Raw genomic sequence first — 47,549 nt, 5'->3', positions numbered from 1 at the left:
GTGTCGTAGCGGTTGCAAAGCAGGGCTGAAGACGATTTATTGACCGGTCTATTGATATCAGTCAATACCGGTTGATAATTGAACGGTTTTATTGTGTTACTGTCTTTTGTAATGTTGCAGTTTTGTTGTCAGTATCACACTACCTTTACGGATTTGATGTCCATTATGAGTTTGCCTGTGCAGCTACCGCTCAGTGTCCAGTTAAGAGACGATGCCACGTTCGCCAACTTCTACAGTGGGCGAAATGAGACGCTGGTCAATCTTCTGGATATGGATAGATCGGTTCCCGGCATCGAATCCGAGCAGTTTATTTTCCTCTACGGCCCCAAAGGGGTCGGCTGCAGCCATCTGCTTCAGGCGGCCTGTCATCAGGTGGACCGGCGCAGCGGGCGAAGCATTTATCTGCCCATGAAAGAGCTGGTTCACTACTCGCCAAAGCTTCTGGAAGGTATTGAGCGGCTGCAGCTGGTGTGTCTTGACGATATTGGTGAGGTTGCCGGTATCGATGAGTGGGAAGAAGCGCTGTTTGATCTGTTTAACCGGCTCCGGGACTCCAGAACCCGGTTTCTGGTGGCGGCGGACAATCCTCCCAGGGCTCTGGGAATTCAACTTCAGGACCTGGTTTCCCGCCTTGGCTGGGGCATGGTATTTCAGGTGCATCCACTGGATGATCGGGATAAAGTCGCAGCGCTCAAGCTTCGGGCTCATTACCGTGGCTTTGACCTGAGTGATGACGTTGCCCGCTTTATTATTCACCGTGGTTCCCGGGATATGGGCAACCTGTTTACCTTGTTGCATAAACTGGACAGTGCCTCTCTGCGCGCCAAGCGCAAGCTCACCATCCCCTTTGTTAAGGAAGTCATGAGGTGGTGACCATAAAATTCCGCATCAAGTGTGGTGAAAACCTTGGGGTTTGGTTTTTGCGGAATTTTTAGGGTTAAGGAGTGGTCATCAGGTTTGGAGCTGGCCTATGTGGTTGAGAAAGGTTGGTGGTTTTCAGTTTGTGGGGCTTTTGGGGCTGCTTTTTCTGGGGGGGCTTTCTATTTCTGGGTGGTGGTTTGCCCGGGTTTCTGATCGGGTTTTGAACAGCCTTCACCAACAGACCGGGCAACGCCTGCCTGGTAAAGACATTACTTTTGATCCATGGCAGCGCCGATTGACCGGCAGTGATATTCGGGTGGAAGAGCAAGGGATTCAGTTCACTGCTCAGAAGGTCAGTGTCGTGTTGAACTATCGCCATTGGTGGGGGGCGTGGTTTGGTGAGAATATTGAATCGTTAAGTGGGATTGAACTGGATGATGTCAGCATCGCTATTGATCCGGAGTTGATTGCCTTGCCTCTGCCGACGCTCTTTCAAAGGCTGTCCATCAATCGTGGCCGCCTTTCTATCACCGGAATAGATCAGCCACTCTTTGTTGACCAGCTGACGCTGGCGAAAGAAGAGGGTGGCAGAATCAGGATTCATTCAGATAACCGTGATGGTGAGAGCTGGAGTTTCTCAGGCGTTTATCAGGTCAGTAAAGGCTTGCTGGATGGTGAAGTGAGGCTGGTCGAACTGCCTTTGTCCGCGCTGGTTAAAGCTGTGCCTCTTAATGTATTGGCGACGCAGAATAATGAACTGTCTGCCAATGACCGTTTTTCCGGGACAGTGAGTGCCACATTATCACTGTCCTGGGATAAGCCGGGCGGCCTGATTCTGAAAGGCAATGCAGAAGGGCGCAGTGGGCAGCTCTTGTGGTCGGGACTATCTGCCCAATGGCAGCAGTGGCATCTGAATAACCTGCAATTCCATGGCAATGATCCTGCACAATCTACGGCAGAGCTGGCTATTTCAGGTCTTGATCTGAGAGTGCCAGAAACACTGGCAGGAGAATGTCCGGTTCAGTTAATGCCAGCCTTACCGGCTGGTATTACTTCGTTTGATATTAACGACAGTCGTCTTGAACTGGCAAATGGCCATTCACCCTGGGTATTTGAAAGCGTAAATGGAAGGCTGGTTGCCGATGGTATGTCGGGGAAAGAAAAAAATTCCCGAACCTATCAGTTCAGTGCTGCACTGGCCAACATCGGGGATTTGCAGTTGAGTGGTCGATTATCCGGCTCTGATAATGATTTTGCGTTTCAGCTCAACGATGCTCGTCTTGCAGGTCCTTTAAAAAAGTATTCGGCTGTTGCCGGTTATGATATGCAGGGTAGCCAATTTGACTTGAGTTATAACAGTCAAAATCATACAGGTCAGCTTGATATTTCTGACTGGCAGGCAAAAAAGATCGCAAACAGCCTGCCGGTTTCATCCATCCATTTATTAAAAGCCCTGATAACCGATTCGTCAGGTAGAGCGGCTATCCCGTTTTCACTTGAGTCCGATAAATCGAGATTACCACAGCGTATCTATCGGGCGGTTGAGCAACGTGTTATGGCCATTGTCCAAGCTCCGTTCGACTACCTTTCCCATACCAGCGGTCATGCACTTGAACCTGTGCTTTACCATGAAGCGGGTAAAGCGACATTAACACAGCGATCACAAAAAAATCTGGTAAACCTTAAGAAAGCGCTTATCGAGAGACCAAAGTTGAATGTGTTGGTTAATGTGGGTGTTTCTGAATCCAGAGATTGGCCCGAGCTCTCACGTTATGAACTGGAAAAGGCATTGCTGGAACTGTACGCAGCGACCAGTTCAGTGGAGCCTGCTGAGATGATCACTATTCCACCCGGGGTGCGGGCATCGCTTGTGGAGCAAATGTATCTGGCTACCCGTCGTCACCAGAAAATTCCCGAAGTGGGTGAACAATCACCCGGGCAGAGGTTTCAGCAAGCCGAAAGCTGGTTGTTGAAAAACTGGCCAAAGACGCCTGATCAACTGGAGAGTTTGCAAAAGGCCAGATACGACTACCTGAAAAGTGAAACTGGCACGGCGTCCGGGCATATTGAGTTGCAGTTATCATCAGGCCCGGACCGAAAAGGGAGTGAGCCTGTATCGGTACTAACTCTCCACTAACCTGTTCGCCTGAGCCTGCCAGCGCACAAACATCATGGAAGTAATAAATAGCAGTACGCTGAATCCGGTGATCAGCCAGCCCTGGGGTTGTTCCGGCCTGAACCAGGCATCAAGAACGCCGCTGATAAAATAAAAGCAAAGGATAAAACAGAGCCAGGAGGCTGCTCTCAGGCCACGCTTCAGAAGGCCGGGAAGTGGCAACAGCAGTGGCAGTATCTGCAGGGCCGAGATACCAAGGATCGAACCCTGTGGCGGATTCAACCACCAGGTTTCTGCCAGCAGAGAGAGAATCAGGCCAGCATAGAGGGCAAGGCAGACTTGGTAGATTTGGTTGGCTTTTTGCTGCATTGTCAGAGGATCTCAAGCACGGACTCAGGAGGGCGGCCAATTCTGGCTTTTTCGCCGTTGACCACAATGGGGCGCTCAATCAATCTGGGAAACTCGCACATAACGTTGATCAGTTGCTCTTCCGTCAGGGATGGATCTTTGAGGTTATTATCCTTGAACTCCTGTTCACCTTTACGAAGCAGGTTCCGGGCATTGATGCCCAGTTTGCCCAGAATGGCTCTCAGCTGATCCGCATCCGGCGGGCTTTCCAGGTACAGCACCACCTCAGGACTGATTCCCTGCTCTTCCAGAATGCTCAGGGTTTGACGGGATTTGGAACAGCGTGGATTGTGAAAGATAGTAATGCTCATGATGACCTTGCCTGGAGGACTATAGATATTTTCCGCAAAGCCTACCAATCTCTGTGGATGCTCTGCAAATCATTTGTAATAGATGTCGGATGTATAGTCAGGAAGTAAACCTGTCCCTTTCAGCCTCTGAATTCGGTACACTTATCTCTCGTTTGACAGGGAGTTCATCATGGCACCGGTACTGCAATTCTGGTCATCCTTCCAGAGTTTTTTCACGGCGGTTATTAAACGCTTTCTAGATAACCGCTGCATTGAAAATGCCGCGGCACTGACCTATACGACGCTGTTCGCCGTGGTGCCACTGATGACGGTCACCTACAGTATCCTGTCAGCGGTGCCCAGTCTTCAGGATGTTGGAGACACCATTCAGAACTTTATCTTTACCAGTTTTGTGCCTTCGACGGGGGAGATGGTTCAATCTTATCTGAACGATTTTTCCCAACAGGCAAGAAAATTAACCAGTATCGGTATCGCTTTCCTGCTGGTCACTTCCTTTCTGATGCTGAGAACCATTGATAAGGCATTGAATACTATCTGGCAGGTGGCGCATGTGCGCCGTGGCATGACCGGTTTTCTGCTGTACTGGGCCATCCTCAGCCTGGGGCCTGTGCTATTGAGTGCCGGGTTTCTTACGACTTCTTACCTGGCATCCTTCAAACTGGTTTCTCATACCACGGCCATACTGGGCGCAGAGCAGTGGCTTTTGCGCCTTATGCCGGTTGTTCTCAGTACATTGGTTCTTACCCTGCTGTATACGGCGGTGCCCAACAGAAAAGTGCCGGTTCGTCATGCTTTGGTCGGTGCGGTTTTTGTGGCCATTCTGGTTGAACTGGCCAAGGCAGGCTTTACCTTATTTATTACTCTGTCGCCTACCTATCAGCTGATTTACGGTGCTTTTGCCGCTGTGCCTCTGTTTCTGCTCTGGGTGTATCTAAGCTGGCTGATGGTGCTGTTTGGTGCGGTGCTGGTTCGATCCCTGGATCTTTATGGCAAACAGGCCGGTGGTGAGCGGCCACACCCGTTAATCTCGATTTTATTAATCCTTAAGCAGTTGCAGGAAAAGTTTGAGCAGGGACGGGGGTTGCATTACAGCGACCTGCGCAAACGTGATCTTCCGGTTTCTCTTGATGATTGGGAGGGGCATACTGCCCGGCTGATGGCAATGGGGTTGATCAGCAAGAGCGATGACGGCGAATGGCTCCTTGCCAGGGATCTCAGACACATCAGTCTGTTTACTTTCTGTGAGCAGTTGCCCTGGCCGATGCCTCAGGATGAGCAGCTCCGGAATATTCTTATCGCTGATGATCCGAACTGGTTATCTGATCTGATTCAGAGGTTGCAGACAGTAAACAGTGCCAGACTGGAAGCGCTGGACTGTTCGCTGGATCAGTTACTGTCTAAATAGCGGGTATTGGCAGCTTTTGGTCAACTTGATCAGGTGCTGTCTGTGGCTAATACTGAATTGCGTCTGTCTGGTAAGCCGGAACTTTGTGGAGCCCGGTGGATGGGCGTGGTTCTGGCTCTTGTTATGAGCAGCAGGTAGAGCGAGTTAAACGGGAGTTGCATAACATTGTGCGTCCTTCCCGATGAATGTTTTTTCGGAGGTATTCGTGAGGATAACAAGAACATTGGAATACTTTCTGGTGGTTGTACTGTTGGGTGCTCTTGTGGCCTGTAGCAAGCCAGTGACTTTTGCGGATTTAAACGGCAACCCTGTTGCTATTGCCAGCGAAAATGGTCAATGGCTCGCGTTGAATTTCTGGGCAGAATGGTGTGACCCTTGCCGGGAAGAGATTCCGGAGCTGAATGAGCTGGCCAATGATGGTCAGGTCAGGGTGCTGGGCGTTGATTTTGACAACAGTCAGGGGGAGGCGTTAATCAAGAAGGCAAAAGCCCTGGATATTCTCTTTCCGGTGCTTCGGGAGTCGCCACTGACGGTGTTGAACGAGCCTCCTCCCCAAGTGTTGCCCGCCACATATATTATTTCGCCAGAAGGTAAAGTGGTGAGCAAACTGTTTGGACCACAGACCAGGAAAAGCCTTGAAGAGCAGATTCACAAGTTAAGTAAACACCAATTACAGGAAACCTCGTCCAATGGCTGATGTATGCAAAAGAGCCTTTGTTGAAGGCAGGGTTCAGGGTGTCTGGTTTCGAGGCTCAACCCAGGAGCGAGCCCGTCGCCTGGGCATCGGTGGCTGGGCAAGAAATCTGCCGGATGGACGGGTTGAAGTGTTGATGTGTGGCTCAGAAGAAGCCGTTGCCAGGCTGGAAGAGTGGCTTCATAAAGGACCACCTCTGGCCAGGGTGGTTAATATTTCCATTACCGAAGAGTCGCTGCAGGCGTTTGACTCGTTTACCACGGGTTAATTCACAACCCAGTGACGTTCCCAGTTGGTCAGTACGCGCTCCGGATACCAGGTTTTGCCCAGGCTGCCATTATATCGGGCCAGAGCCCTGGTCAGATTGCCATTTTCTTTCTTAAGGTAATAACTGAGAATGGTGCAGCCATAGCGCAGGTTGGTCTGAATGGTGATGAGGTTGTCCTTATCCCGGCCAATAACATTTTTCCAGAACGGCATAATCTGCATTAAACCCAGGGCACCAGCCGAAGACACTGCATACTGGTCAAAGGCAGATTCTGTCTGAATCAGTGCCAGCACCAGCTCCGGTTGTAAATCTACCTTGGATGCTTCGAAGTGAATCATCCTGAGCACCTCAAGCCGAAGGTCCGGGTCTTTAATAAACCGGGCCAGACGGGCAGACATATCAACCAGCCAGACCTCGGCGTCAAACTGATCGTCAAAGCTGCTGGGTTGATCCAGTGAGCGTGACAGCACTTCCTGTAAAATCGGGTCGTGCCATTCCGCCTGACTGGCTGCTGGCATAACAAGAGCCATGACAAGAACGGCCACAATTCCCAAAGCCCGGAATCGGGCTTTGGGGGTGGCAGTTTTCAGCAAGCTACTTAAGTAGTTAACCAAATGAAATCCTATTTTCTGACTAAGTGGACAGTCACTCCCGGCAACTGCTCCTGCGTTGCTCTAGCTCCTGCATCCATGCAGTCGTGCGGCGTTACAACTCCGGTCACATAGCTAAGGCTATGCTCCCTGCGTTGTGCCTTGCATAGTAACTGCCCACTTAGCCAGAAATATACGATTCCATTTGGCCAACTACTTATCACGGGTAAAAGGCTGTCAGCAGTTAAAGTACCGTTAGCGTTTTGTGCGTTCTTTAAGCAGTTCGATAATTTCACTGAGCTGAATATCTTCTTTATCGTTTGCAGTCCGGTGCTTGTATTCCACCATGCCATCCGCCAGGCCACGGTCACTGAGAACCACGCGGTGCGGAATACCGATAAGCTCCATATCGGCAAACTTCACTCCGGGGCTGGCTTTTCTGTCGTCCATCAGCACTTCAAAGCCTGCTGTGGTCAGTTCCTGGTAGAGTTTTTCGGCCGCTTCACGGACTGCTTCGGATTTTTCAATCTTCAGAGGTACCAGGGCGATCTGGAAAGGCGCGATGGCTTCCGGCCAGATAATGCCACGGTCATCGTAATTCTGTTCAATGGCGGCGGCGGCGGTTCTGGAAACGCCGATGCCATAGCAGCCCATGGCCAGCGGAATGCTCTTGCCATTTTCACTGAGAACCGTGGCGTTCATGGATTCGCTGTATTTGGTACCCAGCTGGAAAATATGGCCAACTTCGATACCACGCTTGATAAACAGCTGTCCTTTACCGCAGGGGCTTGGGTCACCTTCCTGAATATTGCGCAGGTCTTCAACGCGGCTGAAGGTGCAGTCACGCTCCCAGTTGATGCCGAAGTAGTGTTTGCCTTCGATATTGGCACCGGCACCAAAGTCGGCCATTTTCGCTACGGTTCGATCGACAATCACCGGGATTGGGCAGTTAACCGGGCCAAGTGAGCCAGGGCCGGCACCCATGATGTTTTTAACTTCTTCTTCGGTGGCAAAGCGCAGGGGAGCAGCCACATCCGCAAGGTTTTCCGCCTTGACTTCGTTAAGCTCGTGGTCGCCACGGATCAGCAGGGCAATGAACTCGCTGTCAGCGTCTTCTGCAGCCGCAACAATCAGGGTCTTGATGGTTTTTTCAACAGGCAGGTTGAACTGTTCTACCAGTTGATCGATGGCCCGGGCATCCGGAGTGTCCACCAGTGTCATCGCTTCAGAGGGGGCAGGGCGTTCACCTGCAGGGGCAATAGCTTCTGCTTTCTCAATGTTGGCTGCATAGTCGCTCTGGTCGCTGAATACGATGGCATCTTCACCGGACTCGGCCAGTACATGGAACTCCTGGGAACCACTGCCGCCAATGGCACCGCTGTCAGCCTGCACTGCACGGTATTCAAGACCCAGGCGGTCAAAGATGCGGCAGTAGGTCGTGTGCATATTCTGATACTCTGCCTGCAGACACGCTTCAGTGGCATGGAATGAATAGGCATCTTTCATCAGGAATTCGCGGCCGCGCATCAGGCCGAAACGTGGGCGACGCTCGTCACGGAATTTGGTCTGGATCTGGTACAGGTTGATTGGCAGCTGCTTGTAGCTGTTCAACTCGTTACGGGCAATGTCAGTAATGACTTCTTCATGGGTTGGGCCAATCACAAAATCACGACCGTGGCGATCCTGAAAACGCAGCAGTTCAGCGCCAAATTGATCCCAGCGACCGGTTTCCTGCCACAGTTCCGCCGGTTGAACGGCGGGCATCAGGGTCTCCAGTGCGCCAGAGCGGTTCATCTCTTCACGAACAATGTTTTCTACTTTTTGCAGGACCCTGAGACCCAGAGGCAACCAGGTATAGAGGCCGGATGCCAGTTTGCGGATCATACCGGCACGCAACATCAGCTGGTGGCTGATGACCACGGCATCGGCAGGCGTCTCCTTAAGGGTTGGAATCAGATACTGACTGGTTCTCATGTGCTCATTTACCAGGCTGTTCAAAAAAAGCGTGTCAAAATTTGACGTCAATTAATGCGGCATTTTAAGGCCAATCGGTTATTATACCAACCGCTGTTGCAAAATCCCCTGTTGTTGATTGGTTGTTCTGAAAAATACCTTCTCTATTCTATTTTCTCTGGATGGGCTGTACCGTGAGTAGCTTTGAACTGGATCCCCAGCTGGCAAGAGACAGTGTGGTTATTGGTGATTTTCCTGTTTGTCGCCTTTTGCTAATGAACGATAGCCAGTATCCCTGGTTTATCCTGGTTCCCCGTATCCAGGGGGTGGAAGAGATTTATCAGTTGGATGAGGCGGCCCAGCAACAGCTGCTTTTCGAATCCTCATATCTGGCGGAAATGCTGCAGGTGCTGTTCTGTGCAGACAAGATGAATGTGGCCGCGTTGGGTAACGTGGTTCGACAGCTGCATGTGCATCATGTCGTCCGTTTCACGGCGGATGCTGCCTGGCCAGCGCCGGTGTGGGGCAGGCATCCAGCCCGGCCTTATACGGATGAACAGCTCGCAGAGGTGATGCACAAGCTGAAAACGGGCATTACCGATATGCCTTCTTTCCAGTGGGCTTAACAGGTAAGGTAAATTTGGAAGGCAGAAGCTCAAGGAGTAGACTGCGCAGATTAATCTGCTTCCGGTTGCCTGTAATCGATCTTGTTTAATGACCGGAAGTGGTTTGGCTGGCTGCCTGTGGGAGTAACAAACGATGCAAGATGAACTTCTTGAGCTGCAAACCCAGTTGAGTTTTCAGGAGGATACGATTGCTCAATTGAATGAAGTGGTTACCCGGCAGCAGAAAGATATTGACCGGTTAACAGAAGCCATGGCGCAACTGAAAAAGCAATTTGAAGAGATGGTGGCTGAACAGCTGGAAAGCCAGGAAGAGTTACCTCCTCCCCACTATTGATTGATGATTAGACGGCTCTGGATTCTTCTGGCCGGAATAACGTTTGCCAGCCAGAAGACCGGAATGCCTATCTTCCTTTCGGTGCGGCAATCACATCTTCCGCCTGAAGGCCTTTGTCCCTTTCAACCACAATAAACTCAACCCGCTGTCCTTCACTCAGGGTTCGGTGTCCTTCACCACGTATGGCACGGTAATGGACAAAGACATCTTCCCCCATATCACGGGTAATAAAGCCAAACCCTTTGGTGATATTGAACCATTTGACCGAGCCGGTTTCCCGTCCGGAGTCATCAAGCGGTTCCGCCGCTGAGCCGGAACTGCCGGGCAGGTTGGCAATAACATGAAACAGGGTGCCGGTGCTGACTGAAAACAGCGTCATCTGGTCGAGAGTCACGCCAGAGATCATCAGGGTGTTGTTATAGGCGAAACCAACCGCTGCGCAGAGCGCTGAAAACAGCAAGACGGACCCGGCTATCTGCAGCCACCGTTGGAAGCCATTGCGTCTGCTCAGGTAGGCTCCTGTCATTAAATTTAATGAAGCGGCCATCAGTAATAGTGCAACCACCGGGTTGGTCGGGTTGGCAGCGGCTGTTGATGGCTGGTAGAGGTTGGTCATGATGGCAATGACGAAAAAAAATGCCAACAGGCCGGTTAAAAGATGAGCTATTTTTAAATGTTTCAAGGCATGTTCCCTTAATTTGTTATCAGTATCAGTTGAAAACATCGAGCCCTTCTACGCATAGGCTTTTCAGAACCACAAGCCATCCGTGAAAACAGAATCTGGTGTAAAGCTGTCGTGCATTTTTTAATCATGACCAGACAGCATTGAGCCCGACAAACACGTTGTGCAACTTATTATGATGGAACACATGGTTTCCCATATCAGTGTTAATGTACCTTTATGATGTTTATTTCTCAAATATTGACAGGCCTGCCTGACATTTAACATCAGTCGAGACACTTCACGGACGGTGCAGGCAGGCGGGAAAGAGCCTGTAAACAGCGATGTGAGCTTTCTGGTGGGTTGTTGGAAGGGGTGATTGACTCTGTTATTTGGGTGTGAATCTTTTGGTAAAAAATGCTCGACGTGGAAAAATACCGATATTATAGTGGTATTCAGTACCTTGTATATCTACTGCTGCCGTCTTCTATTAAGCATGGTGTTCGTAAAGTTGTAGAAATGTCTAGAGGTTGTTAATAGATAACGTTGTACTCATGGAGTGATAAGGCAACTCTGGTCATGTCTTATTGAGAAAGGGAGGTACCAAATCCGCCTGGTGCTGTGGCAGATAATGCAGTCGCTGATAGTTGCCGTTAGCTGGTCAAAGCAGATTGCTTTAATCAGATAACAGTAAAACATTGGCAAGCGCTCAATGCCCTCTTTAAAAGGGAAAGCCTAAGGGAAGGCTTAAAAGGAATTTTCATCAGGAGAGTACGACTATGGCTGGGAAAAAAGCACCCGCAATCAAGGAAAAATACAGCAAAACCCAGATGCTGGCAGAAATTGCCGAGAATACCGGGCTTAGCAGAAAGCAGGTCAGTGCGGTAATGGATGAACTGAGCGAACTGGTTGAGCGCCATATTAAAAAACGGGGGTGTGGTGAGTTTACCTTGCCCGGTCTGTTAAAAATCGTGACCAAGAAAAAACCGGCGCAAAAAGCCAAAAAAGGGGTGCCAAACCCTTTCAAACCCGGCGAATTAATGGATGTGCCAGCCAAGCCTGCTTCTATTCAGGTGAAGGTAAGGCCATTGAAGAAGCTGAAGGAGTTTGCAGCATCGTAGTGCATCATTTCAATGAGTTTGATGTGTACAATCTCCGTTCACCCTGAGCGCCCTTCGGCTCGGCTCAGGGTGAACGGACGAAGGGTGGTTGGCACAGTCTTTATTCAGGGTATGGAGCTTACGCCCTTCGACTCCGCTCAGGACGAACGAAGTATGGAGGTCAGTGAAGGAACCCATCAATTGCATTGAAACCATTTACCAGGCTGCTTATAAGAGCTGCAACACCAAAGGAGCTTACCGGCTCCTTTTTTTATGGTTGCAATTTGTTCAGGGTTGTAGAAAAATAATTTCTCGTTGCGAACAGGATGTATATCACCAAGGGGAACTGCTTATGTCAGTTGGTGGTAGTCGCAATAATAAACACAACACAAAGTACTCAGGGAGCAATTCTGATTATGAAAACCCTCGCTAAAAGCGCACTGGGTGTAGCCGTTGCTACAGCTGTCGCCGCTACCTCTGTTCAGGCTTCTGAAGCTGTGACTATGGATCCGAGTCTGACGTTTACTTATAAGAACTACTACTGGAAAGAAAAAGCCAAAGATAACAATGGCTATGAGCGTAATGAATGGGCGCATGGTTTGGTAGCTGACTTTGACAGTGGTTATGTTAATGATCTTGTCGGTGCGGTTGTTACTGCTGGTTATGCAGGGCCTTTGAAAGTGAAAGAAGGTCTGAATTACTCTGCGTCGAATGTATCTGGTTCATACATTGATGCTAATGGTGATGATATTGCTGATACCTTAACTGATTCCCATTCTATCTCTGGCTTTCAACAGGCTTATTTGAAAGCAATGCATACTTTTAGTGGAGTAGAATTGGTCGGCACTGTAGGTGTCAAGAAGCGTAGTACTGAAACATACTCAGATTCTGGTTCTCGAATCCTTGCAGCTAGTTCTACTGGTTACGATCTTTCCGTGGGTTTTGAAGGTGCAAATGTTTACTTTACTGAAATTACAGGTTTCAGTGATCGTAATGACTCATCCTTCAGTAATGATCTTTACGTAGTAGATGATAAAGGCACAGATGGTGAGTCCGATGACGTCAAGGTCCCTGTCAAAAACATCCGTATTTTTGGGGCTAATTATTCGTACGAAGGTTTAGGGTTGACTGCGGAGTATGGCAAGTCGAAAGATTTAATTAAGCAGAGCTTTCTGAAAGCGGAGTATAGCTTTGAGTTAGATGAGATGAGCTCTGTTGATCTTGATGCACGCTACGGTAAAGTGAAAAGTGATGTGTCTGGTGATGACTACCAATCGAAGTACTATAACCTTAATGCAACTTACAATTATGGCAATGCGTATGTTGGTTTAGGCTACAACAAAACCAAAGATGGTAACTTTAATCCTAATTATGTAGCTGGTAACAATGATACCTTCAACTCTAGTCTTGACCAGTGGGAGAAGTATGCTAAGGAAGGGGAAAAGGCTTACGTTGTATCTGGTGGTTTTAACTTTGCAGATCAAGGATTGGAAGGTCTGAGTTGGGATTTATGGTATGCCAAGGGGGACGATGCTGATAACATCGCCAACTTTAAGCGTCGGGAATATGGTAGCTTCGCTTCTTACGCATTTGATGGATCCTTGGAAGGTTTGTCTCTTGCTTGGCTGTACGTAAATTACAGAGCAAATGGTACTGATGCAGGTGGAAATGTTCCGGGCGATTTGTACGATGAAGACGTTAACCGTCTGTACCTGACTTACTCTGTAGCTGCATTCTAAGCAGTTAACTGCTTAAGTTGAAAAAAAGAGGGCGTATGCCCTCTTTTTTTGCTTAAAAATTAGTGAATCAATATTCCAGATGCCTTGTAATCAGAGTATGCCAGTGCATACAAATCTTTCATTATCTGAATTGCTTATTTCGGTGATGGCTTTATCAATGAGTTATTGTATGTTCTGAGGCCTCAGTCCATCTGTAAGTATCCGAAAATTCCATACGACTGATTTTTAATTCAGGTGCTGAGTAAAAATAGATAGCACGGAATTTCATATAAACAATTGATTTTTAAAGCGATTAGGTCGATTTTCAGCCCTGCTGCTATTAATGATAAATAGGTATAAATATACACTGGTTATAATGGAATAATACCTTACACAATTTTATCAGGGATGAGGCTTTTGAGGGTTATGGATAATAAGGCTGATCAGCCGTCCTCAGCGTCACTTTGGCTCGCTTATCTGGCTAAAGGTGGCTCCATGAAAGAACTTCGTAATTTGGATCAATGTCAGCTTGATGCTATGTACAGGTTGGCTTTTGCCCAATTCAATTCCGGCCATTTTACCGATGCTTTAAAGGTCTTCCGACATCTTTGTCTGCTTGATCATACCAGCTATTCCTATTTTCTTGGCCTGGGCCTGTCTCAGTATGAGCTTTCCCTGTTTGCCGAGGCTGCGGCAACGCTGGCTTATGGGGAAAAGCTTGAACAGAAGGACCCAAGAGCTTCACTGATGATGGCTAAATGCTTTATTGAGATCAAACGCTGGTCTCTGGCTCAGAAAGCTTTATCTGAGGCGGTGACCAGAGCGAGCCAGTCCGCCCGTTGGAAAGATGAGCTTCAGCAGGCGAAAAAATTGACCAGTTTTGTTCATGGCAAATTGCAGTGAAGGTGTTTCAGTGATTGTTTGTTGCCCGGTAAGGAATACCGGGCAGGGTGATTTTCAGGCGTCAGAGTCAGGGAGGGCGTTATTATGTCGAACACAGTTGGAGAACCGGGTGGTGTACAAACAGGAATAACGCCTGCTCCGGGCACACCGGGCAATGTTTCGGCAAATCCCGGGAATGGGGTAAGCAGTGGCTACAGTCCAGCAAATTCTGTCTCACAATCTGGGGGTTCCGGTCCGGACGGAAGTCAGGCGGGTGTCCAGCTGAATGCGCCGGCAAATAGTGGCAACAACGGTGTTGACTATCTGGCAAGAACCTTGCAGTCAAGGCTGGATTCGTTTCGTGCCACGATTGCCCAGAATAATGCCATGACCCCGGGGGAGCTTGATCTTTCTGATACCCAGAACCTGCTGTTGTCCTTAAGAGGTGCGATTAATGACCTTAAGGTACTCAACAGTGTGACAACCATTGAAATACGGGCTGCGGATCGACAGGCACAAGTCTCTCTTTCATCAGACATTAGTGCAATGAGAAAAACGATTGAGTCTACGCAGCATTCGATCAACAGCAAGCAGTCAGAACGGGACAGGGCTCCTGACCATCAGAAGCCAGCACTGGATGCTGAAATAGAAGCATTAAAAGGGAGGAAAATGGCCGCGGAGGTGCGACTGACTGCAAAAGAGGCGCTGCTTTCGAGTTCTGATGATAATGCGGTCAGGGACCTGTCGGTTCCCCTGGTGAAGGCTATCAGTCCGGAATCTCTGGAATCCGGTGAAGAGCAGCTGGATGAACTTAAACATGAATTAAAAGTATTAGAAAAGCGTTTTGACAGTGACGAGGTTCGCTCCAGGCTGACCAGTCTTATTGCTGCTGACTATGACAGGGAGATTCTTCGGGTATCGGATCGTGACATTGAAAGTCGTCAGCCCCGGGGAGGTAAAGGCTCTCCTGAGGCCTTGAAATCGCTGGTAAGCCCGGAGGTCGTTGATAACCTGTTCAGTTTCTTTTCGGCCCGTGACACCTCTGCGCTGGACTCTGTGCGCAATCAGGCCGCTCCATCTGAACAACAGTTAACTGATGCTGCTGAAGGTCTGGCTCTGGTGCTGCTTGCAGAGCCTCCCGTGACAGCCCGTGAAAAAAATACCGTCAATCGGTCATATCCTGATGATAGTACCAGTATTGAGGATGCCGATAATTCACAGGCTCCAATGCTGCGCGCAGAGCTACCAGTAACGGCCAATGATAAAAATGCAACTGATCAGCCAAATCCTGGCGATAGTCTTGAAGGCACCAAACATGCACAGTCTCCGATACCCCCGGCAGAGCCACCAATGACAGCCAGTGAAGAAAATCCCGTCGATCAGCCCTATCTTGGCGACAGTCTCAGTCTTGAAGGGGCTAATAATCCACAGGCATTTACAATGCTCCTGTTAAAAGAGCGAATGGCTGATATGCAAGAGGCGCTGGAAAAGAGATCGGATGGGGACATGGTTGATTCTGTTGGGACCAATCAACTTGCCCAGCTTCTTGAAGCAGAGCGAGAGGTCGAGGCCATGGTTGTCGAGGCGATCAGGGATCAGGAGCGCTATGAGGCGGATATGCTTAAATCTCATCCGGTTTAAGAGGCAATATCTACGATAGGGATTCAGTGTTGTTCGTTCTATTTGATAAGCCGTACTGGTGACCAGTGCGGCTTTTTTTGTCTGGCAACGGCTGACTCTGCCGGTCTTTGGGGTATAATGGCCGTTTTTCTGCGAATCAGTATACGTAAGCGCCCAATTCAATACGATATCAATGGTGCTTACTGTTGTAAGTGAAAGGGTAGGCCAGCGTCAATGCCGATCTATGAGTATCAGTGTGAGCAATGCTCCGAAGTGACGGAAGCGATTCAAAAATTCGGTGATGCACCGTTGCGTGATTGCCCGGTCTGTGGTCAGGCCGCACTGAAGAAGCTGTTAAGCGCGCCGGCCTTCAGGCTGAAAGGTGGTGGTTGGTATGAAACCGACTTCAAAGGAGGCAGTAAGAAAAACCTGTCTTCCAGTGATAACCACTGTCCTGGCAAAGACAGCAAGAGCAGTTGTGCCGGTTGCCCTGCAACCAGTGAATAATAGCGTTGCTCGGCAACCAGTAATTGATCCACTTCCTTTCAGCCCGGCGGCTGTTAGGATGAAATCCAGTTGAATTCCTGATTTGAGGTATATTATGCGCAGCCATTATTGCGGCGAACTGAATCTTTCCCATGATGGGCAGGAAGTCACCCTCTGCGGTTGGGTACATCGCCGTCGTGATCACGGTGGCGTGATTTTCCTGGACCTGCGTGACCGTGAAGGCCTGGCTCAGGTGGTGGTCGACCCTGATACTGAAGAAGCGTTTGCACTGGCTGACAAGGTGCGTAGCGAATATGTCCTGAAAATTACCGGTATTGTGCGTCCCCGTCCGGAAGGCACTGTGAACAGCAATATGTCTACCGGTGAGATTGAGGTGCTGGGTAAGCAGGTGGAAATCCTTAACCAGGCCCAGACTCCGCCTTTCCAGATCGAAGGTTATACCGACGTGGGTGAAGATGTGCGCCTGCGTAACCGGGTCATTGATCTGCGTCGTCCTGAAATGCAGGAAAAGCTGATTATTCGCAGCAAAGCCACCGCTGTAGTCCGTCGCTTTATGGAAGAGCACGGCTTTCTGGATATCGAAACACCGATGCTGACCCGTGCAACTCCCGAGGGTGCCCGGGACTACCTGGTGCCCAGCCGTGTGCATCCGGGGCACTTCTACGCACTTCCCCAGTCTCCTCAGTTGTTCAAGCAGATGCTGATGGTGTCTGGCTTTGATCGCTACTACCAGATCGTCAAGTGTTTCCGTGATGAAGATCTGCGTGCTGACCGTCAGCCGGAATTTACCCAGATCGATATTGAGACATCCTTCCTGGATGAAGCTCAGATCATGGGCATTACCGAGTCCCTGATCAAAAAACTGTTTATGGAAGTGAAGAGCGTGGATCTCGGTACCGAATTCCCACGCATGACCTATGCCGAAGCCATGAGCCGTTATGGTTCTGACAAGCCAGACCTGCGTATTCCCCTGGAGCTGGTGGATGTGGCAGACCTGATGGCCGGCGTTGACTTCAAGGTATTTAAAGGCCCGGCAGAAGATCCTAAAGGCCGGGTTGCCGCACTGAAAGTGACCGGCGGTGCCGAGCTGAGCCGTAAGCAGATTGACGACTACACGAAGTTTGTCAGCATCTACGGCGCCAAAGGTCTGGCCTGGATCAAGGTGAATGAGCTGGAGAAAGGGGTTGAAGGCCTTCAGTCGCCAATCATCAAGTTCCTGGGAGATGATGTCACCATGAACATCATGTCCCGTATTGGCGCTGCCAATGGCGATATTGTCTTCTTTGGTGCGGATAAAGAAACAATTGTGAATGAGGCGCTGGGTGCTCTGCGTTGCAAGGTGGGTGAAGATCTGAATCTTTATACCTGTGACTGGGCACCGTTGTGGGTTATTGACTTCCCGATGTTTGAAGAGACCGATAATGGCTCCCTGACTGCGCTGCACCATCCATTCACAGCACCAACCTGTTCTCCCCAAGAGCTGGAAGCTAATCCGTCTCAGGCACTGTCCCGTGCTTATGATATGGTTCTGAATGGATATGAAGTGGGTGGTGGTTCTGTCCGTATTCATCGTCAGGACATGCAGCAGGCGGTATTCCGTGTGCTGGACATCCAGGAAGAAGAGCAGCGTGAGAAGTTTGGCTTCCTGCTGGATGCCCTGAAGTACGGTGCGCCTCCTCACGGTGGCCTGGCGTTCGGCCTGGACCGTCTGGTGATGCTGCTGTGTGGTACCACTAACATTCGTGAAGTGATTGCCTTCCCGAAAACCCAGTCAGCTTCCTGTTTGCTGACCCAGGCTCCGGGTGAAGTGGAAAGTCAGCAGCTGCGCGATCTGAATCTGCGCATTCGTCGCGATCCGGCATCTGCAACCAGTCACTGATTCATCCTGGCAGCCTCTCAGTGGAGCGGCTGCCAGCCAAGCGTTTAAATAGAGGTTTTTATGGCAGGTCATAGTAAATGGGCCAACATCAAACACCGTAAGGCTGCGCAGGACGCCAAGCGGGGCAAAGTCTTTACCAAAATCATCCGGGAACTGACCGTTGCCGCCAAGCAGGGCGGTGGTAATGTTGAGGATAACCCGAAGCTGCGAGCGATCGTTGATAAAGCCCTGGCTGCCAATATGACCCGGGATACCATTAACCGCGCAATTGCCCGTGGTGCCGGTGGTGAAGATGATTCCAATATGGAAGAAGTCACCTATGAAGGGTACGGGGCTGGTGGCATCGCGGTGCTGGTTGAGTGTCTGACGGATAACCGCAACCGGACGGTGGCTGAAGTTCGTCATGCTTTTTCCAAGCATGGTGGTAACCTCGGTACCGATGGTTCCGTTGCTTATCTGTTCGAGCGTAAAGGTCAGATTTTCTTTGAAGAAGGTGTTGATGAAGAGCAGCTGATGGACGCAGCCCTGGAAGCCGGTGCTGAAGATGTCGTCACTAATGATGATGGCTCAGTAGAAGTGCTGACCGAGTGGACTGAGTTTATGGCCGTCAAGGATGCTCTGGAAGCGGCCGGGCTCACTCCTGCCGGTGGTGAAGTCGCCATGATCGCTTCTACCCAGACAGAGCTTGATCTGGCAGGTGCCGAGAAAGTCATGAAACTGATTGATCGTCTGGAAGATCTGGATGATGTTCAGAATGTCTATACCAATGCGGACATTTCTGCAGAAATCATGGAGCAACTGGGCTGAGTTCTGGTCTGGATTGTGTTAACTGAAAGCCCGGATTGCTCCGGGTTTTACAGACTCGTTTCCACGGTCCGTGGCTGTCGCGAAAGCCTTACAAGCATTGGAACCACAAAGGACACAGTGTGACACGGGGGCAGAGTCGCTCTGCTCATAACTGCAACTGAGATGGAGGTGAGCACTACGGAAAAGGCGCAGCTTGACTGCGTCAGGTGTGAGATCAGGAGATGAACGCAAGTAAACCACTGATGACGCCTCGCAACGTGGTCCGATGGCATCAAAAACGAGGGGTGTGTTCATCTGTTGGGTTTTGTTTTACATCAAACTCCGGTCATTATCCCCATAATGAGTTTTTACTGGCTTTTTTTCTCTTCCTTTTTCTCTTTTTTGGTTTACCTGTTTGTTCTTCTAAATATTCTTCTGCGGTAAAGTAACAGTCATCTGAGAATTGCTCTCCTTCATCGGCAGTAACGTATGCCTCATCGTCTGTCCCCCCGCCGCTATTAAGTGACACAGAGCCATGGGGCTCTGGCAGGACTGCTAACTTTGTCTTTATTTGATCAATAACGATTTTCATTGAATTCTGGTTATCAAGCTTGTTCACCGGGATTTCAATGACATCAAATCCCAGTTTTTGCAGCAGGGCGATTTTAAGCAAAGTCGAACCATTCCTGGTTTTGAAATCACCACTCACGTAATGAAAAGGTCCCTGAACATCGATAACCATGTTGTAATCTGGCAGTCGCAGGTCAACCGGAGGTAATGAGTTCAGACTCTTTTCTTCTTCAATCTTCAACGACGGAAAGCTTGATTGGAGGTGATCGCGGAAGGTGGATTGAGATTGTGAAATGATTGTTCGGTAATGGGGGACCACCGGACACGTTCTCCCTAGCCAACTTGCAGCCATGGCAATGATGTATTGATCATCTGTATTGCCTGATGATGTATTTTCCAGGCGAGAAAATAGTTCACCTATGTGCTTTTCAAGCGAGTTTTTATCACTGCAACCTCTGTCCAGATAAAATCTGGCACAGAATGCCATTACTCCCCAGAGAGACATCAATATACCCTGCTCAGAGAGCTGAGGGTTTTCACTGATTCTCTCGACAAGAGAATCGAACGTTGATTTAACCGCGTTCAGCTCAATAGCCTCACCCAGTTTTGCCAGGGACCACAGCAGGTTGGCGACTTCCTGTGGCTTGAAATGGTCTTTCTCTTCCTTTGATTCGGCTTTGATTTTCACATGTGGCAATAGTGCGACCACGGCCTCTTTGAGTTTCGGTGTTTGCTCCAGCTCCAGCACCAGCCCATTGTCCGCCAGTTTCGCCAAGGCCCACAGCAAGTTGGCGACAGCCTGTGGCTTGAATTGGTCTTTCTCTTCTTTTGATTCGGCCTTGGTTTCCACATGGGGCAACAGCGCGGCCACGGCCCCTTTCAGCTTCGGTGTCTTCTCCAGCTCCAGGCCATTGTCCACCAGTTTCGCCACGGCCCATAGCAGGTTGGCGACATCCTGTGGCTTGAAGAGGTCTTTACCTTCTTTTGTTTCGGCTTTGGTTTTCACGTGGCGCAAAAGTGCGGCCACGGCCTCTATGAGCTTCGGTACCTTCTCCAGCTCCAGCCCGTTGTCCACCAGTTTCGCCACGGCCCATAGCAGGTTGGCGACATCCTGTGGCTTGAAGAGGTCTTTATCTTCTTTTGTTTCGGCTTTGGTTTTCACGTGGCGCAAAAGTGCAGCCACGGCCTCTATGAGCTTCGGTACCTTCTCCAGCTCCAGCCCGTTGTCCACCAGTTTCGTCACCGCCCACAACAGGTTGGCGACCTCCTGTGGCTTGAAGTGTTCTTTCTTTTCTTTTGATTCGGCTTTGGTTTTCACATGGGGCAACAGCGCGGCCACGGCCTCTTTGAGCTTCGGTGTCTTCTCCAGCTCCAGCCCGTTGTCCACCAGTTTCGCCAAAGACCACAGCAGGTTTGCGATATGCTGAGGAGTGAAGCGGTCTTTCTCTTTTTTTGATTCGGCTTTGGTTTTCACATGGGGCAACAACGCGGCTACGGCCTCTTTGAGCTTCGGTGTTTTCTCCAGCTTGAGCCCGTTTTCCACCAGTTTCGCCACGGCCCACAGCAGGTTGGCGATATGCTGAGGAATAAAGTGGTCTTTCTCGTCTTTTGCTTCGGCTTTTTTGGTTTTCACATGGGGCAACAGCGCGGCCACGGCCTCTTTGAGCTTTGGTGTTTTCTCCATCTCCAGCCCGTTGTCTACCAGTTTCGCCACGGACCACAGCAGGTTGGTGATACCTTGAGCGATGAAGTGGTCTTTCTCGTCTTTTGATTCGGCTTTGGTTTTCACATGGGGCAACAGAGCGGCCACGGCCTCTTTGAGCTTCGGTGTTTTCTCCAGCTCCAGCCCGTTGTCCACCAGTTTCGCCACAGACCACAGCAGGTTGGCGATACCTTGAGTGTTGAAGTGGTCTTTCTCGTCTTTTGATTCGGCTTTGGTTTTCACATGGGGCAACAGCGCGGCTACGGCCTCTTTGAGCTTCGCTGTCTTCTCCAGCCCGTTGTCCACCAGTTTCGCCACAGACCACAGTAGGTTGGCGATACCTTGTGTATCAATAGTTCTGACTTCAGGTTTTTGGTTGCACTGTATTATTACTGCATCAAGTAAAGTTGACAGTAAAGCAGCTTGAGTTTCCTTTCCCAACTCATCCATGTATTTATGAGGGGTCAAAACACCCGCTGAAGTAAAGGAATGAAGCGTTGTCGTCAGGCTTCGCCAGGTCCACCCGGGTGTCGCTTTAAAATCGTGCAACAATGGTATCAGTTGGCTTTGTTCACTATGATTTAAAGGTCGTTTTGACCCTAATGTGTATTGTTTAATTGAACTGGCAAATTGACTGTGTTTTCTACCATCATAGCGATCACCATAACGAGCAGATATCCTCACCAGGCAACTCATTTTTTCGTGTGTAATGAGAGCATTAAAATCATAAACAGGTTTTACTGAATGTCTTGGTGGATAGTGAGAAGAGCATGCGTCAGAAGTATGATAAAATTCATTACACCTTGAGATATAGGGGGGTGGAGTATTCACCTGTCTGACTGTGTCATGCCGATATCGCCCACTCCTTGAAGCATTGGTATGACCATCCGGTGGTTTATAATCATTACCTGATGTCGTGTATTTCCAACTTATACCAGCAGTGCCTCTATCCATAATTATATTTCATTAATTCATAAAAAATATGAAAAGTGTACACTGTTCTGTTTATAGTTCATCTTGCTGAAATGTCTATAAACTCTGGTTTAATTGGTGCTTGCGACGAATTTTATAGATTAAATTCGAAACTTGTCTTTATTTGATCAACAATGGGTTTTTTAGACCAATTTGCTGCCGCCGCAGTAGGGCAGTTTATTCTCGGACAGCCCCCCGGGAGCCCTGATAAAAAAGGCTGAAACCAATGACAAAGAGGAAGATGAGGCATACCGACAGGAGACCGGATACGGTATCCCGGGAGATCTGAAGTTCAAACAGCAGCGGTTGGAAAAAATCCAGAAGGCCAAAAAAAACCTTGAAGAACGAGAGCTGGCACTGAATCCGGACAAGCCAATAGACGACAAAAAAATAACTCAGTTTTGCCGACCCCCATGCCCGGATGAGGCAGGTATTGACGCCTGTGTGGCGACTGATAGTAAGGAAAACCATCGAAAGAACTGCTGGAAAACTCAGACAGGAAGTTTGTCAAAGCCGATTTTATTTATAACTCGGCCAGCACAGACAAAACAATTATCAGGGAGCCTTAGGCTTCCATTAAAGATTAAAGGCCAGTGTGATTAGAAACAGCACCAGAGTGACACTGGCAATGATCAGTAATGTTTTCATTTGATGGTTCATCTGGCAGGCTGGCTCCCCAAAACTCATGTTCAAGGGTAAGTCGCAACTGCTGAGTTTCGTAGCCTGTTTTGGTAATGCCGTGTTTCAAAATTGTAATGCTGGAAACGTGTATGTATATACAGTATTCTTTTTAACGACAGGTTTGGAACAGAAATGGAATGGCCATATTGTTGGGGATTGATCCCGGGTCCAGGATTACCGGGTATGGAATCATTGAGGAAATTGGCTCCCAATGTAAATACGTAGCATCCGGCTGTATCCGAATTCAGGATGGGCCACTGCCAGAAAGACTTGCCCAAATTTTTCAGGGTATCAATACGGTGATTGAAATGTACAGTCCGCAATCTGTCGGTATTGAGCAGGTGTTTATGGCACGCAATGCCGACTCTGCCCTGAAGCTTGGGCAGGCCCGTGGTGCGGCGATTGTTGCCGCGGTAAATCATGGGCTTGAAGTTGCAGAGTACTCGGCACGACAGGTGAAACAGGCGGTGGTGGGTAAGGGCTCTGCGGAAAAGTCCCAGGTACAGCACATGATTACTTCAATTCTGAAGCTGGATAAAACCCCTCAGGCCGATGCCGCTGATGCGTTAGCAGTGGCATTGTGCCACTCCCACACACGGGCAAGCCTGGTGCGAATGGCCGGAGCAACGGGCAGAAGAAATCGTCGGTTATTAAGTAGTTAAGTCGTTAGAAGAGATACTGAATATGATAGGCAGACTTCGCGGTATTTTGCTGGAAAAAAAAGCCCCATACCTGCTGATTGAGGCTGGTGGGGTGGGCTATGAAGTTGAAGCGCCGATGTCGGTGTTTTACCGTCTGCCAGAGGTTGGTGTTGAGACAACGCTTTATACGCACTTTGTCGTTAGAGAAGATGCACAGCTGCTCTATGGCTTTAGCGACGCCCGGGAGAGAGAGCTTTTCCGTACTCTGATTAAAGTGAATGGAGTGGGTCCGAAACTGGGCCTGACACTGCTCTCCGGAATAGAAGCGTCTGTATTTGTACGTTGTATCCATGATGGCGACAGTTCTACCCTGGTGAAATTACCCGGGGTTGGCAAGAAAACCGCGGAACGCCTGATCGTGGAGTTAAAAGACAAACTGTCAACATGGGATAGCTCTGCTGCGCAATTTGATGGTTTGACTGGAACGCCCCTGGGGCAGGCCCTGGAAAAACAGGCCGCGGATACTGAACAGGAAGCCGTCAGTGCCCTGGTTGCCCTGGGCTATAAGCCTCAGGAAGCCAGCAAGGTGATTGGGCGGATTAAAGTAGAAGGTCTGTCCAGTGAAGAACTGATCAGGCAGGCATTAAGAAGTATGATTTAACATCATTCCCGGAAAAAATTATGATTGAAGCGGATCGCTTAATATCAGCCAGTGAGCGCCCGAGTGAAGAGGCCCAGGATCGGGCCATTCGACCTGTCCGGTTGCGTGAGTACACCGGGCAGCCAAAAGTCAGGGAGCAGATGGAGATATTTATCCAGGCGGCCCGAAAGCGTGGTGATGCTTTGGATCATACGTTGATATTTGGTCCGCCCGGGCTGGGCAAGACAACGCTTTCCCATATTGTTGCCAATGAAATGGGCAGTAATATCCGTTCGACTTCCGGGCCAGTGATTGAAAAAGCCGGAGACCTTGCCGCCCTGCTCACGAACCTTGAGCCTAATGACATCCTGTTTATTGATGAGATCCATCGTCTCAGCCCGGCCGTTGAAGAAGTGCTCTATCCGGCCATGGAAGATTATCAATTGGATATTATGATTGGTGAAGGCCCAGCGGCACGTTCGATCAAACTGGATCTGCCACCCTTTACCCTGGTCGGCGCGACCACCCGAGCAGGGCTGCTGACTTCACCTTTAAGGGATCGGTTTGGCATTGTTCAGCGGCTTGAGTTCTACAATGTGGCGGATCTCAGTGCCATTGTGCTCCGTTCTGCTGGTATTCTCGGAGTGCCGATGAATAGCGAGGCGGCCAATGAAGTTGCCCGCCGTTCAAGAGGCACACCCCGTATCGCCAACCGGCTGCTGCGAAGAGTCAGGGATTACGCGGAAGTAAAAGGCGATGGTTCGGTAACCCGTGAACTGGCAGACGCTGCCCTGAATATGCTGGATGTGGACGCCAGCGGTTTTGATCATATGGACCGTCGACTGTTACTGGCCATGATTGAAAAGTTTGATGGAGGTCCAGTGGGCGTGGACAACCTTGCCGCAGCCATCAGTGAAGAGCGGGACACCATTGAAGATGTGCTTGAGCCCTACCTGATTCAACAGGGTTATATAATGAGAACACCCAGAGGCAGGGTATTAACTAAGAGCGCTTATCTACATTTTGGCTATGATTACCCCTAGGGGCTGTTCAGGTTGTATTATGAACTAGACTTCAGTTCATGCTCGGAGGACCTGTCAGTCCTCTTTTTTTATCCTTACGGCATTTGGAAATATCGTAACAGGAGTACCTGATACCCTCAGTATGCAACTCAACTTCAACAGGCCACAGTCCGGCCCTATCTAAACAGACAGGATGTATAATATGCTCCCAGCTGGAACGCCTGAAACTTCCTACGGGATGCAGGTACGCTCGAAAATTGATAGACCAGAGTCAGAGTATCCAACAGGAGAGGTACAAACTGCTGCCGGCATCAAAAGACGTGTTATCCCTTTTACAGTAGGCGAACATGTCTTCAATGAGAACCTGATAGAAGGATTGATTAATCACAATGGAATGGGGAGACTGGCAGGGGTAAAAGACAGGGGATGTCGTCTGGTTGAGCGTCCTGAGTTAATTCAGTGGTTAACGTCTGAAGCTACGCAAAGTCGTTTATCGTCATCTGATGTCATTTGGCCTCACAGGGGGATCAAGAGACCGAAATCAGATTACAGTACTCTCAGTCAACTTGAAGACCTGGCCGTGTTGATGGGGTTTGCGAAAAGTTTAGGGTTCACCCGTCATTCAGTTCAGGATGGCAGCACATCTTTATGCAGTGATCTTCATCCGGTCATGGAGAAATTTGTTGCGTTGTTCGACAGCAACAATCTCGCGTTGAATTCTTATTACGAGGTGAGCTTTTATGCAAGGGATGATGTAGATAAACTGTATTTACACCTGAAACATTCACATGCGGTGACGCTGTTAACCCCTGATATTATTCCCGATCAAGAAGATCCCTTTGGTCGCCATAACTTTGATCGTGTTACTGACCCAATGTATAGTCCTGATGGTATCTACATTGAACTGGATGGTGCTGAGGATGACAGGGCGTTTGCAGGATTGATTAATCGAGTAAGACTGCTGGATCCATTTGAGGAAAAATCCAGCATGAATTTCCTGATTCGCTTTCGGAAAAATATTCCTGAGGATCAGAATATTTCTGATATTGCCAACTATCGGCTGGTCACAGGAAGTGAGGACAGGAATCAACTGTATTTCTCCTGCAGTGTCCCTGTAACAACTCTGAAAAAAGGAGAATTATTTATTGAGTTGCAAGCTCCGTTTATTAACTGTCCTGAACCCGATCTTGATGAAATATTTGATGTCGAAAAGGAGTGCAAATCAACCAGGGATAAGCTGAAAAGAAATACGGATGGCAGTATAAACAATAAAACCAACAGGGATCTTCTACGCCAGAAGTCGATACCCATTGTCAGAAATACCAGGAAGACTACGCCTGAGAAAAATGGCTTTGTCGGTGAATATCTTGGTTCAGGAATTGCGCAATGTGTCTTTACCCATGCAGAGTTTAACAAATTGGCAGCAAAGAAAATCATGCACAGCATGAATCACGCTGCTTCTGGAGCAACCATCAGGACACTGTGTAGTACACAGAGAATGTGTTCCTGTGTGATGACAGACCCCCTGCTGGGAAAAAATGGAGAAATCAAGTTTGCACTGAGTCCTATAGAATACATAGCGGTGCCGTATCGGGATGGTGCGATTGGTGCTGATCAGGTTTATGAATTTGATTTACCAGAAAAGAATGTTTCCTATGGTGTCGCTGCTTCTAATTATCCAGTGAGGGTCAGGAGGATAAGAAACAGTGCATCAGAGTCCGATGCTTTCAATAATCTTGATTACCTGCCCGTCCTGCCCAGAGAAGATTGCGATGAACCGGTCTTGTCCGATTACCATTACAGGATGGAAGCAATGGATGTTAATGGCGATTCAATGAAACCGGAGTTTTATGAACAGGACCAGGTGACAGTGTTAGGATTACAGAGGAAATACGATCAGGAAGAGATGGTTGAGTGTATATTGAAAGATCCTAATGAGAAACCTGAGGTTAAATTTGAAATCATTAAAGGCATTCTGGATTTGATAGACCGGTGTGACCGTTTTAACAAGATGATCGAGGAGAAAGGTAATGGCTGGGTAATCAAATGTGTTATTGATGGTAATTTTGCAAATTTTGCCTATGACCGGAAGAAACATCAGCTTATTTATCTTGATGTTGCCCCGGCAACGGTTACCATCGATGGACAGATTTTGCCGGGGAATCAATTTATGATGGAATGGATTAAGGAGCGCCATGAATTTATTTCCAAAATGTCTGAAGATCCACAGATGTCAAAATTGTTTGTGCTGGTGATGCTGACCAATGATCTTCGTCAACTTGAAAAAATACAATCCAGACTGGTAAGAGAGTCGGTCAGTCATGATTCACATAAAGAGGAAACCTCTTCCCTGCGGGATGTGGTCAGCAAAGTGTCCTCTTTGCTGGCGGAAGATGATCGATTTTTATCCTGGTGTGCCTGCCATTTTTTCTCAGACTCTGAAATGACTATGGAAAGCCTCAGTTACAATGAAGACGCGTCTTCAGGGGGGCGGTTTTCTCAAGTTGTATCGAGTTTATTTGAACGGTATATACAAAACCCCCTGGTTGATTTTGATCAGTATGTAGATAAGACTGATCCGGCTGAATCAGAAAAGATAAAATCATTACCCTTATCAAGAAGAATGGAGTTGCTTCGACAGTTGTCTGATGCGGCTTTTGGACACATGAAGCGAATAAAAAAGAGTCTTGCGGAGAAATCATCGAAGAAGTTGAATGGCAATGGTGTTGATGACCATAAAGAAGATATCTTATCCAAAATTGAATACGAAACAATGATGAATAAGGCTATAAGGGGTGATGTTATTCATTTCTTTCCAACTACTTGCCCTAAAGAGGATATGTTTAATGAATCTGCTTTTGCCTGGCTAAAAAAATGGGAAGCTATTCATAGCTATAAACCCATAGAGGGCGATAGCGTTGATAGTGTTTTGGGATTAAGTCGTCAGTTATTGCTGGATGCCGAGTTTGACGAAACCAGTGATTCTCTAATGATCACCATACCTTGCTTTCAACGACTGGTCAGAAGGATTTATGGTAAAAAAGTGGATGTGCTCCTGGTTGAGCCTTTTCATGGGCGTGATAAGAAATTTCGAACGGCTTTATATCAGTGGCGGTCTATGTGTCAGGATAAATCTCTTCGCCTGGAAGAATGCACAGGGGTTGAGGCATTTCATGATACTCTGGAGAATTTGACAATGGACACAATGATACTTGTTAATCGTCAGCCGGAGAATTCCTATCTGATTGGCAATGTCAGTGAAACCCCATGGTCCAGTATCTTCGTCAAGGACAAAGGAGAGCAGGCCAGTAAGCTAAATTGCTCATTACCGGTTACCTACATGCCATGCCAGGATGGTTGTGAAAAGTTATTTTTTGAAAAAGTGCTTCGGGGTTTGAAAGAATTATACGAAATCAGAAAAGAAAGAAGTCTGGGAAATGAAAATAGTGAGAATCTCTCTGATGAGGATTTCCTTAAGAAGCTCGTCGTATGGCTCCCGGGCAGCTGTGCAGAAACCAGGAAGGTAGAGCGGGATGTTGAGCGTGTCTTTATCAAAATGAAATTGTCGTCCAGTATCATGACTCGATTAAAGCCATGGCTTCGTGGTTATGTTGATATGATACAAGATGAATTTGGTCGGGAGCACTCTCCAAGAGTGTACCTGATGATGCCACTACCTTCAGAAGATACCAGAGAGTATGCTCGTTGGATGCTTCGTCTCACGAAGGATAGAAATGGCAATGACATATCATTCATGAACTTTACCAGTGAGCTTAACATGAATATGCTTCAGGAAAAGATTAAGGCAAGTATTAATGAAACGTCATCCTCCAAACCGGATTTTATGTTTATCGAGGGTGGGTATGGGTACAGGTCGGGTTATTTTCTGCTGCATGATACGCCAGTCGTCAGAGTATGCAGCGGTTATGATGAGGGCTTTTTCAAAGAAATAGACCGCATTGGTTCTGTGAAAGATCTAGCCTTGAAATCAGTATCTGTCAGTATACCATATACTTCTCTTATCAACGGGGATCCCGTCAGCAGGAGTTCTATGGAGTGCCTGAATGAACCCCATGGGAGATTCTTTAGTGATCGATAATGTGGGGCATGTTGGATGATGGTTGTCTGATAAACACGGCTGCAGTACCTATGAAATATTTCCGGATGTAATATGGTGTTATGGCTACATCTATCCGTCAGAAGATTACGCTGTTTAATCTGCTACCAGCGATAGTGTTCTACAGTATCATTACGTTTGTTTTTCTATACTTTACCTTTCGGACGGCCTCTGAAGAAATCGGTAGAAGGCATCTCAACGAGACGTTGCGATATGCAGCATCCGTAGATACAAGAATGAGTAAAGTGATCCTGGCTGGCAAGGCTTTATCCCTGTCTGCCAGTGAGATTTCTTATCATGACCTCTCTGCAAAAGTTATTTCAATATTCAGAGATATGCCCTATGTGAAATCGTTATCCATTGTCGATTTTGAAAAGAAAGGCGGGGTGTTGATAAAAAGTAAAGAGTCTGTTTATTTTGATTGGATGGTGAAGAAATTTGTTTCTGGAGACCAGGACTCAGATTACTCCATTCCTGATCAAATCTATTTGTCAATCAACAATAACTTAGAGTATGACTGGTATGTTAATACTGAATTAACCGGCCCGGTGTTTTATACCAGCTTTCTGGTCAGGGTTTCGGATGATAACCATCGGAGCCGCTTCCTAAGGCTCGATCTGGATGCCGCCAAGCTGGTCAATATGCCGATAAACCTGGATTTTCGGGTTCGCCTGATTATTGCCGACCCTTTCGGACACATTGTGTACGCCAATGGCATATCACTACTGAAGTACAGAACCATTGAAAAATTCTCACGGCTTGGGCCTTGTGAGGGCAGTGGCGAACTCTATTTTCCCTCAGAGAATGGCGGTTCGTTCAGGCATTTGCTGTACAGCCCGATTAAACCTTCCAGGCCTGATGAGCCGTGCGGCTTTATGAAAGATGTTTTGCACAATGTTGTTAAGGAGGGCAGGCTGGTCAGTGTCCGTATTCTAACCAGGGGCAGCTACAAGTGGTCTGCCGCTGTGCCTGTTAAATCCACCGGTTGGTTTTTCAGCTATAGCATCATGGAAACTGACATCATGAAGCCGGTGTATAAACAGGCCTTTTTAAGCGCAAGCCTGATTGGCCTGGCCATGGTGTTAGCCATTATATGCTTATGGGGTGTGTCTGGCAGGATTACGCGTCCCCTGAATGAATTAAAGCGTGAAATGAATACCTTTGGTTTTCTGCCCAGTGATTCAAGTGATAATTTCCAGGATTCAAAGGATGAAGCGGTTAGCCTGAACCGGAGCTTTATCCGGTTAAAGGAACGACTGTTAAACCGGGAAGAGGCTTTGCAAAAAGCCCGGGCGCAAAATATGGCCAGCCTTGTCCAGCAGTTAAGAGGACGTTATTTCTATTTTCATCTGGCCACTTCCGGGGATATTACCTATGTCAGTCCATCAATTACTTCAGTACTGGGTTTCGACGAAGACGAGTTTTCTGGAAAAATTCAGGGTTTTTTAACGGATTCGGTGGTTAACGATACCTTCAGAAGCGTCCTGAAGCAGTTGCCAAAAGGGGTTTGGCAGGAAACATTTGAACTGGAATTTTTCCATAAAGACGGTTCCATACGCTGTATTGAAGTGGGTTGTGCGGGGCACGCCAATAAAAGCTCTCTCACCCAGAAAAACACCGGTCAACAGCTCGATAGCATTGAGTGTATGGGAAATGATATTACCCACCTTGTTCGTGATACGGAAAAATTCAAGGCATTGATAGCCGGTTCGCCGGATGCCATTGTTATCACCGATACGGCGGGTGTCATCACCCTGGTAAATCCCAGGGTCGAAGATCTCTTTCGTTATCATGAGTGTGATTTACTGGGCCTGCCATTAGCGCTGTTAATTGACCCTGAGTACCGATCAGATCTGATGCTGCTGAAGGAACTCGACTCCGATGACATCGATAGCCATTGCCTGGAGGCAAGGCTCTCCCGTGGGGTTGATAAGTATGGCCATGGATTTCCAGTGGAAATATCCAGCAACGTGCTGACCACAGCCGATGGTTTGCTGATCTCCATTGTCTTTCGTGACATTACCCAGAGAAAGCGAATCGAAGGCGAGCTACTGAAGGCGAAAGAAACGGCCGAAAAGGCCAGCAAGGCAAAATCCTTATTCCTGTCACATATCAGCCATGAACTGAGGACCCCGCTTAATGGCGTCCTTGGCTATGCCCAGCTGCTGTTGGCTGACAGAGATGTTCCCGATAAATACCGGGAAAGTCTGTCATCCCTTGAGGCCTGTGGTTTGCATCTTTTGACCATGATTAATGACATTCTCGATATCACCAAGATTGAAAGCGGCATTGTGAGAACCCGGGTGGTGCCTTTTAATATCCAGGTGACGCTGGATATGGTGTTTGCCAATTTTCGCGAAACTGCGAAAGTCAAAGGCCTGAACTTACTGCTGGATATTCTGCCCAATGTAGAACTGGAGATTGTTGCTGATAATGTCAAACTGCGCCAGGTGTTGATCAATTTGATTGGCAATGCCGTCAAGTTTACTGATTCTGGCAGTGTCTATCTAAAGGTGTTTGTCAAAGGTGACAAGCTTCAGTTTGAAGTGCTTGATAGTGGCGTGGGGATTGTCTCATCGGATTTGGCGCAGCTGTTTCAGCCATTCACCCAGCTAAAAAAAGGGCAGGAATGTGGCGGTGCCGGTTTGGGGCTGTCTATCAGTTATCGTCTGGTGGAAGCCATGGGGGGAGAGCTTCAGGCTGAGAGTGAACCTGGCAAAGGGAGTCGTTTTTATTTCAGTATTCCCTATCAGATTAGCCAAGGGGAAAGCAGAAAAGTGTTAGCCGAATTACCCCCGGGAAACGGCGGACCTGATTTACAGCCAGAGCACTTTAATCAACATCAAATTCTGGTGGTTGACGATAGCATTAATAATAGAGATATGTTGGTAAAGGCCCTTAAGTCCAAATCTTTTCATGTTGAGGCAGCAGAGGGAGGGTTGGAAGCGGTGGAAAAATGCAGAACCACTCGCTATGACCTTATTTTGATGGATCTCAGAATGCCCGGCCTGGATGGCTTTGATGCTGCCAGGGCGATTCACCGTATCGGCCGACACCCATCCATTAAGATTATGGCCGTATCTGCCAGTGTGTCAGAACAGGCGAGAGTACAAATTGCAGATTCCGGTTTTTGTGGTTTTATTGCCAAACCCGTGCGCTTTGATGAACTGTTTAATTGTATTTATGACCATTTGGAAAATGATAACGGCTTGTCTCCTGATTTGCCGCTCTCCGGCGTTTGTCAGCAGGAAATGGTCACTGTTTTGCAGCGCCTGCTTGAGATCGGTGACCTGAAAACACTGGAAGAAAAAGCCGAAGGGTGGTCAGTGCAGCCGGGTTATGGCACCGTCCCTGAAAAAGTTATTGAGCTGTGCAAGCTACTGGACGTTATGGGGCTGGAGACACTCTATAACGCTTTAGTGGAACATTCTGGCTAGGAGCCTGTCTGACTTAAGACTGTCCTACTGTAGGGTGTGTGTAAATCTGATTTGATCTCCCTCACTGACGTGCTATCAAACAGTTATTCACGGGATACAATTACCTTGGACCTTTATCGGGTGGTTCTGATCCCCATTGTGGTTTTTGGTGTTATGATCAGTCCTTTTTCGACTTCATAATTGATGGGTAGAGAGGTTGTCGGTGGCAGAAAGCATGTCTCTATGGGCTCTGGTGGGTAACGCCAGTTGGATTGTGCTACTGGTGTTATTGTTACTGGTAGCTGCATCGGTTGTTTCATGGATGATAATTTTCCAGCGGGGAATCCTGCTGAGAAATGCGCAGCAGGCCATGATTGCGTTTGAGGATCGTTTCTGGTCGGGAATGGATCTGATTCTGCTGTACAAGGAAGTGCAACAAAATGAACAGTCCGGCTCAGGGGTGGAACACATCTTTAAAGCCGGCTTCGCCGAATTTACCCGCCTGCGAAACCAGGGGACTGTTGATCCTGATGCGGTTATGGAAGGTGCTCAGCGGGCCATGAGGGTGGCCATTTCCAGGGAGCAGGAGCGCCTCGAAGGAAACCTTCCCTTTCTTGCCAGCGTTGGTTCTACCTGCCCTTATCTTGGTCTTTTTGGCACAGTTGTCGGTATTATGAACTCTTTCCGGGGGCTGGCGGTGGTTCAGCAGCCAACCCTGGCTTCGGTTGCACCGGGCATTGCCGAGGCTTTGCTGACCACTGCTGTTGGCCTGGTTGCCGCTATTCCGGCGGTTGTCGCCTATAACCGCTATGCTTCAAGGGTTGAAGCCCTGGTGTCCAATTACGAGATATTTGCGGATGAGTTTTCCAGTATCCTTCACCGTAAAGTTTACAGCCGGACATAAAGGGATCTTACCGCAATGTCACCGATGATAAGTGGGGCAAAGATAAGAAGTCGTCGTAAACCCATGTCTGAAATAAACATGGTGCCGTTTATCGATATCATGATGGTGCTACTGGTCGCTTTTATGATCACTGCGCCCATGATGACCCAGGGCGTGAAAGTTGAGCTGCCCAAAACCAGTAGCGATAATATTGCTCTGCCAGAAGATAAAGAAGTCCTGGTCATCTCTATCAAGGCGGATGGCAGTTATTATATGGACGTCGGATCTGACCATGACAAAGCCGTGAATCTTTCGTCCCTGACAGAGAAAGTCAGTAAGGTCGTGAGTGCCAGACCCGGTACTCAAGTGTTGATTCAAGGAGACACCAGCGTTGCCTATGGATCAGTAGTTCAATTAATGGCTGGCCTGCAAAACTCAGGTATCAGTCATGTTGGGCTGGTCACTGATCCGGTGGCGGTTGGCATGGAAGAGCGGTAGATGAAGAGATGGTTTAATATTGCTTTTCCAGCCTTTATATCAAGGGTGACCGAAGGTTATGGATTTTCTGTAGCCCTCTCTCTGATTCTTCATCTCATGATGTTTGGTGTGCTTTTAGTCAACTGGAGTGCCGACGCCCATCCAAAAATAGCACCGCCGGTGCCCATCAGCGCCGCATTGGTATCGTTGCCTGAACCGGCGGCAAAGCCGCAAACTGTCAGGAAGCCTGCGCAGAGTCAGGTGGAACAAAAGCGCAAAGAAGAGGCAAAAAGGCGGGCAGAAGCCAAAAAAACAGCAGAGGCAAAGCGCAAAAAAGCGGAACAGCAGCGAAAGGAGCAGGAGCGGCAGAAAGCCCTGGCCTTGAAGCGGGAAGAGGAAAGAAAAAAAGATGAGCTTCGCAAAAAGGAAGAAGCTGCCCGGGAACGTCAGGAGCTGGAGAGGCGTCAGCGGGAAAAGGAGCAAAAGCGCAAAGAGCAGCAAGCGCTTGAGCAAGCCATGGCAATGGAGCAACAGGCTTTGGCAGCTGCTCAGCAGCTTGAGCATGACCAGCTGCTGCAGGCACAATATGCCGCGCTGATTAAAAACCTGACCTCCCGGTATTGGAGCAGGCCGCCCAGTGCACGCAATAACATGGTGGCAGAAATTCGAATCAGTCTTTCTCCCTTTGGGGATGTGCTGGATATTACTATGCTGAAGTCCAGTGGTAATGATGAGTTTGATCGCTCCGTTATTCAGGCTATACGCCGAGCGTCGCCCTTTTCGGAGTTGAAGGATCTTGAGCGGCGAATTTTTGAACAACACTTCCGACGAATTACCTTCCGATTCAGGCCCGAGGATCTGGTTAAATGAGGCACTTATTCAAAACCTGTTTATTATTTTACTGTCTGCTCTGGGGGATGAGTGCTCAGGCAGAGCTTGTCATTGAGGTCACCCAGGGAAATGACCAGGCTGTGTCCATGGCAGTTTCCCCCTTCAGCTGGACAGGGGGGAAAGTGTTGCCGGAAGACCCGGCGGCAATCATTGATAACGATTTGAAACTCAGCGGTCTGTTCAAGGCGCTGCCAAGAACCAGTATGCTCAGCTTCCCGGCCAGTGAACAGGAAGTTTATTATCGTGACTGGAGGTTGCTTGGGGTCTCTTACCTGGTAACAGGGCAGGTGACACACAGGGGCACAGGTTACACCGTGAACTATCAGCTTTATGATGTTGTCAGGGGAAAGCGCATTGCCAAGGGGGGATTTACCGGAAACAGTGCCCAGCTTCGTGAGATGGCCCATCGCATCAGCGATGTTGTCTATGAAAAGATCACGGGCCTGAAGGGCGATTTTTCCACCCGGATTCTCTACGTAACCGCCCAGAGGCACGACGCTGAAAGAACCGATTATCAGCTGAATTATGCCGATGCGGATGGTAAACGTAACAGGAAGGTGTTCAGCTCCAGCGAGCCTATTTTATCGCCCAGCTGGTCACCAGATGGAACCAGGGTTACCTATGTCTCCTTCGAGCAGGGTCGCCCTGCCATTTACATGCAGGAACTGGCAACGGGCATTCGCAAGAAACTGACCGGTTTTAAAGGGCTGAATAACTCGCCGGTATGGGCACCGAACGGTAAATCCATTGCCATGGTGCTTTCCAAGGATGGTAATCCGGACATTTATATTCTTGATCTGGCAACGAACAAAATCAGTAATGTCTCGACTCATTACGCCATAGACACTGAACCGGACTGGATGCCAGATGGCAACAGTCTCGTGTTTACCTCAAACCGGGGTGGGAGTCCTCAGGTCTATCAGCAGGAGGTCAGCCGTAAAAGTGATGGTGAATTTATCACAACAGGCAAGCCCCGTCGTCTAACCTTTGAAGGGCGGTTCAATGCCCGGGCCAAGGTCTTTCCGGATGGTAAGTCCCTGGCTCTGGTGCATAAAGGGGAGGGAGCTGCAGACTTTAACATCGCGGTGCTCGACCTGGATACCGATAGACTGCGGCTGCTGACGTCATCCAGCCTGGAAGATTCTCCCAGTATTGCCCCGGGTGGGCGCAGACTGATCTATTCTGTACAGGGTGGCAAGAATGGCGAGCTGGGAATAGTTTCTGCTGATGGGCGGGTGAAACAGCGATTGCCTTCTGCCAAGGGTGATGTCCGGGAGCCTGCATGGGGCCCGGCTATTGAACTCAGGTAACGTACAGGCAGGGTGACCGCTCTGAAGTTCTGTGAAGCAGATCGCAGGCAGTCACTTTTGCCCTGCCGATTTTCCGACTTGCTGCTATGCTCGTTTAAACTGCTTTTTTCCGGTAGCCCTTTCTCTGAGGAAACCTCACCATCCCTTGCTATTCGGGCTAGTCGGGTGACTTCAGTTCTGATAGTGTACTGCACAAATCTTTGAAATCCCGTAGAGAATGATTGGAGTTAAAAATGCAAATCGCCAATGTTGTTAAAGCGGCTTCTATGGCTGTAGCCGCTCTCTGGCTGGCAGGGTGTGCTTCCAGGAAAGAGCCAACTACAGCAGAAATCCAGCCACCGGTTGTTACTGTTGAAGAAGAGGTGCTGGTTGAAGTTCAGCCAGTTCTGGATCCTGCAGTTCAGGCAGTGATTGACAGTGGCCGAATTGATGAGTCTCCGGAAGAGATTCAGGCGCTTCTGGAGAAGAACACCTATTTCTTCCCATTTGACAGTGCCAGGCTGGATAATGACGCATACAAGGCTCTGGATGTGCATGCTGCCTACCTGACTTCTGATATGGGTTACATGAAAAATATCGTCATTCAGGGTCATACTGATGAGCGTGGTACCCGTACATACAACCTGGCCCTGGGTGAGCGTCGTGGCAAAGCGGTGATGGATTACCTGGCCGCTAAAGGTGTAGCAGCTAACCGTGTTGAAGTAATCAGCTTCGGTTTTGAGAAGCCTCTGGATCCTGAGCACAGTGAAAGTGCGTGGGCTTTGAACCGTCGTGCGGTAATTGTTACTGAGTAAGCAATAATACCAGTCATATTCTTGATGCTCTCCCGGTAAGCTTGCTGGAAAGCAGCCCGGTGATAAAGGAGAATACGACTGGTATCATTTTTCGTCCGGGGGATAAATGCGTAGAGGAAACACTAACCCAAAGCTGATGTCGGGGCTGGCTCTTCCAGTGTTGCTTGCTGGTGCTCTGAATGGCGTGGCAATTGCCGCAGCCCCGGTTGAAGAACCGAGACCTCTGGGGCTTTCAGCTCAATCTCAAACGGTTGTCAGTCAGATCTCAGATGGTCCTGTTACGATTTCATCCTCATCGGATAGTGATGCTGATTACAATGGTACGGCTCATCTGCTGAATACGATTGATCAGCTTCGACAGGAAATGATGGAAATGCGCGGGCAGCTGGAAGAGCAGGCCTTTCGCATTGAGCAACTGCAGCAGGAAGGTCGGGACAGGTATCTTGACCTTGATGATCGAATCTCTCGATTGAAAGATCAGTCCGTGCCCCCGGCTCCAGTTGCCAACGTAAAGCCACCAATGGTGAGCGCACCAGTGGCAGAGGCGGCAGAAAAAAACAACCAACCGGCTTTGAAAGCTGAGGAAGCAGCTTACCAGTCAGCATTTGACCTGATTCGCTCCAAACAGTTTGATAAAGCGAAAAACGCACTCCAGGAGCAGCTGAAAACCTACCCTGAAGGTCGTTACGCAGACAATGCCCATTATTGGCTCGGTGAAGTTGATATGGCTCAAGGGCATTACGATGCCGCCAAAGTCTCCTTCCAGATCATTTTGAATGAGTTTCCAAAAAGTCCAAAAGTTCCGGATGCCAGCTATAAGCTTGGGCGAGTGCACGACTTGCTCGGCAATCAGAAAGAGGCAAAGAGACTTCTTGAGCTGGTTATTCAGCAATATCCTGATAGCTCGGCAGCCAGGCTTTCTGATACTTATTTGAGAACCATGGGCGATTCCTGATACCTGATGGCAGTCATCCTCAATGCTGAGAATTACCGAGATATTTTACTCATTGCAGGGAGAGACCAGAACCACCGGTTTGCCTACGGTATTTGTGCGCTTAACCGGTTGTCCCCTCCGTTGTCGCTGGTGTGATACGGAGTATGCCTTTAAGGGGGGAGAGTTATTATCTGCTGAAGAAATCCTGGACAAAGTATCAGAATATAACCCCGGATACGTCACCGTGACGGGAGGCGAGCCACTGGCCCAGAAAGCATGCCACGGGTTGCTGGCTCTTCTGGCTGACCAGGGTTATGAGGTTTCTCTTGAAACCAGTGGGGCAATCAGTCTCTCTGAGGTTGACGCCAGGGTGGTCAAGGTAATGGATTTGAAGCCTCCAGCCTCAGGCGAGTCCCATCGTAACCTGTATGAAAATATCGGTTTTCTGACCAGACAAGACCAGTTGAAATTTGTGATTGCCGATCGCGGCGATTATGAATGGTCAGTCTCCAAACTGATCCAATACGACCTGGCGAACAGGGTTTCCGATGTTCTTTTTTCTCCGGTCAGTGGCACCCTGTCTGCCCGGGTATTGGCAGGTTGGATCCTTGAAGACAGGCTGCCGGTGAGATTTCAATTACAGCTGCACCGGATGATCTGGGGTGATCAGCCTGGTGTCTAGTGCAGAAAAGCGATATTACCCGTACACCACGTTCACCCTGAGCGGAGTCGAAGGGTGCTTGGCACGATCTATCAGAGTCCGGAGTTTTCGCCCTTCGACAAGCTCAGGACGAACAGTATGGGTAACAGCGCTTAGCTGCACTAGTTTAATTCTTGTTTCATAAAAAGGTATTGCAGATGAACAGAGCAGTAATCCTATTATCCGGAGGGCTGGATTCGGCCACCGTTCTGGCGATGGCTTTAGAACAGGGATTCGAATGTTACTCGGTCAGTTTTGATTATGGGCAGCGTCACCGTTGTGAACTTGAGGCTTCCCGCAAGTTAGCTGAGGCCCTGGGGGTTAGTGAACACAAGGTGTTAAAACTGGGGTTGACTGATATAGGCGGTTCAGCGCTGACCGATGATGATATTGCAGTCCCGGATTTCGGCGATCCCCTCAAGGAGGCCCAGAGCCAGGTTCCGGTCACTTATGTTCCTGCAAGGAATACAGTTTTTCTCTCTCTTGCTCTTGGTTGGGCAGAAGTGCTGGGGGCTCGTGATATTTTTATTGGTGCCAATATCGTTGATTACTCGAATTATCCTGACTGTCGCCCGGAGTACCTGAAAGCATTTGAAGATATGGCGAATCTTGCCACCCGGGCTGGCGTTGAAGGTGATCTTTTTCGGATCAGGGCACCACTGCTGAATTTAACCAAGTCTGAAATAATTTCTGAAGGCGTCAGGCTGGGGGTGGATTATGGGATGACAGTCTCTTGCTACCAGGCCGATGAATACGGTGCTGCCTGCGGTGTTTGTGATAGTTGCTGTTACCGGCGAAAGGGGTTTATTGAAGCAGGGGTTGATGACCCGACGACTTATCGCATTGCGGTTTAACTCGAATCACTTGTAAAACGAATTCTGGCGCGTATAATTTCGCGGATTGGGTCGTTAGCTCAGTTGGTAGAGCAGTTGGCTTTTAACCAATTGGTCGTAGGTTCGAATCCTACACGACCCACCACTTCCTGCCAAACCCTCTTATTTACCTCTTCACCATAATTATTATTAGTGCTGATGCTGTGTTAGAATACTGCCACATTTTTTTTAGAAAATGGCGGTGCAGAAATAGTGCGGAGCTGGACTTCCTGCCATTGTGGGGAGAGCGGTAACGTAATATTTTCGGCTCATGGCTGATTGATAGAGGAAGTTGCAGACACTTACCTGCCGTGAAACAGTTCATCCTGGAAGGGTAAAGTGCTTTGCCGGATGCAAGCTTTATGAATGCAGTGATAGACAGAGAGCTCGTTCAGGGCCATTTGCAGAAGGCTCCATTACCGGTGGATCCGGTTGCGAAGGATGCCAAAAAAAACAGAATCAAACAGCTCCTGAAAGAGAGGGGAGCGGTTCTGGTTGCCCACTATTATACAGATCCTGTCGTTCAGGAACTGGCTGATGAGACCGGTGGCTTTATTGCCGACTCATTGGAAATGGCACGCTTTGGTGCCCGGCACGATGCCAACACGCTGATCGTGGCTGGTGTTCGTTTCATGGGGGAAACCGCCAAAATTCTCAGCCCGGAAAAGCGGGTGCTGATGCCGACCCTCGAAGCGGAGTGTTCCCTTGACCTGGGCTGCCCTGTGGAAGAATTTTCCGCTTTTTGTGATCAACACCCTGACCGGGAAGTTGTCGTCTATGCCAATACGTCTGCTGCCGTAAAAGCACGGGCAGACTGGGTAGTAACCTCCAGCTGTGCGCTTGATATCATCGAAGATCTTGATGCCCAGGGTAAAGCCATTATCTGGGGGCCGGATAAATACCTTGGCAGCTATATTCAAAAAAATACCGGTGCCGATATGCTGCTCTGGGACAGTAGCTGTATTGTTCATGAAGAGTTTAAGGCGAAAGGTATTGAAGACCTGAAACGTGTTTATCCTGATGCCGCCGTGCTGGTTCATCCGGAGTCCCCTGGCTCAGTGGTTGAGATTGCTGATGTGGTGGGCTCGACGAGTCAGTTATTGAAAGCTTCTCAGGACATGCCCAACAGCGCATTCATTGTGGCTACAGACCGTGGGATTTTCTATAAAATGCAGCAGGCTTCACCTGAGAAACGTTTTATAGAGGCTCCCACCGCAGGCAGTGGTGCCACGTGCCGCAGTTGTGCCCATTGCCCATGGATGGCAATGAATACCCTTGATGCTCTGCTGGAATGTCTGGAAACTCCGGGTGACCTGAATGTCATTGAAGTCAGTGATGAGTTGCGGGATAAGGCACTGAAGCCCTTACAACGCATGTTGGACTTTACGGCGGCCGGTTAACATTAATTATCTTCCCGATTTCCGAGGAGGTCGTCCGAGAATGAATGGCCTCCAGGCATTGTTTTATAAGTTCTTCCTGTGTTTTTCCATGTGATTTATCAAGCTGGCCTGTAACTCAGCTTGTGACTCAGCTTTCGATGTAAGTGGTATCCCTACACATAGTTCCAGTGGCGTACCTCCAAATAGGCAGAAGGGCATTTTCTCAAGCAGATCTTGTCTAGCCGAAGGAGCAGTGGAGGGGTAGGTGCCCTCTTCGTGCCAGAAAAAGCCGGCAATGTTGGCTTTGCCTTCATCCAAATTGCCACCATTGTCGATAAGCTTGAACATTGCCTGCAGGTGGCCCTCTAAGGCTGCAAAATGCATGGGAGTAGCGCTGCCATTCAACCGACCGGTGCTTTGGTTTATCCTGGCATTGCGTTCTATCAGATGGTCGATCATTTCCAGGTTGCCAGACCAGGCAGCCAGGTGGAGCAGTCGAATGCCGCCTGTAATGATTGGCTTATTGACATCTGGAACGGCACTGATCAGCATACTGATAATATCGTTATTGCCTTGCTTAAAGGCCTTATAAAAATAGGAACTGGCGATATTATGATAAAATCTTTTGACATTGGCTCCAGCCGATAATAGTACCCTCATTGTATCGGTATCTTCGATTTCCATGCTTTTCTGTAGCGCTGTCAGGCCATTCGGGTAAAGCAACTCCAGGTAAAGTGAGTCCGGGTAAAGCGATTTCGGGCAAGGCGAGTCCGGGTTAGCTTTACCTTCTTTGCAGAGAATCTCTACTGATTTCGATTGTCTGTTCTTCACTGCCCAGTGTAGCGCTTCTTGTTTTTGTATTCTGGCATCGGGAAAAGTTGCACACAGATAAGTTAAAACTTTCTTATTACCCGATATGGCCGCCCTTGCAAAAGGATTTAAGGCAGGATTTTCGCCTGCACCCGTTGTTGTCAGGCGCATAAACGTCGAAGAAGGCACGGCTTGCGCCAGATGGTTGATGACATTTGCATTATTGTTTGAGCATGCCCACAGGAATAACGACTGAAAATCCTCCACGCTGATTTCCTGTCCATCATCCAGAGGTAATTTGAATGGTAATTGGGGAAAGGGCAAGGATGATTCAGAGGCATTTTCAGATGTAGTTTCATCGTCATCTAAATCGATATCAAGGCAGGGCGTGTAGGCCGCCTCCCTGGCAAAAGGAGAAAACCGGGCAATTCTCTGGAAGAGGGTCTGGGTAAAAGATTCATGGGGTTGGACGGTGGGGAGATTTCCTGTAGGCGTTGTTTCGCGAACCCGCTTACCGTTGAAATTGACTCGAATGGTCTCCGGGTGTGTTCCAGAGGGGGGCGAATCAGGATTGCTATTTGTCCTGCGGTTAGTTGTCCTGCGGATAAATGTTAAGCTGCACTCCAGTGTAAATGTTCTGGTGGCTGATGAATTAGTAAAGGAGAACTTGGGCATTATTAGAGTCCTTCTTAATTTTTGACTTAGTTAATATTCATCTTTTTCTGACCGTTTAGATGGCGGATAGTTCCCAAGGATGACGTGAGCCTGATAATTATTTTGAGGTCAAATGGCGTTATTTATCGTCCAGGTACAGGGCTTTGTTCTGAAAGCAGCAGCATCCGCAATTCTCACCCAAAGTCTGTTACCTGCCTTGTGAAATGTTCTTGAATGTCAATTTTTGCAACTGCGCCAATATTTCGGTGCCTCTCTCGCTGATCTGACGAAAGCAGGGATCTCCACTTTGCAGCTTCTCCCAGGAAAACGGGGTGGCCAGCCGGGTCATACTCAACGGCCAGGCTGGATGAGGGGGTGATGAATGCTTAATGATGCTTTGGTGAAGATAATCCCGGGCTCGCAGACGTCGTAATGCTACTTTCTGAATGATGGGTTTAAGCACGAAATGCAAATGACTACTGAAATTGTTTCTCAGCAATATCAGTTCGCCCATCAGGTGACTCCATGTGTACAGCTGGCAGAATGCCCTGTTGGCGTTTACTAAAAAATCAGAAACAACCTGTTCTGTCGGGGATTGGGGGGCAGGCAGCTGTTGCCATAATTTCTTATAAGATTCCAGCTCCAGGCAAAGGGCTGATGAAGCATATTGCACTTGAAAAGCCAAAGTGGCTTTGTCCAGCTTCTTTTTAAACTTCCCGACGGTTCTGGAATGGTCAGGCAATTCCAGCAGCCTGTTTCTCCCTGAATCAATGATGACGGAAGAAGCCTCCCGGGCTGAACTGTTAATCATTTCCCTCAGCTTTCTATTGTTCTCCTGATGGATGATTTCAGCTGCCTCCCTGTGGGAGGCAAACAGGGAGCCTGCTTTTTGTCTGTCATGGGGATGGAGCACAAACACCCGTAGGTAGGGACAGGATCGATCCATTTTATCAGGCTCATTTGATCTGCTTTCCTGTACGGGGTCCGCAATAAAGTAAATTTGGGTGGCTCTGACATTGCCCTCAGCATCGATTACCTGCACCAGAGGCTTGTCGCGATAGAGGTTTCTTAAACAACGAGAGTCGTGCAGTCCATCCCTCTGCAGCACCCCCGTTTTCAGATAACTTCTGGTAATATTCTCTGCCTTAATAGGGTTTTTCTGTTCTTTTTGAAAAGTCTCGGTTATCCCGGCCGCGACAAAGCGTGAATTCTTCAGACAAAAAGCGCAGGTTAATCGCTCATCAAGCCCTTTGACCCCCGGGGCTGCGGCCTGAGTTTGCAGCAGGGATTTGTCTGCTGCTTTATCACAGGCATAGCTTCCGGAAAAAAACAGGCCTTCATCAACATAGTGGCGGAGCAACTCGGGGGTGTTTAATAACATACGACATAGTCCAGATTCACCCTTGTGCTCGGTAAAAGTCTGGTATCGATCAGCAGTAGTGTTGGGCAGCGAGCAGCGTCCGGCGTTGCAATGATTTTCATACCAAATCGTCGGGTCCATCCAGCAGGAATCATCTTTAATGCGCCGCTCTTTCGGATCAGTAATAGCATCTATTTTGCGGGTTACATCAAGCCAGCTTCGCACGACCCAGATATCTCGCTCCTGGAGCGTCTTGATAACCAGGTCCAAACCCTGCACAAAGCCCTTGTGCTCATCAACAAGATAAAGACGCTTGCCAGGGTTCAGTGGGATGACGGTGTAACCCGGACCATTGCAGGTAAGAAGAAAAAAGCCAGCGACATCTGGCTCAAGTTTAGCCTCCAGATAATGTCCCGGGGCGGTGCTACGGGAATTTGGCTTGGTTAGCGGTACTGATTTATGTCTGGGGTCTTTTTCCAGATTGGCACTGGCCGGACAAATATCAAAATCACCATGCTGGTTCATCATTCTGTCGATTTCTGAATCAGATTTTGGGACGCATCGAACGAGCATATTCGACCTTGACCTCCTACTTTATATAAACGTTAGTAGCCATTGTGCAGACTGTTTTTTCATTGGATAGTTCCAAACTCTTTGTCATCTAAATTCCAGAGTCTGAAGAAAATATTGTCCAATTAACGGGAAAAGCTTGTGCAGTTAAATTCGTGCGTCTTCCGGAGGCAAAATTTTGCTTAACTATTTATCAGGGCAAAGATCGGACAGAGTCTTATAACTTGAATTCATTACTTCATACTTGGAAATAAACTCCAGAGTCGTTAACGGTCAGAGGTTCTATGAACAATAAGATTGAGATTGGTGATAATGCTAATTTTTCCCTTCACAGCTGCGGTAGAACAATCCCGTGTCACAATCAGGCAGGAGTAAAAACGTCAGAGAGGGTTTCGGTTGTTCCCCCGGAACAGGTGTCGCCTTTATTGGCATTACCCGATGAACTCCTGATTAAAATTGCTGACAATCTGAGTTTTGTTGATTGGCGAAGCCTGGATTTGACCAGCAGGCGGTTAAATACACTTTTTAACACCGAAGAAAGGCTGAAAATCCTATTCGTTCGATATTATGGATCTCCCTCCGAAGCCTATAGAAAAATAATTGAAAACAGGGGGATACCTGCTCTTCCACACAATGAAATCAAGAACCCTTTTTTACGACTTGCCTGTGGCAGATACGTAAGCAATGAATACCTGGCTTCTCTGGGAAATGATGCCTCGCAAACCTGTGTGAAGACGCTGTCTGGGCATACTGGCGAGGTGATGTCAGTCACGCCACTGGCTGATGGGCGGCTGGCTTCTTGCGCTGCTGACGAAACCGTAAGGGTGTGGGATCTGAGCAAGCCCGATGGGTCGCAATGCGTGATGACGCTGAATGGACATACTGGCATTGTTTACTCAGTCACGGAATTGCCTGATGGGCGGCTGGCTTCCTGCTCTGATGATGAGACCGTAAACGTGTGGGATCTGAGTAAGCCCGACGGGCAGCAATGCGTGGCGACGCTGCGTGGACATTCCTATCACGTGCGCTCAGTCATACCATTGGCCGATGGGCGGCTGGCTTCCTGCGCTACTGACAAAACCGTAAAGGTGTGGGATCTGAGTAAGCCCGACGGGCAGCAATGCGTGGCGACGCTGCGTGGGCATACCGAGGGGGTGAGTTCAGTCACGCAATTGCCCGATGGGCGGCTGGCTTCCTGCGCTGGTGACCATACCGTAAAGGTGTGGGATCTGAGTAAGCCTGACGGGCAACAATGCGTGGCGACGCTGAATGGGCATACCCAATGGGGGACATCTGTCGCGGCATTTGACGATGGGCGGCTGGCTTCCAGCTCTCTTGACAAGACCGTAAAGGTGTGGGATCTGAGTAAGCCCGACGGGCAGCAATGCGTGGCGACGCTGAATGGGCATACCCAATGGGTGAAATCTGTCACGGTATTGGCCGATGGTCGGCTGGCTTCCTGCGCTGGTAGCTATCATGATGTCTATTTGGGTGACGGCACTGGTGACAAGAGCATAAAGGTGTGGGATCTGAGCATGCCCGATGGGCAGCAATGTGTGGCGACGCTGAATGGGCATGAAAGCTGGGTGAACTCAGTCACGCAATTGCCCAATGGGCTGCTCGCTTCCTGCTCTGAAGACAAGACCATAAAGGTGTGGGATCTCAAGGCAGCGGCTATGTGTGTCGACGCTGAAGGGCATACTGACGGGGTGAACTCAGTCACGGCAATAGCCGGGCAGCTGGATTCCTTCTCCCTCTGAAAGAAGAAAAATCGTTGCTTGATAATGAAAAAAATACCAGTGCTATCTGAGCTAAAAGTCACCGTGCAGCGGCCTGCCCTGGAGCCATTTTTCAGGACCAGGCAGGAGCGTCTTCTGGATATTGATTATGAATTTCTCATTTTCTGGCGATAGTTTTGCATATCCGTCAGCTTTTGCTGAAGTTTTGATTTGAGCGAGAAGTTATCCCCTGACATCTTTAATGCATACTGCAGGTGTCTGATAGCATCATCCAGATTGCCATTCAGGAAGAAGTACTCAGCCCTTGACTGATGCAGGCCGACAATGTCTTCTGCCAGCCCCTGAACTTCCGCCAGCTCAAACCAGATGTCCGGATCGTCCGGACGGAGGCGGCTGAGTTTCTGCAGCTCATCCCGGGCACTGGCATAATCCTGTTGTTGCAGCAGAATTTCTGCCCGGGTGGCCAGCAGCGGGTAGCTTTGTGGGTTGGTACTCAATGCCTGGTCGATGCGTTTAAGACCCTGGCTGGCTTTTCCGGAGGCGGCTTGGACCAGGGACTGAGTCATAATCAGATAAGGGTTATCAGGGTATTGTTGCAGCAGAAGATTCATTTGCTGCTCTGCGACCGTAAAGTTTCGGGTTTTCATGCTGGCCAGCACCAAACCATACCGAGTGGGAGCCAGGCTGGCTGCTGATGTGGCGGTTAATCCGGACTCTAATTCCTTGTTCAGCTGTCTGGCCATTTCATGATGGTTGTTGCTGTTCAGGACGGCGGCACGGACTCGCATGAATTGGTAGTTTTGTGAGCCTTTCATAGTTTTTAACTGCTGGTCTGACATCTGGTCAGCCCGTGCCCGGGAGTCTGCGATACGGTTTTCTGTCACCGGGTGTGTCAGCAGGAATTCTGGAGGACGGCTGCCGTAGCGGCTGGCTTTGTTCATTTGTTCAAAGATTTCAGGCATCGCCTGTGGGTCAAAGCCGGCCCTGGCAAGGGTGGTGATGCCGATGTTATCCGCTTCCCGTTCAAACTGGCGACTGAAACGAAGCCGTGCACTTTGCATTCCAGCCACGGTTGAGGTCAGTGCTGCGGCACCGGCATCTCCCCCTGCGGTGGCCATGATCAGTATGGACCCAAGAATGGCGGCGGCATTGGGGATGCTTTTGTTCCGTGCCTCTTCAACATTGCGGGCGTAGTGACGCTGGCTCAAGTGTGCCAGTTCGTGTGCCAGAACGGCGGCAAACTGGGCTTCGGTTTCGGCATTGAGAAACAGGCCGGTGTTGACGCCAACAATGCCGCCCGGGGCGGCAAAAGCATTCAGGACCGGGCTGTCAATCACCAGCGGGACCAGCCGGTGATCTTGCAGTTGGCTGGCAGCGGCCAGTCGGAAGATAAGGTTTTCCAGGTAGTCTTTCAGTTGCGGGTCAGAAACCATGGGGGTCTGATTGCGCAGGGCTTTTAACCATGACCGTCCGAGCTCATGCTCTTCCTGTTGGGAAATAATACCCGACGTGCTATCACCCAGGCTCGGCAGGTTGAGGTTGCTGCTCATGGTGACGCTGGAGTAGGTCGATAGTACCGCGGTCAGTGCTGTGGCTAATATAAGTACTGACAAAAAGCCCGCTCGTTTCATAGAATATCCATACCCGTGTTTTCTACAGTACACTTTATCACGAATCTGTTTATGGTTGAGTAATA

Annotated in this window: 40 protein-coding genes and 1 tRNA gene; 31 read left to right on the top strand and 10 right to left on the bottom strand. The window is 49.0% G+C overall.

Annotated features, from left to right (window positions below; genetic code table 11):
• Positions 1-156 precede the first annotated feature (156 nt).
• Positions 157-873 (top strand): DnaA regulatory inactivator Hda, encoded by a 717-nt coding sequence (gene hda / locus ACO6V1_RS06325; protein WP_101746377.1) that lies wholly within the window; start codon positions 157-159, stop codon positions 871-873.
• 97 nt (positions 874-970) lie between these two features.
• Complete coding sequence (locus ACO6V1_RS06320; protein WP_422466212.1) at positions 971-2,998, top strand: hypothetical protein; 2,028 nt, start codon at positions 971-973, stop codon at positions 2,996-2,998.
• Here ACO6V1_RS06320 and ACO6V1_RS06315 read toward each other — a convergent pair.
• Both ACO6V1_RS06315 and arsC read right to left on the bottom strand, forming a co-directional pair.
• Positions 2,984-3,346 carry a DUF2069 domain-containing protein gene (locus ACO6V1_RS06315; protein ID WP_422451016.1) on the bottom strand — a complete coding sequence of 121 codons (363 nt, stop codon included), beginning with the start codon at positions 3,344-3,346 and terminating at the stop codon, positions 2,984-2,986. The genes ACO6V1_RS06320 and ACO6V1_RS06315 overlap by 15 nt on opposite strands.
• Before the next feature lie 2 nt (positions 3,347-3,348).
• A complete protein-coding gene (gene arsC / locus ACO6V1_RS06310; protein WP_422451018.1) occupies positions 3,349-3,696 on the bottom strand; it encodes an arsenate reductase (glutaredoxin) in 348 nt (115 codons plus the stop codon).
• Positions 3,697-3,865: 169 nt separating this feature from the next.
• On the opposite strand from arsC, the gene ACO6V1_RS06305 reads away from it, so the two are divergent.
• The 4 genes from ACO6V1_RS06305 (at position 3,866) to ACO6V1_RS06290 (ending at position 6,063) form a co-directional block, all read left to right on the top strand.
• Positions 3,866-5,101: a YihY family inner membrane protein gene (locus tag ACO6V1_RS06305; protein WP_422451019.1), complete on the top strand. Its 1,236-nt coding sequence runs from the start codon at positions 3,866-3,868 to the stop codon at positions 5,099-5,101.
• A 6-nt stretch (positions 5,102-5,107) separates the two neighbouring features.
• Entirely contained in the window at positions 5,108-5,239 is a 132-nt protein-coding gene (locus tag ACO6V1_RS06300) for a hypothetical protein (protein WP_422466210.1), read from the top strand.
• An 85-nt stretch (positions 5,240-5,324) separates the two neighbouring features.
• A complete protein-coding gene (locus tag ACO6V1_RS06295; RefSeq protein ID WP_422451022.1) occupies positions 5,325-5,798 on the top strand; it encodes a TlpA family protein disulfide reductase in 474 nt (157 codons plus the stop codon).
• Positions 5,791-6,063 carry an acylphosphatase gene (locus ACO6V1_RS06290; RefSeq protein WP_422451024.1) on the top strand — a complete coding sequence of 91 codons (273 nt, stop codon included), beginning with the start codon at positions 5,791-5,793 and terminating at the stop codon, positions 6,061-6,063. The genes ACO6V1_RS06295 and ACO6V1_RS06290 overlap by 8 nt, the downstream gene beginning before the upstream one ends.
• Here ACO6V1_RS06290 and ACO6V1_RS06285 read toward each other — a convergent pair.
• Complete coding sequence (locus ACO6V1_RS06285; RefSeq protein ID WP_422451025.1) at positions 6,060-6,677, bottom strand: lytic transglycosylase domain-containing protein; 618 nt, start codon at positions 6,675-6,677, stop codon at positions 6,060-6,062. The genes ACO6V1_RS06290 and ACO6V1_RS06285 overlap by 4 nt on opposite strands.
• A gap of 231 nt (positions 6,678-6,908) precedes the next feature.
• Positions 6,909-8,627, bottom strand: coding sequence for a proline--tRNA ligase (locus ACO6V1_RS06280; protein ID WP_422451026.1), 1,719 nt, complete (start codon positions 8,625-8,627; stop codon positions 6,909-6,911).
• A 161-nt stretch (positions 8,628-8,788) separates the two neighbouring features.
• On the opposite strand from ACO6V1_RS06280, the gene ACO6V1_RS06275 reads away from it, so the two are divergent.
• Positions 8,789-9,232 (top strand): HIT domain-containing protein, encoded by a 444-nt coding sequence (locus ACO6V1_RS06275; protein ID WP_422451028.1) that lies wholly within the window; start codon positions 8,789-8,791, stop codon positions 9,230-9,232.
• Between the two features lie 133 nt (positions 9,233-9,365).
• Positions 9,366-9,566, top strand: a complete 201-nt coding sequence (locus ACO6V1_RS06270; RefSeq protein WP_209202664.1) for a SlyX family protein — start codon at positions 9,366-9,368, stop codon at positions 9,564-9,566.
• A gap of 67 nt (positions 9,567-9,633) precedes the next feature.
• On the opposite strand, the gene ACO6V1_RS06265 is transcribed toward ACO6V1_RS06270, so the two are convergent.
• A complete protein-coding gene (locus ACO6V1_RS06265) occupies positions 9,634-9,894 on the bottom strand; it encodes a cold-shock protein (protein ID WP_332328248.1) in 261 nt (86 codons plus the stop codon).
• A gap of 1,112 nt (positions 9,895-11,006) precedes the next feature.
• On the opposite strand from ACO6V1_RS06265, the gene ACO6V1_RS06260 reads away from it, so the two are divergent.
• From ACO6V1_RS06260 to ACO6V1_RS06230, 7 genes are all read left to right on the top strand, one after another.
• On the top strand, positions 11,007-11,348 hold the full coding sequence (locus ACO6V1_RS06260) for an HU family DNA-binding protein (protein ID WP_101746367.1): 342 nt from the start codon (positions 11,007-11,009) through the stop codon (positions 11,346-11,348).
• 395 nt (positions 11,349-11,743) lie between these two features.
• Complete coding sequence (locus tag ACO6V1_RS06255) at positions 11,744-13,066, top strand: OprD family outer membrane porin (RefSeq protein WP_422451031.1); 1,323 nt, start codon at positions 11,744-11,746, stop codon at positions 13,064-13,066.
• 405 nt (positions 13,067-13,471) lie between these two features.
• Positions 13,472-13,948, top strand: a complete 477-nt coding sequence (locus ACO6V1_RS06250; RefSeq protein ID WP_422466208.1) for a tetratricopeptide repeat protein — start codon at positions 13,472-13,474, stop codon at positions 13,946-13,948.
• Positions 13,949-14,032: 84 nt separating this feature from the next.
• The gene (locus ACO6V1_RS06245) at positions 14,033-15,568 is read left to right on the top strand and encodes a hypothetical protein (protein ID WP_422466206.1); all 1,536 of its coding nucleotides are present in this window, start codon (positions 14,033-14,035) and stop codon (positions 15,566-15,568) included.
• Between the two features lie 213 nt (positions 15,569-15,781).
• Complete coding sequence (locus ACO6V1_RS06240; protein WP_422451036.1) at positions 15,782-16,054, top strand: FmdB family zinc ribbon protein; 273 nt, start codon at positions 15,782-15,784, stop codon at positions 16,052-16,054.
• Positions 16,055-16,148: 94 nt separating this feature from the next.
• Positions 16,149-17,933, top strand: coding sequence for an aspartate--tRNA ligase (gene aspS / locus ACO6V1_RS06235; protein WP_422451037.1), 1,785 nt, complete (start codon positions 16,149-16,151; stop codon positions 17,931-17,933).
• Between the two features lie 60 nt (positions 17,934-17,993).
• Complete coding sequence (locus ACO6V1_RS06230; RefSeq protein WP_422451039.1) at positions 17,994-18,740, top strand: YebC/PmpR family DNA-binding transcriptional regulator; 747 nt, start codon at positions 17,994-17,996, stop codon at positions 18,738-18,740.
• A 328-nt stretch (positions 18,741-19,068) separates the two neighbouring features.
• Here ACO6V1_RS06230 and ACO6V1_RS06225 read toward each other — a convergent pair whose 3' ends face one another.
• Entirely contained in the window at positions 19,069-21,945 is a 2,877-nt protein-coding gene (locus ACO6V1_RS06225) for a DUF1601 domain-containing protein (protein ID WP_422466204.1), read from the bottom strand.
• Positions 21,946-22,140: 195 nt separating this feature from the next.
• Positions 22,141-22,434, bottom strand: a complete 294-nt coding sequence (locus ACO6V1_RS06220; protein WP_422451042.1) for a hypothetical protein — start codon at positions 22,432-22,434, stop codon at positions 22,141-22,143.
• 347 nt (positions 22,435-22,781) lie between these two features.
• Here ACO6V1_RS06220 and ruvC point away from each other — a divergent pair, with 347 nt between their 5' ends.
• The 15 genes from ruvC (at position 22,782) to nadA (ending at position 40,741) form a co-directional block, all read left to right on the top strand.
• Positions 22,782-23,306, top strand: coding sequence for a crossover junction endodeoxyribonuclease RuvC (gene ruvC / locus ACO6V1_RS06215; protein WP_101746360.1), 525 nt, complete (start codon positions 22,782-22,784; stop codon positions 23,304-23,306).
• 22 nt (positions 23,307-23,328) lie between these two features.
• Complete coding sequence (gene ruvA / locus ACO6V1_RS06210; RefSeq protein ID WP_422451044.1) at positions 23,329-23,946, top strand: Holliday junction branch migration protein RuvA; 618 nt, start codon at positions 23,329-23,331, stop codon at positions 23,944-23,946.
• A 20-nt stretch (positions 23,947-23,966) separates the two neighbouring features.
• Positions 23,967-24,968, top strand: a complete 1,002-nt coding sequence (ruvB, locus tag ACO6V1_RS06205) for a Holliday junction branch migration DNA helicase RuvB (RefSeq protein WP_422451046.1) — start codon at positions 23,967-23,969, stop codon at positions 24,966-24,968.
• 1,396 nt (positions 24,969-26,364) lie between these two features.
• Positions 26,365-29,046, top strand: coding sequence for a hypothetical protein (locus ACO6V1_RS06200; protein WP_422466202.1), 2,682 nt, complete (start codon positions 26,365-26,367; stop codon positions 29,044-29,046).
• 80 nt (positions 29,047-29,126) lie between these two features.
• Entirely contained in the window at positions 29,127-32,501 is a 3,375-nt protein-coding gene (locus ACO6V1_RS06195) for an ATP-binding protein (RefSeq protein WP_422466201.1), read from the top strand.
• Positions 32,502-32,715: 214 nt separating this feature from the next.
• Positions 32,716-33,384, top strand: coding sequence for a protein TolQ (gene tolQ, locus ACO6V1_RS06190; RefSeq protein ID WP_422451051.1), 669 nt, complete (start codon positions 32,716-32,718; stop codon positions 33,382-33,384).
• Between the two features lie 15 nt (positions 33,385-33,399).
• Positions 33,400-33,861: a protein TolR gene (gene tolR / locus ACO6V1_RS06185; protein ID WP_269674966.1), complete on the top strand. Its 462-nt coding sequence runs from the start codon at positions 33,400-33,402 to the stop codon at positions 33,859-33,861.
• Positions 33,862-34,710, top strand: coding sequence for a TonB family protein (locus ACO6V1_RS06180; protein WP_422462435.1), 849 nt, complete (start codon positions 33,862-33,864; stop codon positions 34,708-34,710).
• Complete coding sequence (gene tolB / locus ACO6V1_RS06175) at positions 34,707-36,041, top strand: Tol-Pal system beta propeller repeat protein TolB (RefSeq protein WP_422451054.1); 1,335 nt, start codon at positions 34,707-34,709, stop codon at positions 36,039-36,041. Before ACO6V1_RS06180 ends, tolB begins: the two co-directional genes overlap by 4 nt.
• Positions 36,042-36,274: 233 nt before the next feature.
• Positions 36,275-36,835, top strand: a complete 561-nt coding sequence (locus tag ACO6V1_RS06170) for an OmpA family protein (RefSeq protein ID WP_422451055.1) — start codon at positions 36,275-36,277, stop codon at positions 36,833-36,835.
• A gap of 106 nt (positions 36,836-36,941) precedes the next feature.
• Positions 36,942-37,790, top strand: coding sequence for a tol-pal system protein YbgF (ybgF, locus tag ACO6V1_RS06165; protein ID WP_422462438.1), 849 nt, complete (start codon positions 36,942-36,944; stop codon positions 37,788-37,790).
• Positions 37,791-37,812: 22 nt separating this feature from the next.
• A complete protein-coding gene (gene queE / locus ACO6V1_RS06160; RefSeq protein ID WP_422462440.1) occupies positions 37,813-38,451 on the top strand; it encodes a 7-carboxy-7-deazaguanine synthase QueE in 639 nt (212 codons plus the stop codon).
• 176 nt (positions 38,452-38,627) lie between these two features.
• Positions 38,628-39,323, top strand: a complete 696-nt coding sequence (gene queC / locus ACO6V1_RS06155) for a 7-cyano-7-deazaguanine synthase QueC (RefSeq protein WP_422451060.1) — start codon at positions 38,628-38,630, stop codon at positions 39,321-39,323.
• A 48-nt stretch (positions 39,324-39,371) separates the two neighbouring features.
• A tRNA-Lys gene (locus ACO6V1_RS06150) sits at positions 39,372-39,447 on the top strand.
• A 256-nt stretch (positions 39,448-39,703) separates the two neighbouring features.
• The gene (gene nadA, locus ACO6V1_RS06145) at positions 39,704-40,741 is read left to right on the top strand and encodes a quinolinate synthase NadA (RefSeq protein ID WP_422451061.1); all 1,038 of its coding nucleotides are present in this window, start codon (positions 39,704-39,706) and stop codon (positions 40,739-40,741) included.
• A gap of 63 nt (positions 40,742-40,804) precedes the next feature.
• Here the strand turns inward: nadA and ACO6V1_RS06140 are convergent, their stop codons facing one another.
• Both ACO6V1_RS06140 and ACO6V1_RS06135 read right to left on the bottom strand, forming a co-directional pair.
• Entirely contained in the window at positions 40,805-41,797 is a 993-nt protein-coding gene (locus ACO6V1_RS06140; RefSeq protein ID WP_422451062.1) for an ankyrin repeat domain-containing protein, read from the bottom strand.
• Between the two features lie 595 nt (positions 41,798-42,392).
• Positions 42,393-44,072 carry a hypothetical protein gene (locus ACO6V1_RS06135; protein ID WP_422466199.1) on the bottom strand — a complete coding sequence of 560 codons (1,680 nt, stop codon included), beginning with the start codon at positions 44,070-44,072 and terminating at the stop codon, positions 42,393-42,395.
• Positions 44,073-44,398: 326 nt separating this feature from the next.
• On the opposite strand from ACO6V1_RS06135, the gene ACO6V1_RS06130 reads away from it, so the two are divergent.
• Entirely contained in the window at positions 44,399-45,874 is a 1,476-nt protein-coding gene (locus ACO6V1_RS06130) for an F-box/WD repeat-containing protein (RefSeq protein WP_422451066.1), read from the top strand.
• 125 nt (positions 45,875-45,999) lie between these two features.
• Here ACO6V1_RS06130 and ACO6V1_RS06125 read toward each other — a convergent pair.
• Positions 46,000-47,549, bottom strand: a 1,550-nt coding sequence (locus ACO6V1_RS06125) for a M48 family metalloprotease (RefSeq protein WP_422466198.1), incomplete at its 5' end; no start/stop codon positions are given.

The sequence above is a fragment of the Endozoicomonas sp. ALC013 genome, assembly GCF_049310205.1.
GTDB lineage: Bacteria > Pseudomonadota > Gammaproteobacteria > Pseudomonadales > Endozoicomonadaceae > Endozoicomonas.
The sequence above is the reverse complement of the archived record's forward strand: the minus strand, read 5'-3'. Positions and strand labels throughout refer to the sequence as shown.

Excerpts from the sequence above, each read along its gene's own strand:
- hda (WP_101746377.1), top strand. The coding sequence starts at position 157 with ATGTCCATTATGAGTTTGCCTGTGCAGCTACCGCTCAGTGTCCAGTTA.
- ACO6V1_RS06320 (WP_422466212.1), top strand. The coding sequence starts at position 971 with ATGTGGTTGAGAAAGGTTGGTGGTTTTCAGTTTGTGGGGCTTTTGGGG.
- ACO6V1_RS06315 (WP_422451016.1), bottom strand. The coding sequence starts at position 3,346 with ATGCAGCAAAAAGCCAACCAAATCTACCAAGTCTGCCTTGCCCTCTAT.
- arsC (WP_422451018.1), bottom strand. The coding sequence starts at position 3,696 with ATGAGCATTACTATCTTTCACAATCCACGCTGTTCCAAATCCCGTCAA.
- ACO6V1_RS06305 (WP_422451019.1), top strand. The coding sequence starts at position 3,866 with ATGGCACCGGTACTGCAATTCTGGTCATCCTTCCAGAGTTTTTTCACG.
- ACO6V1_RS06290 (WP_422451024.1), top strand. The coding sequence starts at position 5,791 with ATGGCTGATGTATGCAAAAGAGCCTTTGTTGAAGGCAGGGTTCAGGGT.
- ACO6V1_RS06280 (WP_422451026.1), bottom strand. The coding sequence starts at position 8,627 with ATGAGAACCAGTCAGTATCTGATTCCAACCCTTAAGGAGACGCCTGCC.
- ACO6V1_RS06275 (WP_422451028.1), top strand. The coding sequence starts at position 8,789 with ATGGGCTGTACCGTGAGTAGCTTTGAACTGGATCCCCAGCTGGCAAGA.
- ACO6V1_RS06270 (WP_209202664.1), top strand. The coding sequence starts at position 9,366 with ATGCAAGATGAACTTCTTGAGCTGCAAACCCAGTTGAGTTTTCAGGAG.
- ACO6V1_RS06260 (WP_101746367.1), top strand. The coding sequence starts at position 11,007 with ATGGCTGGGAAAAAAGCACCCGCAATCAAGGAAAAATACAGCAAAACC.
- ACO6V1_RS06255 (WP_422451031.1), top strand. The coding sequence starts at position 11,744 with ATGAAAACCCTCGCTAAAAGCGCACTGGGTGTAGCCGTTGCTACAGCT.
- ACO6V1_RS06250 (WP_422466208.1), top strand. The coding sequence starts at position 13,472 with ATGGATAATAAGGCTGATCAGCCGTCCTCAGCGTCACTTTGGCTCGCT.
- ACO6V1_RS06245 (WP_422466206.1), top strand. The coding sequence starts at position 14,033 with ATGTCGAACACAGTTGGAGAACCGGGTGGTGTACAAACAGGAATAACG.
- ACO6V1_RS06240 (WP_422451036.1), top strand. The coding sequence starts at position 15,782 with ATGCCGATCTATGAGTATCAGTGTGAGCAATGCTCCGAAGTGACGGAA.
- aspS (WP_422451037.1), top strand. The coding sequence starts at position 16,149 with ATGCGCAGCCATTATTGCGGCGAACTGAATCTTTCCCATGATGGGCAG.
- ACO6V1_RS06230 (WP_422451039.1), top strand. The coding sequence starts at position 17,994 with ATGGCAGGTCATAGTAAATGGGCCAACATCAAACACCGTAAGGCTGCG.
- ACO6V1_RS06225 (WP_422466204.1), bottom strand. The coding sequence starts at position 21,945 with ATGGATAGAGGCACTGCTGGTATAAGTTGGAAATACACGACATCAGGT.
- ACO6V1_RS06220 (WP_422451042.1), bottom strand. The coding sequence starts at position 22,434 with ATGGTTTTCCTTACTATCAGTCGCCACACAGGCGTCAATACCTGCCTC.
- ruvC (WP_101746360.1), top strand. The coding sequence starts at position 22,782 with ATGGCCATATTGTTGGGGATTGATCCCGGGTCCAGGATTACCGGGTAT.
- ruvA (WP_422451044.1), top strand. The coding sequence starts at position 23,329 with ATGATAGGCAGACTTCGCGGTATTTTGCTGGAAAAAAAAGCCCCATAC.
- ruvB (WP_422451046.1), top strand. The coding sequence starts at position 23,967 with ATGATTGAAGCGGATCGCTTAATATCAGCCAGTGAGCGCCCGAGTGAA.
- ACO6V1_RS06195 (WP_422466201.1), top strand. The coding sequence starts at position 29,127 with ATGGCTACATCTATCCGTCAGAAGATTACGCTGTTTAATCTGCTACCA.
- tolQ (WP_422451051.1), top strand. The coding sequence starts at position 32,716 with ATGTCTCTATGGGCTCTGGTGGGTAACGCCAGTTGGATTGTGCTACTG.
- tolR (WP_269674966.1), top strand. The coding sequence starts at position 33,400 with ATGTCACCGATGATAAGTGGGGCAAAGATAAGAAGTCGTCGTAAACCC.
- ACO6V1_RS06180 (WP_422462435.1), top strand. The coding sequence starts at position 33,862 with ATGAAGAGATGGTTTAATATTGCTTTTCCAGCCTTTATATCAAGGGTG.
- tolB (WP_422451054.1), top strand. The coding sequence starts at position 34,707 with ATGAGGCACTTATTCAAAACCTGTTTATTATTTTACTGTCTGCTCTGG.
- ACO6V1_RS06170 (WP_422451055.1), top strand. The coding sequence starts at position 36,275 with ATGCAAATCGCCAATGTTGTTAAAGCGGCTTCTATGGCTGTAGCCGCT.
- ybgF (WP_422462438.1), top strand. The coding sequence starts at position 36,942 with ATGCGTAGAGGAAACACTAACCCAAAGCTGATGTCGGGGCTGGCTCTT.
- queE (WP_422462440.1), top strand. The coding sequence starts at position 37,813 with ATGCTGAGAATTACCGAGATATTTTACTCATTGCAGGGAGAGACCAGA.
- queC (WP_422451060.1), top strand. The coding sequence starts at position 38,628 with ATGAACAGAGCAGTAATCCTATTATCCGGAGGGCTGGATTCGGCCACC.
- nadA (WP_422451061.1), top strand. The coding sequence starts at position 39,704 with ATGAATGCAGTGATAGACAGAGAGCTCGTTCAGGGCCATTTGCAGAAG.
- ACO6V1_RS06135 (WP_422466199.1), bottom strand. The coding sequence starts at position 44,072 with ATGATGAACCAGCATGGTGATTTTGATATTTGTCCGGCCAGTGCCAAT.
- ACO6V1_RS06130 (WP_422451066.1), top strand. The coding sequence starts at position 44,399 with ATGAACAATAAGATTGAGATTGGTGATAATGCTAATTTTTCCCTTCAC.